The following is a 45543-nucleotide window of genomic DNA, read 5'->3' on the forward strand; positions in this document are numbered from 1 at the left end:
GCCGCGTGCATGGTGATGCCGAACTTCCAGAACCCGCTCGGCTTCCAGATGCCCGACGAGCGCAAGCGCGAGCTGGTTGAGTACGCAACGAAAACGGGCATGCCGCTGATCGAGAACGGCGTGTACAACGAACTGTATTTCGGCGATACGCATCCGAGTTCGCTGAAATCCTATGACCGGACCGGGATCGTGCTGCATTGCTCGTCGTTCTCGAAGAGCCTGACGGCCGCATACCGGATCGGCTGGGCGTTGCCGGGCCGCTATCGCGATCAGGTCGAGAAGCTGAAGTTCCTGAACACGCTGGCGACGCCGTCGCTGCCGCAACTCGCGATCGCGGAGTTTCTCGAGCGCGACGGCTATGAGCATCACCTGCGGCGTTTGCGCAAGGCGTATGCGCAGCAGGCGAACCTGATGCGTGCGATGGTGTCGCGGTTCTTCCCGGAAGGCACGCGCATCTCGAGCCCGGCGGGCGGGTACGTGCTGTGGGTCGAGCTGCCCGCGCAGGTCGATGCGATGCGGCTGTACCAGCTCGCGCTGGAGCAGGGCATCACGATCGGTCCCGGCTACATGTTCTCGATCACCGACAACTACCGGAACTTCATCCGGTTGAACTACAGCAGCCCGTGGTCGCCGGAGATCGAACAGGCGGTGATCACGGTCGGGAAGCTGGCCGCGGCGTGCATGCGGTGAGCGGGCGCGTGCGGTGTCATGCGCTTGGACGACGAAGCCGGCCGGGTGCCGGCTTTGTCTTTTTGAGTGGTCGCTGGCTGCGCATCAACCGCCATCAGTCGCGCGGCGGTTCGTCCGAGCGGTACAGCACGAACCCGTCGGGGCGGACCAGCACGTGGCCGTCGTCGGGAAGCGCGGTCGACGCGTGCCAGCCGGTCGCGGCGTCGACGAAGTCGAAGTCCCTGCCGGCCACCAGGACGGCCGGGTTCGCACGGCTCAGGCTCGCGCGGCCCGACGAGGCGACCGGCGCGGCCGGGCCGGCGAGCAGCACGTAGCCGCTGCCGAACAGGTCGAGTGTCGACATCTGCCGGCCATCGCGCCGGATCCACGCATGCGGGAAGCGCGTGCCGGTTTGCGCCTGCAGTTGCACGACGGAATCGGGCGGTGCGTCGCCGGCTTCCCGGTAGCGATGACGCAGCAGCACGTCGCCGGTGTCGAGCAATCCGGCGAAGACGTGCCGGTTCGCATCGGTCTCGATGCCGAAGCGCGCGTAGAAGTCGCTGCGCAGCAGCGCCTGATGCCCGTTGCGCACGGCCAGCGGCCGCCGCTCGGAATCGTAGCTGTCGAGCAGCGCCGCATCCGCGTCGCCGCGCAGCGTCGCGGCGAGCTTCCACGCGAGATTGTGCGCGTCCGCGATGCCGGTCGTCGCGTTGAATCCCCCCCACGGCGGCATCACGTGCGCGGCGTCGCCGCACAGAAACGCGCGGCCCGACCGGTAGCGCGTCGCGACGCGCACGCCGGTGTTCCACGTGCCGTGGCTCCGGATGTCGATGCCGAGGTCGTCCAGACCGATCGCGGCGCGCACGAGGCCGGGCAGGGCGTGGTCGGGCGGCGGCCCTTGCACGGGGTCGTACTCGAGATGGAATGACCATTTGTCGGCGTTGTCCATGGCAAGGAACAGGCCGCGCACGGTCGCGTTCGCGACCTCGCACTGGCTGAACGTGCGGCCCTGCACGGTCCGGCCAAGATCCGCATGGAAGAAGATGTTGACGAAATGCTGCGGTGCCGGCGTATCGACCGTATCGATGCCGAGATGCCGGCGCACGAAGCTGCCACCGCCGTCGGCGCCGACGAGCCAGGCGGCCTCGATCCCGGCTTCCACGCCGTCCGGGCCGCGCACGGTGGCAAGGACGGTGTCGCCGGTCATGCTGAACGACACGAGCGTGTGGCCGAAGCGGACATCGCCGCCGCGCGCTTCGACATGCCGGCGCAGTACGGGCTCGATCAGCGTCTGCGGGCACGCGGTGAAGCGCGACGGCGACGGCGCGATCGCGGCCAGCTTCGATTGCATGGCCGCGATGTCGATGACCGGTTGCGCATCGACCAGCGTGCGCCCGCGACGCGCCCCGCCGAACGCACCCTGCCGCCACGCACCGGCCGCTGCGTCCGTGACGGCGTCTTCCACGCCGGCCTGACGGAACAGTTCCATCGTCCGCAGATGAATGCCGCGTGCGCGGGGCAGCGATGACACGCCCGTGTTTTTCTCGACCAGGATGAACGGAACATCGAGGCGCTGCAGGAACAGGGCTGCGGACAGTCCGACCAGCCCGCCGCCGGCGATCAGCACCGGCGTCGTAGTGACAGAGGTAGGCATCGGGCACACCTTCGCGTAAAATTTATCGGTGATAAGTTTATCTATCATCGATAGAGAAGATCAAGCATGGCGAAGATACGACGTGACGAAATCGTGGATGCGGCGCTCGCGCTGCTCGACGAACAGGGGCTTGATGCGCTGACGACCCGGCGCCTTGCGCAGCGGCTCGGGGTCGAGTCGGCGGCGCTTTACTGGCATTACCGCGACAAGTCGGTGCTGCTGGCGGAAATGGCTGCCGTCGCGCTGGCGCGGCATCACACGCTCGACGTGCCGGCCGGCATCGCGCAGTGGGACGCGTGGTTCGCCGACAACGCGCGCAGCTTTCGCCGCGCATTGCTCGCGTATCGGGACGGTGCGCGGCTGCATGCGGGTTCGACGCCGGGCCCCGATGCCGTCGAGCGGATCAGGCCGAAAATCGCGTACCTGGTACGCGCCGGCCTGACGGAGCAGGAGGCCGGGATGGCGATGCTGGCTGCAGGCCAGTTCACGATCGGCTGCGTGCTGGAGCAGCAGGCCGCGCAGGGGGGCGGGGCGGAGGAGCCGGCGCGGCGCGAGGCGGCCGACGACCGGCCGCGGACGAACGGGGCGACGCTGGCGCCGATCGACCCCGGTGTGGCGTTCGAATTCGGGCTCGGCCTGATCGTGGACGGCTTGCGCCGGCGGGTGGGCCGCGCGTTCCCTTGCGTCGGGGTGCGTTACCCGCCCGTTACCGGCGGAAAGAACGCGACCTCGCTGTCCTCCCGCACGACGAACTCCCCGGTCACCATCTCGAGGTTCACGGCCGCCCGCACGGGGCGGTCCATCCGCAGCGCTTCCGCGCTGCGTGCGTCGCGCGCGGCCAGCGTGCTGCGCAGCGCATCGACGGTGAGTTCGCGCGCATCGACCTCGACGGTTTCTTCGTCGGTGTCGAGTTGCTCGCGGATGCTTGCAAAGTATTTGATGGTCAGTTTCATCGCGATGTCTTGAACGGAAGCGGCGGAATCGGAAACCGCGAAGCGGACGCGGTCAGCCCCAGCGCCGCATTGCCTGGTCGTCGTGCGCTTTCGCCTCGACCCAGCCGGATTCGCCGTCGTGCCGGATTTCCTTCTTCCAGAACGGCGCATGGGTCTTCAGGAAATCCATCAGGAACTCGCAGGCATCGAATGCAGAGGCGCGATGCGCAGCGGCCACCACGACCAGCACGACGGCCTGACCGAGCGGGATGCGGCCCACGCGGTGCACGATCTTGGCCGATTCGAGCCGCCAGCGCGCGCTGGCTTCCTCGACGATGCTCCAGAGCGCCTGCTCGGTCATCGTCGGGTAGTGCTCGACTTCCAGCGCGACGACGTCGTCGACGTCGCCTTCCTTGCGCACGACGCCGAGGAAATTCACGACCGCACCGACATTCGGATTACGAACGATCGGCGCGAGCTCGGCACCGGCATCGATCGGCGCGTACTGGACGCGCACTTCGAAGCCGGCCGCAATCGAGGGCGCCGGTTCGGTGTGCGGGTCGGTCGCGTCGACGGAAGGCGGGCTGCCGGCACGCAGCGGATCGTCCGGCAGCCCGGCGCGGGATTCGGTGAAGGTCGTCATGACAGGTTCTCCATGGGGGCGGCGCATCCGGTGTCGCGCGGCGGCCCGTCAGCCGCCGACGAGCGACATGCGCACGGTCGGATAGGTCTTGCCCGGCGCGCGGGCCGGCCGTGCGGCCCGGCGCTCGGAATAGCGGTCGTCGCGTTGCGTCCAGCGCGCGCGGACGGCCGCTGCGAGGTCGCCGGTCGAAGCGGCGTCGTCGAGCCACGGCCGCAGGTCGGTGCCTTGCGTCGCGAACAGGCACGTATAGAGCTGCCCGTCGGCCGACACGCGCGCCCGCGAGCAGGTGCCGCAGAACGGATGCGACACGCTCGCGATGAAGCCGACTTCGCCGGCGCCGTCGATGTGCGCGCAACGGATCGCGGTGGCGTCGTGCCCCGGTTCGCCGACGAGTACGAGCGGGTAGTGCTCGTCGATCAGCTCACGCATTCGCGCGGCCGGCACGACCTTGTCGCCGGACCAGAAGCTCGCGCCGCCGACATCCATGTATTCGATGAAGCGCACGGCCACGCCGGACTGCCGGAAGTGACGCACGAGCGGCAGGATCTGGTCGTCGTTCACGCCGCGCTCGATCACTGCGTTGACCTTGACGGGTGCGAGCCCGGCCGCGTGCGCGGCCTCGATGCCGGCCAGCACGCGCGACACGGGCACGTCGGCGTCGCTCATCCGGCGGAATACCGCATCGTCGAGCGCATCGAGGCTCACGGTCACGCGCGACAGCCCTGCATCGCGCAACGTGCGTGCCTTCGCGGCGAGCAGCGAACCGTTGGTCGTCAGCGCGATTTCGACGGGTTTGCCGTCGACGGTCGTCAGCGCGGCCAGCCGCTCGATCAGCGCTTCGAGGTGGCGGCGCAGCAGCGGCTCGCCGCCCGTGATGCGGATCTTTTCGACGCCGAGCGACGTAAAGGCGCGTGCGATCTTTTCCAGTTGCGCGAACGACAATCGTTCGGACGACGGCATGAACGCGTAGTCGGCGCCGAAGCTTTCGCGCGGCATGCAGTAGCCGCAGCGGAAATTGCACTGATCGATGACGGACAGACGCAGGTCGCGCAGCGGGCGGCCGAGCGTGTCGGACGTGCGGGGGAAGGCGCCGGGCGATGCGCCGCCGGATGAAACGGCGGCGGCCGGCGCGGCGGAAACGATGGCATTCACGATCGGGTCGTCGGCCTGCATGAAGTAAGCGGAGGGGCATCGCCGGCCGGCCGTGCGTGTGCCGACGTGTCGGCGCACAGGTCGTGACGAGCCTCATCGTGAGCATAGTCCGCCGGTTTTTTCCGGCAGAGACACAATCGCGCCCGAATTGCAGGAATACAGTTCGCCGGGCGGAAGGCGCGACACGTGCCGCGATTGCGCTGCATCGGGCGGGTGTCAGGCGTCGTGCTCATGCGAGCCAGTGCGCGAATTCGTAATACGGAACTGCGTCGCCGCGCGCGATCGCGCGCCCGGCGGGCAGCCGCGCAAGCCCGCTGGCCTGCACCAGCGACTGCAGCGTGCCGGCGCCTTGCTGGCGCAGCGTGTCGAGCACGGGCGCACCACCGGCGCCGACCGTGCAACGCACGCGCACGAAGCGTTCGCGTTGCGCATCGGGTTCGAAGCCGGTGTCGATCGGCAGCGACGGCACGGCCGGCCGGCATGCGTCGCGCCCCTGCAGGCGGCGGATCAGCGGTGCGACGAACAGCGCGAACGCCGTCATCGCGGCCCCCGGATTGCCGGGCAGCAGCACCACGGGGCGCGTGTCGAGCCGCGCGAGCGCGACCGGCTTGCCGGGTTTCATCCGCACGCCGGTGACGATGAACGACGCGCCGAGCGCGGTCAGCGCGGGGCGCAGCAGATCCTTGTCGCCGACCGAAGCGCCGCCGACGCAGATCACCAGGTCGCAGTGCGCATGCAGGTCGCGCAGCGCACGATCGACGGCCGGCGCCGTATCGGCCGCGTGCAGGCGCATCGCGACGCCGGCGCCGGTTCCTTCAACCAGTGCGGCGAGCATTGGCGCATTGCTGTTGTAGATCTGCTGCGGCGCACGCGGCTGGCCGCACGCGACGAGTTCGTCGCCGGTCGTCAGGATGCCGACCCGCAGCGACGGGCTTATGTCGACGCGTGCGAACCCTTGCGCGGCGGCTACGCCGACGTGCATCGCGCCGATCCGCACGCCGGCCGGCACCAGCAGGTCGCCCGCGCGCACTTCCTCGCCGCGCCGGCGGATATGCGACCCGCAGCGCTGCGGTGCGTCGAACGCGACCCAACCGTCCTGTTCGCGTGCATGCTCCTGCATCACGACGGTGTCCGCGCCGGGCGGAATCAGGCTGCCGGTAAAGATGCGCGCGGCCGTGCGCGGGGCCAGCGGCGCCGGCGTATCGCCTGCATAGCAGCGTTGCGCGACGTGCAGCGGCTCGCCCTGCGCGAGATCCGCGTAACGCACCGCATAGCCGTCCATCGCGCTCTGGTCGGCCGGCGGCTGGTCGAGCACGGCGGTCAGCGGTGCGGCCAGCACGTGGCCGGCCGCTTCGGCGACCAGCAGGGTGGCGCGGGCCCCAAGCGGCGCGAACGCGCCGGCGAATTGCTGCTGCGCGGTATCGAAATCGAACAGGTGTTTCATGACGAGAGGGTCGCTTGCTCGGGCGCAAGCGCCGGTTGGTCGGGGTGAACGGCGACGGGCGACACGTATTCGACGAAGCCGTCGTTGCGGCAGAAGCCGAGCAGCCGCACGCCGGCTTCGCGGGCGACGTCGATCGCGAGCGACGTCGGCGCCGAGATCGTCGCGATCATCGGGATGCCGACCCGCGCGGCCTTGCGCACCAGCTCGTAGCTCGCGCGGCTCGACAGGAACGCGAAGCCCGCGCCCGGGTCGGCGCGCCGCCGCGCGAGATGCCCGATCAGCTTGTCGAGCGCGTTGTGGCGGCCGACGTCCTCGAACACGTCGAGCACCGCGCCGTCGCGGTCGCACCACGCGGCCGCGTGGATGCCGCCCGTCTCGCGCATCAGCGTCTGGCGGGCCGGCAGTGCGCGCGCGGCGCGGGCGATCGCGTCGGCGCCGATGCCGGCAGCCGCGCCGGCGGCCGCGATGCGCGGCGGGTGCAGGTCGAGCTGCGCGATGCTTTCGATCCCGCAGACGCCGCAGCCCGTGCGGCCGGCCAGCGCGCGGCGGTGCGCCTTCAGCGCCATGAATGCCTGCTGCGACACGGTGAGCCGCACTTCGGCGCTGCCGGGCCGGCATTCGCTTTCGATGTCGAACACGTCGGACGCGCGCTCGACGATGCCTTCGCTCAGCGCGAAGCCGAGACCGAACGTATCGAGGTCGATCGGCGTGGCCATCATGACCGTGTGCGAGATGCCGTTGAATACGAGTGCGACCGGCGTTTCTTCGACGACGCGATCGATGGTGTCGCGCACGTCGCCGGCACGATGACGCGTCACATGACACGCGGTGCTGCCGGTCGGATCGTCGAGTCGGGTGCAGGACTCCATGCGTTTTTCTCCAGGCGGGGCGGCCGGCGGACCGGCCGGGCTCGGCGCATTGGCCGAACCACGGGAATCGAAGCTGCCGGACGGGTGCCGCAGGGCGCACTACCGCCCCGGGCAGGCGTTGCATAACATGTTAAGTGGAGTGAACAGCGCGCCGGAGGCACAGCACCGCAACGCGGAAAGCAGTACAGCTGACCATCCCGCGGGCACGAAATGTGTTTTCCGTACACACATCTTCGGCGGCGGAAGCAGCACAGTTTCGGCGCACGTTCGAGTGATTGCGAGTATCGTTGCAAACGCGATATCGTCATTCACGCTTCGATGCCATGCGAGTGACCGTTTGTGTTCGCATGTGTTGTCGCCAAGCCGTCGCGCGATTTCCTGCTTCGGGCGTACGTCCTCACAATCACGAGCAAATTACGGTCATGGAAATCTTCGATGCGTTCCATCTCGCCCGATTGCAATTCGCATTCACGGTGTCGTTCCACATCGTGTTTCCCGCGATCAGCATCGGCATGGCGAGCTTCCTGGCGGTGCTGGAGTGGCGGTATCTCGTCACCGGCGACGCCGCCTACAAATCCATGTTTCAGTTCTGGTCGAAGATCTTCGCGATCGGCTTCGGGATGGGGGTGGTCTCCGGCGTCGTGATGGCGTACGAGTTCGGCACCAACTGGGCCGGCTTCTCGCGCGTCGCGGGCAACATCACGGGGCCGCTGCTTACGTATGAAGTACTGACGGCGTTCTTCCTCGAGGCCGGCTTCCTCGGCGTGATGCTGTTCGGCTGGCAACGCGTCAGCCCGCGCGCGCATTTCTTCGCAACGCTGATGGTCGCGGTCGGCACGCTGATCTCGACGTTCTGGATCCTCGCGTCGAACAGCTTCATGCAGACCCCGCAGGGCTACAAGATCGAGAACGGCCTCGTCGTGCCGGTCGACTGGTTCAAGATCGTCTTCAACCCGTCGTTCCCGTACCGTCTCGTGCACATGACGATCGCGGCGTTCATCGTCGCGGGCTTCATCGTCGCCGCATGCGGCGCATGGCACCTGCTGAAGGGGCGCCGCGACGAGCCGGTGAAACGCAGCTTCTCGATGGCGCTGTGGATGCTGCTGGTGCTCGCGCCGATCCAGATCGTCGTCGGCGATGCGCACGGCCTGAACACGCGCGAATACCAGCCGGCGAAGATCGCGGCGATCGAGGGGCTGTGGGAAACCGAGAAGGGCGGCACCGCACTGAACCTCTTCGGGCTGCCCGACATGCAGGCCGAAACCACGCGCTATGCGATCCAGGTGCCGCACCTCGGCAGCCTGATCCTTACGCACAGCTGGGACGGCGAGATCCGCGGGCTGAAGGAATTCCCGCCGCAGGACCGCCCGTATTCGCCGATCATCTTCTGGACGTTCCGGATCATGGCCGGCCTCGGGATGCTGATGCTGCTCACCGCGCTGCTCGGGCTGCTGCTGAGAAAGGGCGGACGCCTCTATGAAACGCGCTGGTTCCAGTGGTTCGTGGTGGCGATGGGGCCGTCGGGCATCGTCGCGCTGCTGGCCGGCTGGATCACGACCGAGGTCGGGCGTCAGCCGTGGACCGTCTATGGCGTGCTGCGCACCATCGATTCGGTCGCGCCGCTCAGCGCGCAGCAGGTCGGCGTGTCGCTGCTGATCTTCGTGGTCGTCTATTTCCTGGTATTCGGGACGGGTATCTACTACATGATGAAACTGATGAGGCGCGGGCCAGCTGCCCAGGCCGGGTACATCGAGCTGCACCGGCATCCGGGGCTGCGCAAGAGCGCGCTGTCCACGCCGCTGAACGTCACCGAAGCGGAGTAAGCCATGCACATCGATCTTCCTGTCGTATGGGCCGCGATCATCGGCCTCGGCGTATTCATCTACGTGATGCTGGACGGCTTCGATCTCGGCATCGGCCTGCTGTTTCCGTTCTTCGATGCGAAGGCCGAGCGCCAGGTGATGCTCGACACCGTCGCGCCGGTATGGGACGGCAACGAAACGTTCCTCGTGCTCGGCGGCGCGGGCCTCTACGGCGCGTTCCCGGTCGTGTATTCGACGCTGCTGCCCGCGAACTACCTGCCGCTGGTGCTGATGCTGGTCGGCCTGATCTTCCGCGGTGCAGCGTTCGAATTGCGCGCGAAGGCCACCCGCACGCAGCACATGTGGGATCTCGCGTTCATCGGCGGCTCGGCGCTCGCCGCGTTCTGCCAGGGGATCGTGCTCGGTTCGCTGCTGCAGGGCATCAAGATCGAGAACAACCAGTTCGCGGGCGGGCCGTTCGACTGGCTGTCGCCATTCAGCCTGCTCTGCGGGATCGGCGTGCTCGTCACGTATGCGACGCTCGGCTGCGGCTGGCTGATTCTGAAGGTCGACGGCGAACTGCAGCGCAAGATGCGGCTGCTGATGAAGCCGCTCGCGGGCGTGCTGCTTGCCGTGATGGGCGTGGTGAGCCTGTGGACCGTGATCGGGCTGCCGGCCGTCGCGCACCGCTGGTTCGGCAGCGGCAACCTCGGCTGGTTCCTGCCGGTGCCGATCCTCGTCGTCGCCTGCGTGTGGGGCATCTTCCACACGGTGAAGCGCGCACATGAAGCCACGCCGTTCCTGCTGACGCTCGCCCTCGTGTTCCTCGGCTACACGGGGCTCGTGATCAGCATCTGGCCGAACATCGTGCCGCCGTCGCTGACGATCTGGGATGCGTCGTCGAGCCATTCGAGCCAGCTGTTCGCGCTCGTCGGCACCGTGATCGTGCTGCCGATCATCCTCGTGTACAACGCGATGCAGTACCGCGTGTTCCGCGGCAAGGTGCGGGAGGGCGACATCGGCTATCACTGAGCGGCAAGCGATGTGACGGGGCGCGGCATGCGCGGGCGTATCATCACGCGCAGCGCGCCTCCGGCACGGCACCCGACCGACAGCGGCCCGCCACGCGCGGGCCGTTGCGCATCGGGCGCAGGCGTGCCGCGCAGCGCATTCATTTGGCAGTCGAGAAAACATCATGATCGTCAGACCACGACAAAACTGGCTCAGGATGCTGTTCGTATGGAATGGCTCCGTGCTGCAATCGATCATTCCGCAGCTCGTGTTCATGGCGATCGTCAGCACGCTGGCGGTCTTCACGAACGGGCGCATCTTCGGCGAGAAGATTCCGCTCAACACCGCGCCGTTCACGCTGTTCGGGCTCGCGCTCGCGATCTTCCTCGCGTTTCGCAACAACGCGAGCTTCGAGCGCTTCAAGGAAGCGCGGCATTTGTGGGGCAACCTGCTGATCGCCGCGCGCACCGTGACGTCGCAACTGAATCGCTACCTGCCCGACGGCGTCAGCGATGCCGAGCGCAACCGGCTCGCCGATCTGCTGATCGCATTCACGTATGCGCTGAAGCATCAGCTGCGCCATACCGATCCGACCGAAGACCTGCGGCGCATTCTCGGCGCGGCGCGCACGGTCGAGCTTGGCGGCAAATGCTTCAAGCCCGTTGCGATCCTCGACGAGCTGCGCGGCGGCATCGTCCGTGCGCTGGGCCGCGCGCCCGGCAGCGACACGACCTGCTGGATGTTCGAGACCCAGCTCGACGAGCTCGGCAAGTCGGTGGGTGGTTGCGAGCGCATCCTGTCGACGCCGATCCCGTTCTCGTACAGCGTACTGCTGCACCGCACCGTGTACGCGTATTGCGTGCTGCTGCCGTTCGGGCTCGTCGATTCGACGGAGTTCTTCACGCCGCTGATCTGCGTGTTCATCTCGTACACGCTGATCGCGCTCGAAGCGATTGCGAACGAAGTGGCCGAGCCGTTCGGTCTTGCGCCGAATGCCCTCGCGCTCGATGCGATGACGCGCACGATCGAGCGGTCGGTGCTCGAACTCGGCGACCGGCCGATGCCGGAGGAATTCGTGCCGGCGTCGACGTACCAGATCACGTAAGCAATCGACGCGAAGCCGGGCGGTCATGCGCGGCGGCGGGCGCTAGAATGGCGCTTGCCCGTTTCCCGGATTCAGGACCCTTCGCGATGACCCTCGTCGATACCTACCTCGCCGGCCTGCGCGCCGCGCTGCCCGATGCCGACAACACGGCGCTCGCCGCCGCCACGGGCGCGACGCCCGAGCAGCTCGATGCGCTGCGCGCCGTCTATCCGCAGTGCCCGGCCAGCCTGCTCGAACTGCTCGGCAAGCTCGACGGCACCTACTGGCGCGACTACGGCGACACGACGATCAACGTGTACGCGCTGGGCTCGGACGTCTACGAATATCCTTACTACCTGCTATCGGCCGCGCAGATGCTCGACGAAAGCGCGAAGTACCGCGACAGCATCGCCGGGATTTACGGCGACGACGCGAACCACGACGGCGAACTCGTCGATCCGCGCATCGACATCGCCTTGCCGATGAGCCGGCGGCTGTGCTTCTCGCATTGCATGAACAACGGCGGCACGTCGCAGCTCTACATCGATTTCGAGCCGGCGCCCGGCGGCAAGGTCGGGCAGGTCGTGCGCTTTCTGCACGACCCCGACAGCTACGCGGTGATCGCCGACGACTTCGACGGCTACCTGCGCAAGCTGATCGACGAGGGTTATACGTTTGTCATCGATTTCGACGAAGAATAGAGGCGGGCGCTGGCCGCCGCTTCAGGAGAGCGTGAAATGCGAATCTATGTGACGAGTATCTTTGTCGACGACCAGGACAAGGCGTTGACGTTCTATACCGACAAGCTCGGGTTCAGGCTGAAGAACAACGTGCCGGTGGGCGAGTTCCGCTGGCTGACCGTGGTGTCGAAGGATCAGCCGGACGGCACCGAACTGCTGCTCGAGCCGAGCAACCATCGCGCGGTGGGGCCGTACAAGCAGGCGTTGTACGAGGACGGCATTGCTGCCGCGTCGTTCCAGGTCGACGATCTCGACGGCGAATTCGCGCGGCTCACGGCGCTCGGCGTGCGGTTCACGCTGGCGCCGATGGATGCGGGGCCCGTGCGTGTGGCGATCGTCGACGATACGTGCGGGAACCTGATTCAGCTGATGCAGATGAAGTAACGCGCCGCGCGGGCCGTTCAGCGCGCTGCAACCGGCGGCGCGTTGTGCATCCAGCTGCGCTCCTGCATGCGGCTCTGGATGCGCCACCCGCATTCGGTCCGCACCAGCAGGTCGCGATACCACAGCCCGACGAAGCACACGCGATCGTCGCCGGCTTCGTCGGCCGACACCATCATCACCTGGCCGGCCGTTCGCGCGGTCGCGGCGTCGCCGTCGACGATCACCAGCGACGTCGAAATCGTGTGCTGCGTGCCGCGCATCGTCGAAGTCATGTGTTCCAGGTAGGACGCGATCTCCGCGCGGCTGCCGACCGGGCCGCCGAACGCCGCGTAGTCCAGCCGCGCGTTGGCGGTGAAGAGGCGCTCGAATTCCGGCCAGTCGCGGCGGTCGACTGCGTGACAGTAACGCGTCAGCAGATCCTGGATGTCCAGCCGGTCGATCGTTTCCTGTGATGTCATGGTGTCGTGAACTGTGTGGATGACGGGGAAACGATAGCGGGTGCGCCAGGGCGCGACATCGGCGGAGTGGACTAAGAAGCCGGTGCGAAATTGATCGGACGCTGCCGGTGCGTTCGTGCACGAAAGTCGTCGTGATGCTCGATATCGACACGTGAAACGCGCGGGACGCGTGCGGCTCGACGTGAACGAGCGTGTCGTGAGTGGGCCGGAATAGCGGCGATGCAAGACTGCCGCCGGATGACGGCGACAGCCTCGGGCCGTTGGCAGGCACACGCGTGCGGCGATGTTCCACCCGTGCGAAGCCGCAGGCCGCTTCGCGTGACGGAATACGCTAGCTCAGTGTGGCGAAGGCCGCGGGCGTGAAGTCGGCAATGGCCTCGAGACGGTTCTCGCGGATCTTGTCGAGCCACGCTGCGTCCTGAAGCAATGGGCGTCCGACTGCGACAAGATCGAATTCGTCACGCGCCAGCCGTTCCAGCAGGCCATCGAGCGATGCCGTTTGCGCGCGCTGGCCGGCGAACGATGCGTAGACGTCACGCGTCAATCCAACCGAGCCCACGGTAATGGCGGTCACGCCCGTGAGCTTCTTTGCCCAGGCCGCCAGATTCAGCCCTGCATGGACTTCCGGGAAAGCCGCCTGCCAGAACTGCTGTTGAGAGAGATGGAAGGCGTCGGCGCCTGCGTCGACGAGCGCGCCCAGCCACTGTTCCAGTATCTGGGGCGTTGCCGCGAGACGTGCGTTGAAATCCTTCGGCTTCCATTGCGACAGGCGGAGAATGACCGGGAAGTCACGGCTCACGACGGCGCGGATCGACTTCAGGATTTCAATGGCAAAGCGCGAGCGCGCGAGAAGTGTCGAGCCGCCATACGGATCGCTGCGCAGATTCAGATCCTCGGAGAAGAACTGGTTGATGAGGTAGTTGTGCGCACCGTGCAACTCAACAGCGTCGAATCCGGTTCTTTCGGCGTCGGCCGCCGCGCGTGCGAAGGCGTCGATGGTTTGCGCGACGTCGGCATCGGTCATCGGCTTGCCGGCTGGCTGCCCCGTCAAGGCAAGACCCGAAGGACTTTCGTAGGGCGCGGGCGGTATCCAGCCGGAAGCCGCGTTCGAGCGTTTCTGGCCCACATGCATGAGTTGCGGTGCGATACGCCCGCCTGCTGCGTGGACCTCATCCACGATCGTTTTCCAGTGGGCGAGCGCCGTTTCGCCATGAAAGCGAGGCATATCCGGCTCGTTCAGCGCGGCCGGACGATCGATTCCGGCGGCTTCCGTAATGATGAGACCCACGCCGTGCTCGGCACGGCGACGGTAGTAAGCGGCCATGTCGGCGGTGGGCACGCCGGCGGGCGACAACGATCGCGTCATCGGTGCCATCACCACGCGATTCGGCAAGTCGAGCGTATGCAGGCGATAGGGGCTGAACAGGACGTCAAGATTCGGCATGGGCATTCCCGGGCTTGGAGGGGGCGTGGTCTACAGCGAATCGATCCACGAAGTCACGGCCGCGTTCACGTCGTCCTTGCGGTCTTGCATGATCCAGTGACCTGTGTCAGACCACACCTGCACTTTCGACTTCGGGTGCGAGAACCATGGACGCATGCGATCGGCCTGCGCGGGATCGATGCACAGGTGGTAGACGGGCACCGTCAGGCCCGCGCAAAACCGTGCGCTCGCTTCGCCAATCCCCACCTGACCCGCGCCGAAGAACAATGGTGCGAAGGATTCGCGAATGACGTGCAGCGGCATCGACTGAAGCCGGTCGGCGTGCAAGCGCTTGTGAGCTGGATCGGTCCCGGGGCCGTAGACACGTTGGAAAAACGCCGCGACTACGCCGCGAGCATCTTCTCCGTTCATGTCGTTTGCGGTTTTCGCAAAGATTTCGGCGGCTTCGTTGGAGAATCCGAGTGCGCCGTCAATCGAGACGATGGCGCGGACCAACTCGGGCCGGCGCGCCGCGAGGCGGGCCGCAATCTGGCCGCCCATCGAATGCGCCACCAGAATGAACGGTTCGCCAGCGTAGCGCGTCGCAATCAACGACTCGATGTCGGCGACGTAATCCTCCGGAGAGTACGCGCCGGACGGCATCACCTCGGACCTGCCATGTCCGCGTAGTTCAACGGTCACGGTGCGATATTTGTGCTCGAAGCAGGGGGCTTGCCCGCTCCAGTCGCCGGCGTCGCAGGTCCAGCCGTGCAGGAGCATCACGTTCTTGCCGCTGCCGGCATCCGTTGAGTAAAGACGTGCCGCGGATTCAATTGCAGTGCCGGCGAAACCGGCTCCATCGACTGACAATGCATTGCCCAGGCTTGCTTCCATTCCGCATTCTCCGAGGTGTCGAGCCACGCAATCTGACGTGTATGCCGGCAGCGCATTTGCGATTCAAGGCTCGGCGCGATTGAGGTGACACCTATGGTATACGTCGGATATCTACGGTCAATTACGCACCACGAAGTGCGTAGATATACAGGAGGATACCGGGATGGCATGTGAGGTTGACGCAGTGTTCTTTGCGGACTGCGCCGCGCGCTCGTTTTTCGATCAGGTGGCCAATAAATGGTCGGTGATGATTCTCACGCTGCTTTCGGAGAAGCCCACACGCTTCAACGAGATCAAGCGGCGTCTGGAGGGCGTCACGCACAAGGCGCTCACGCAGGCGCTGCGGCGTCTCGAACGTAATGGCCTGATTGCGCGCGAAGTGATCAACGCTTCGCCGGTTGCGGTCGAATACTCGATTACCGAATTGGGGCGCACGCTGCAGGTGCCGTTCGGCGCCGTCTACGATTGGTCGATCAACCATCTGGACGAGATCGAACAGGCCCGGCAAGCCTATGACGAGCGGGAAGGCGCGTGACGATCGGTGGTTTGATCGATCAAGTCGGTCGTCGGATGGTGGCTTCGTTACTCGGCGCGACCCTCCGTCATCGCCTCGCCTTGTGATCTGGCTAGTGTGCGCCGAGAGAATGAGAATCTGATTTGATAAGGAAACCATATTAATTGATGATTTCATCACTCTGGCGAAACAAGTTGATCAAGCCAAAGAAGCGCCTTGTCGATCGCTTCGCAAATCAAGCCGGTTCTTCGTGATGAGCGCCGTGCCGCCACGCGCATTCCGCGCAACATATACATTCCGCGAGACTGGTTCATGAGGGCTCCGGGAGGGGCTTGGCCTGTCTCAGGCATCGAAACGATCGGAGCTTGATGGACGGGCAAGTCGATCATTCTCGGCGCAAGCATTACTCCGATCCGCACGCAACGTGCAACCCGTTGCAAATAATCCCTGCATCACCACGGAAGAGGAACATTGGACATGTACATCGCAGTCAATCGTTTCAAGGTGAAACTCGGATCCGAAGCGGCATTCGAAAATGTCTGGTCATCTCGCGAGACTTATCTGAGAGAGCTTCCGGGCGCGATCGAGTTCAATCTGCTGAAGGGGGTGAGCAGGGAAGATCACATTCTGTATTCCAGCCAGACGATCTGGACGGATTACCTGGCGTTCGAGGCATGGAGAAATTCGAAAGCCTTCGACGCCACGCATCGAGGGGAGTCGAACGACAGCCGCTCGCTCTTTCTCGGGCATCCGGAATTCGAGGGCTTCGAGGTCGTTCAATCCATCAAGTAGGTGCGTTGAGCCATCGCCGGGAAACATCGATGATTTTCCCGGCCGGGTTGGTCGGCTTAGAATGACGGCTGAAAGCACGTGCTCTCATACGGAGCGGTGACGTCATGGGGGCAGGAGGTTCGCCGATCGAGTCCTCGTCGCCTGTTTCCGAGGAATGCGCGATAGCCGCGCAGCCTCGTATGACGGGCGCGTGCACGTTCCCACAGGTGTGCAATTCTCGGTTGACCAACCCATGCAACTGCTTGATCACGTGTCGATCGGTGTCCCGGATATCGATCTGGCTCGCCCCTTCTACGATGCCGTCATGGCCGCGCTGGGCGCGACCAAGGTCTATGATCGGGCTACTGCGCTCGGTTATGGCGAACGTTGCAACGCGAACGACATCGCATCGACGTTCCTGGCGGTGTATCTGGATCCCGCCGAAATCGGGACGAACAAGCGACACTGGTGTTTCAAGGCGTCCACGCGCGAGCAGGTGCAAGCATTTTTCGAGGCCGGCCTGTCCACGGGCGGCCAGTCCGACGGCGATCCCGGATTGCGGCCGCACTACCACGGCGACTACTACGCGGCGTTTCTTGTCGATCCGGCCGGCAACCGGATCGAGGCCGTGTGTCATGCCGCTCCGCCGGAGCGTGAGCGGCCATGACGGCGCCGCTCAATCGAAGTACGTGAGCCCCATTGCGCCCTTCACCTCCGCGATCGTCGCACCCGCCACGTCCCGCGCGTGCAGCGTGCCGCGTTTCAGGATCGCCATCACCTCGGCCTTGTCGGCTTCGAATTCGCGGCGGCGCGTGCGGATCGGCTCGATCAGCGCCTGCAGCCGCTCGTTCAGCACGCGCTTGACGACGCTGTCACCGAGCCCGCCGCGGCGATAGTGGGCCTTCAGTTCGTCGACTTTTGCGACGTCCGGCTCGAATGCGTCGAGGAACGTGAACACGACATTGCCCTCGACCTGGCCGGGATCGCTCACGCGCAGGTGGCTCGGATCGGTGTACATGTCCTTCACGGCCTGCGTGATCTCGTCCGGCGTCGAGCCGAGCGTGATCGCGTTGCCGAGCGACTTGCTCATCTTCGCCTTGCCGTCGATTCCCGGCAGCCGCGTGACCGACGACAGCACCGCCTCGCATTCGACCAGCACGGGCTGTTCGACGGTCGCGTTGAAGCGGCGCACGAGTTCGTTGGTCTGTTCGATCATCGGGAGCTGATCGTCGCCGACGGGCACGTGCGTCGCCTTGAACGCGGTGATGTCGGCTGCCTGGCTCACCGGGTAGGTCAGGAAGCCGGCAGGGATATCGCGTTCGAACCCGCGCAGGCGGATCTCTTCCTTGATGGTCGGATTGCGTTCGAGGCGCGCGACCGTGACGAGGTTGAGCAGGTATTGCGACAGCTCGGCGAGTTCGGGCACCTGCGACTGCACGACGATCGTCGAGATCGCTGGGTCGATGCCGACCGCGAGATAGTCGAGCGCGACCTCGATCACGTTCTCGGTGACGCGCTGGCGGCGGCCCATGTTGTCGGTCAGCGCCTGCGTATCGGCGAGCAGCAGGAATTGCGTTGCTTCGTGCTGCATCTGTACGCGTGCACGCAGCGAGCCGATGTAGTGGCCGAGATGCAGCGGGCCGGTCGTGCGGTCGCCGGTGAGGATGATCGGGCGGGACGGGTGAGTCATGGTGGACGTTGGCTCCGGGTTATCGAAGCCGCCAGCCATGATGTCAGCGCAGAAACGCAAATGCCGCCATGGCTGGCGGCATCACGTTTGGGACATGCAAAAGGAAACGGGCCGCCTGGGTCAGGCGCGCCACCAGCAATGCACGATCGGCGAGGCGGGTTGGGTTTCCATCGCGCCAGTATAGCGCAGTGTGCGGCAGGCCGTGCGCGTCAACGGATCACCGACTCCATCGCGAGGTAGGCGGTTTCGGCCGACGGCCACAACAGGTACAGCAGGCCGGCCATCAGCAGCAACGCGCCGGCGCGTGCGAGCGGCGTGCGGTCCTTGTCGTGCGAGGGACGGGGGGGCTGCTTCGATTTCTTCATGCTTGCAGGCGCGGGGCGCGCCACTCCAACGGTTGCTGCAACGGGTCGGGCTTGGCGACGCCGAGGTGTGACGGGTTTTACGGGGGCCGGAGGGCTGTTCGGTGCACGGGATCGTCAGGGCACGACCGAAAGTTTAGCAGTCGCGGGGCCTTGAAAAAGGGGGCGGTTGAGTGTCCGGCCGCTTGCCGCCCGCATCGAGGCGACCGGCATCCTACCAGTTCGGCGGTTTGGACACAGTCAAGAATTGTCGGGAACGGGCGCGACCACTCGTTGCTTCCCGTCCGCTCGAACAGCGCATCGTCCGGCCGATGCACGCTTTCACGCGCGGCCCGGACGTCGGCGACATCGGACACCTTGCACACTCCGCCCGCCCGCAGCAACGGCTGACTTCACAGGCACGTCGCACGGTTCGTCCTTGCAGCGGTCCTGCCGAAATTTTCGGCCAGGCCGTCACGCATCCCATTCCCGGAGAACACCATGCGATATCCATTGCAGCACGTCGATCAGGGCGCCGTGGCGCGGCGTCCATCCGAATCCGAACCGCACGCATTGGCGCCGCGAGCCGATATCGAGGAGGGCTGAGCGATGAGCCACGAAGCACTCGACCCCCTGCTGCGGCAGTTCGCGGAGAAGCGATTGGGACGGCCCCTCGAGCCGGGCGAAGAACAGGCGCTGGTGGAGCGGCTGCCGGGCAGACACGGGAATCCGCAGGCGTCGGCCACCGGCCCGGCCACGCACGCGCACGCCGCGAACCCGTCGTTGCCGCAGTTGAAGACCCGGCATGAGGCGCGCGAACAGATCAAGCATTTTCTGCAGCTCAACCAGCAGAAGGCGTACGAGAAGATGCGCGGCATCCTGCAGACGATCGACGCGCAGAACGAGACGACCCTCGGCATGCTGGCGTCGGAACAGCGGAAGGTGTCGGGCGTACTCGACGCGCACGAGCCGCAGGGCGACGCGCAGGCATCCGGCGCGGCCGAGCTCCAGGACAGCACCCGCGAGGCGCTGGCGATGATCGGCGAACAGCTGACGGGCCTCATCCGCCAGGAAATCGAAGCATGCTTCCGGCAATACGTCGACTCGCTCGCCGAACGGCTCGCGATCCGGCTCGACGCAATGGAGGAACGGTTGCAAAGCATCGGCGCCGGTCCGGTCGAGCTGTCCGAATCGACCGCTGCCGCTACCGCCGGCGTTCACGATATCCCCGGCCAAGCGTCCATGGAGTAGCACGCGGGTCATGCGGCCGAACGCGAAACCGGCCGGCCCCGATGTGCGACCTCTCAACTACGTGAACCAAGGAGCAACAAATGGCTGATACGTGTCAAGTGTGCCAGGTCAATCCCGCGATTACCGATGCGGTCACACAGGTCAACGTCAAGGTGGTCGCGGAAGCGCCGGCAATGGCGATGGGCTCGCTGTACCAGGCCCAGAGCCATTCGCTCAGCATCCTGTTCGAAAACGCGGTGCAGCAGCAGTCGCAGGCCGCGATCCAGTCGCAAACGTCGACGAACGTGGGGACGATGCAGCTCTACACGATCGGGCCGGAAAGCGCGGGCGCGGCCGCCACGGAAATCGGTGCGAACGGGATCATTTCCATTCTGGCCGACGTGATCGCGATCGGGAAGGCAGTGCGGCCGTAAGGCGTCGTCGCGACGCCGTGGTTGAGCGGCGGCGCTAGCGGCACGAGCCGCCAATGCCGCCGCCGTGCCACGGATCCGCAGCATGGCCGCCGGCGCCCGACCCGCGGTGCCGCGCGGTGTTCCGGAGCAACCGACAGAACGGGCGAAGCCGATTCGATGCGGCGCCCTTTCGCGAACCAGGAGAAATACGATGGCAAACGACGCAAACGACCCGAAAGACCCCTGCAACTGCAAGACCTGCGCGGTCAACGCCGCGATCACCGACGCGGTCACGCAGACCAACGTCAAGGTGGTCGGCGAAGCGCCCGCGATGGCAACGGGTTCGCTGTACCAGGCCCAGAGCCATTCGCTCAGCGTGCTGTTCGAGAATGCCGTGCAGCAGCAATCGCAGTCCGCGGTGCAGCTGCCGACCTCGACGAACGTCGGCACGATGCAGTTGTACACGCTCGGGCCGGCGAGCGCCGGCGCGGCCGCCACGGAAATCGGCTCGAACGGCGTGCTGTCCGTGCTGGCCGACGTGCTCGCGCTCGGCAAGGCGCTCGCCGCCTGACGCGTAACCCGGCGTCGACGCCGGGCGGCGGCCCCGATCGCGGTGGCCGCCGCCCGGCGCCTGATGTCGTGTCGACGTCCGCGACGGCGCGCATCGACTGCGCATCGACTGCGCATCGCGGCGCGCATCGACTGCGCCGTGCGGCACGCATCGCCGACCGACCCACTCACCCACGCTTTCGCCGTGACTGCGCCGCGGCGGCGAGCAAACCAGGAGCAACGACATGCCGGAACAGGTTTCCCCTGCGATGACCGATGCAGTCACGCAAGCCAACGTCAAGGTGGTGGGCGAGGCGCCCGCCGTGGCCTTGGGCACGCTCATGCAGTCGAACAGCCATGCGTCCGCGATCCTGCTTCACAACGCGGTGCAGATGCAGGCGAACCAGGCGGCGTCCAACCTCGCCGCCACGACCGTCGGCATCATGCAGCTCTATGCGGGCTCGCCGGTGGCGCTGGCCAGCGCGGCGCGGTCGTCGAACGACAGCTTTGCGTCCCAGCTGGCCGCCGTCGCGCAGTTGATGAACGCCATCGGCCACTGGCGCGGTTGACCTTCATCGCGCGCCGCGCACCCGGCGCGCGTCACCTCCGCGCACCCGGCGCGCGTCACCTCCGCGCGCCGCGGCACGACGCCGTGTTTGCCGGCGCGTCAATTGGCGTCGACGATGTACCGGAGCTGCTCCGGTTTCTCGATCGTCACACCGTGCTCGTGTAGCCGGATCAGGCCCTCGCGCTGCATCTTCTGCAGGCTGCTGTTCAGTCGCGGCCGGCTGACGTTGAGCATCGCGGCGAGGATGCTCTGGTTCTCCGGCAGCGGCACCTCGAGATCGTTTCCTTGCATGCGGTTCAGCAGATGGCGCGCGAGCCTTGCGTCGAGCCGGTAAAGGCACGCCGACTCGACGAAATCGCTCAGCTGGTGGATGTGCCGGCACAGCTGCTCGTGGATGCGTCCCATGAATTCGGCATCGGCCAGCAGTGGTGCGAAGTACTGGCGATGCAGCAGCGAAATGCGGCAGTCGGGGCTCAACTGGGCGGTGAAGCTGCGCCGGTGTGCGCGAATCAGCGTGTTTTCGCCGATGAGGTCGCCCGGCATCGAGTGGCCGAGGATGATCTCGCGTCCGCCGGGTTCGTGCAGCGTCCTGTAGACGCGGCCACGGTGCACGAACGCAACGAAATCGCCCGGATCGCCCTTGAAGAACAGCAGGCGATTGCCGTGTTCGGGCCAGGGTGTGGCATGGCGTTCGATGTGCGCGAGCAGGCTTTCCGGGAGATCGGTCAGTATCGGTATATTGCGTAGCGTTGGAGCATTAGCAAGGGCAGGCATGTTTTCCGCGCGAGGTTGTTTGACGATGCAGCCACCTAGCGAAAAACGCTGCCTTTGGCATTACGTGAAAATTGAATAATGGAAATATCGTGATAATCGGCAAGCAGGCCCGGCAGGTTGCCATGCTGGCGGCAAGGGCGCCTGGCTCATCGACATGGGTAGCAGCATGCCGGCGCACGGATGTATCGCGGCGGCAGTCGTTGTTTTTCATCGCAATGCCGTTATTCAGGCCCGGCAACGCACGTGAAACGACGGATCGGGCTAAGCCGGGTGATTAAAGTTTTCGTTCATAATAATCAAGAAAATTTACCGAAACCGATTATCGTTATAACGGTGTTACGCGGGTAACAGCGCCGCTCTCGGCATCGAATCGATTCTGTGTTTTCCATAAAAAAGGAAGGCACGGGATGACAACCTCGAACCAGCACGCTGCCTCGACGCCCGAGTCTCCGGCGCAGCAGCTCGATCGCACGTGGCGGGAAATGCAGGGGAAGTTGCGGCGCCGCGCGCGCCTGTTGTGCAAGGGTGATATTCACCGTGCCGACGAACTGCTTTCCGATACCGCACTCAAGGTCCACATCTACCTGCAGCGCTCGCCCGAGCGCGTCAGGAACCTGTCCGGCTTTCTCTTCCTGGCGTTGAATCACGCGTTCCTCGATGGCGCGCGCCGCCGTCTCCGCGAAAGCGGCATGCTCGAATTCGACCCGGGCTGGGACGATGATCACACCGTCGAGCTGGCCGGCCACGCGCCGTCGGTGGAGCAGCAACTACTGCTCCGGCAGCAACTGCTGCGTCTCGAGCAGGCGCTGTCCACGCTCCCTGCGCAACAGCAGATGCTGTTCACGCTGAAATTCGAGGAAGACCGTCCCTATCTGCACATCGCGGCGACGCTCGGTATCAACGAGCCGCTTGCCAGGAAGCGTGTCGAACTGCTGCGCAAGAAGTTGCGCGAGGAACTCGCGTGAGCGGGTTCACGAACGCACTCACGCAGCGTTCCTAATGGCATGCGCGGCGTCGCTGGCCTGCCGGCCCGCCCGTTCCTTCAATCGCATGCCGGAGCCGAGATCCGAGGAGGCCTCGTGGCAGACAAAGTCAATGAGCAGATTACCGACGCGCTGACGCAGACCAACGTCAGCGTCGTCGCGGGATCGCCGGCCCAGGCGCTGGGCACGCTTTACCAGATGTTCAGCCAGGCCGTCGGCATCTCGGCGCAGAACATGACGCAGCAGCAGGCAGCGCTGAACCAGATTTCGAACGCCGTCGTGTCGAAGGCGGTGGCCATGATCCTGTCCGTCGAGGCGTCGCCGAAGGGGGCATCGGGCGGCGCGTCGCAGCCCGTGACGGGCGGGCCGAAGACGGGTTCCACGCATTAGGACGCGATGACTTTCGGGATACCTGAATCATGAACATGAAAGGTCTTTTGGGCGGGCGCGGCGACGGGGCAACGCGGACGCCGGACGAGCAAGCCGATGTCGCCGCCGAAGCAACGACGCCGGCCGATGCCGTGCCGCCCCCCGCGGCATCGGCGGGCGGCGCGCGCGCGTGGCCGGTCAACCGGCTGCGCAGGCTGACCGATACGCTGAAGGCGCCGAACCAGATCGCGGTTGCGACCGGGCCCGGCGACCCGGCGCTGCAGACGGTGCAGGCGATCAACGCGGAGGCCGCGTCCTACGCGACGACGCAGATCGCCGTCGGCCCGAACATGATGATCACGCAGGCGGGCGGCATGGTCGCGCAGGCGGCGGCCAACTACTTCGAGGCGACGACGTCGCTGGCGATCGCGGGCAAGAGCGTGCTGATGAAGGATCTGGCGCAGAAGACCGTCGACGAGAACGTGCCCGGGATGGCGATGGATGCGGTGGGCCTGCTGCTGACGGACCTGTTCGTCGCGACCGCGGCGATCGTCGCGGGGGCCGCGGAGGCGATCGAAGGCGAGGCCGCGAGCGTCGCGCTCGAGAAGATCGACGAGAGCCTGCAGAAGTATCAGGCGCTGCTGGACAAGAAGGGCGCGTAGGGCAGCGTCGGCGGCGCGGTGCGAAGCGATCTGCATTGAATCGATGCGCGCGCAATCGTCCGCGCGGCAGTGGTGGTTGCGTCGATGACGAACGTCGCGGGGAATCGTGCCGCGTGAACACCGGGCGATTGCCTGCCGTGCGTACAGCGACGAAGCATCAATCGACACGACCCGCCGGGCCGTCAGGCCCGATGCGGGATGTGAACGGCGGGACCGGCGCACGTCCATTTTCCCGGACACGTCGCGGCCCGCTACCGGCAGTCCTGTCCAATCTTGTGAGGAACCCATGTCCTACATCATTCACGACGTAAAAGGTCCCGCGCCGCTGCTGGTTGGCGAGCGCGCCTGGGGAGATGCGACGGAAATCGATTTCGGCGCGATGACGAGTTGCATCGCGCTCGTCGAGCAGACGCCGGGCCAGCCAACGCTGGTGCGCGCGATCCATCTGTCGATCGTCAGCGCCGACGGCACGAAGGTCTACGATTCGGCGGCGGATGTCGCCGGACAGGTCGAGACGATCATGCAGCAGAGTGGTGACATGCGTGCGTGCCTCGGGCGGATCGATCTCTGGCAGGGCAGCGAGTCGCAGGAGCTGCAGGATTTCTTCGCCGGGCTGATGATGAGCCTCGACATGACTGAATGGGTGAAGGTGCCGGACGGCAACCTGCGGGTGCGGATTCACGGTGGCGTGATGCAGTATCAGAAGGGCACCGATGCATGGGCCAACGTGTAGCCGGCGTGAATCGTTGAAACCGGCGCCTGCCATGCGTGCGGGTGCCGGTGAAATACCGTTCGATGGTTCGCTTATCCGCGCGATTGCGTCGGAAAATCCATTGGTCGACACGGACGCGCATGTGTTGAACTGTTCCGAGCGCGCGCACGAACCTGACCACGCCGATGCCGAGCGAAATGGCTGCGGATCGTATCGGTGCCCGGAATCGCCGCGTGTGGACGATTGCCGGCGTCGGTGCGGCCTGAACCCGAAGAGGCCATTCGGCCCCTGGCCACGCGAGGCCGCTTACGTCACGCCGACCGGAATCTCGATCAGGTTTGGCTGTCCCGATGCGATCCCGCACTCGACCGCGGCCGCGATGTCCGCAGCACGCGCCACGCGACGGGCCGCGAGCCCCCAGGACTTTGCCAGTGCCAGGAAGTCGATGGGCGGATCCTTGAGGTCCATGCCGGCGAAGCGATCGGTGTGAGCACTGACGAAATGCTGCTGCGACTTCATGTACTTCTTCAGGATGTTGTACTCCTGATTGTTCACCACGACAAACGTGACCGGAAGACCTTCATGCGCCGCGGTCCACAACGCTTGCGGCGCGTAGAGGGCGGAGCCGTCGCCGACGATTGCGACGACGGGTTCCCGCCCGAGCCCCAGCGAGATGCCGACCGCCGCGCCCATGCCCCATCCGAGGATGGCGCCCCGGGTACCGTAGTACTGCCGGGTACCGCTGGTGTGGAGCGCGCGGCGAATCAGCGGCATCGTCGCCGGCGACTCATCGACGAGCGGCGTCGTCGGGCCCAGCGCCCGCGCGACCTCGTGCGCGGCGACGAGTGGCGTCGTCATGGCGGCGTTCAACCCGGACGCGACCTGTTCGTCGAGGCGGGCGCGCTGTCGTGCGCGATCGTGCTGCGCGTCAGCGCGCAACGCGTCGATTTCAGCGCGCCGATGCTGCGACGCGTCGCGCAGCATCGGCAGGAGTGCCTGAAGGGAGGGGCGAAGGGCGCCGACGCAGCCCAGTGCGGTTGCATGAATCCGGCCCAGGTCTTGCGGGTCGCTTGCGAGCTGATAGAGCCTGCAACTCGACGGAACGGCCGGGCCGACGGAGTAGAGGATCGTGATGCTGAAGTGGCCGCCCAGCACGAAGACAGCGTCGAAGGCGCGAAGCGTTTCATGCATGTCGGCGACCGTCATGGGCAGGTTGCCGCACCACAACGCATGCGACGTCGGAAACGGCAGGTGGGCCGGCCAGGACGGACCGAATACCGGCGCGCCCAGCGTTTCGGCGATGGCCACGGCTTCCGCGCTGGCGCCGGCCGCGAACACTTCGTCGCCGACCACCATCGCGAGGCGTCCGGGGCGGATCGATGCCAATGCCTTCGCGAGATCGGGCAGCGCCGACGGAATCGCGGTGCGGTCGATCGCCGATCGACGCGCGACAGGCACGGACGTGGTGCGCTCCATCACGTCCATCGGCAGCGACAGGAACACCGGCCCGGACGGCGCGGCCGCGCTGTCGTTGAAGGCCCGCCGCACGAGCACGCCGATTTCGTCAGGGTGCGCGACTTCCCGTGCCCATTTGACCGCCGGACGGGCGACGCCCAGCGAATCGCCGTACAACAGCGGATCGGTGTGGGCATGACGGGTATCCTGCTGGCCGGCCGTGACGACCAGCGGCGTTCTGGCCGCCTTCGCATTCAGAAGGGCGCCCATCGCGTGGCCGAGGCCGCCTACCGTATGCAGGTTCGTAAAGCCGGGCCGGCCGGAAGCCTGGGCATAGCCGTCCGCCATCGCAACGACCGCGGCCTCCTGCAAGCCCAGCACATACGACAGGTCGGGGGCGTCGGCCAGGGCATCGATGAATGACAGCTCGGTCGTGCCGGGATTGCCGAAAACGTAGCGTACCCCTTCGCTTCTCAGCACCTCGACCAGCACCTCCGCGCCGCGTCGCGGCCGGATGTCGTCGAGGGCCACGAAACCCGTAGCGGCTTCTGCTTCCCCGATCGTCACGGGGCTGCGTCGTTGATCTGCGTTCATGTCTTCCTCCCATTGAGGGCGAGGATAGGACGCGGTGCGGCGCGCGCGCTTGAACGTTCTTGTGGTTTGCGCGTTTTTTTACCGGGTGGCCCGCCAGCGACTCGGCGCGACGCCGTTGGCTTTCTTGAAGTGACGGTTGAAGTGGCTCTGGTCCGCGAAGCCGAACGTCGCGGCCACGTCCGTTGCGGGCATGCCGGCACGAAGCGCATCGCACGCGCGGGCCAGCCGAACCTGATTGCGCCACGCGTGCGGCGCCATGCCGACTTCGCGCGAGAAGATGCGCGCCGCATGGAATTTCGACAACCCGACGACATTGGCCAGTTCGGCCAGATCGAGCGACGCGGTCAGCTCGTCGAGCATGCGCGCTTTCATGCGCTCGACACGCATGCGATCGATGCTCATTGGCCGGGAAGGCGGACGCATCCGCCCGTAGCGCTTCAGCAGCGTGGAAACGGCATCGAGCAGCGCGTACTCCACGGCAAGCATGTCGGTGCCGGTCTCGAGCACGCGGTGCGCGCGCAGCGCGCGGCCGACCAGGTCGGCATCCTTGATGATGTCCGAGTCGAACCAGGGCGTATCGTGACGGGACGACCCGGCCTCTTCGGCCACGCCCTGCACGAAATCGACCGGCAAATAGAACGTGCGGCACTGCCAGCCCGCGTCGGCCGCGCTCGAGCCCGTATGGATTTCGCCGGGATTGATGATCGGCAGGGACCCGGCGTCGGCGACGAACCGCGTACCGCGGTAGTCGTAACGCTCAGCTCCCCGCTCGATGACCGAGATGGTGTACGCGTCGTGCCAGTGAGGCGCATAGACATGGTCGGTGAACCGGGCCGTGACCATCTCTCCGCCTGGGATCAGCGTCGAGCGCCAGACGCGCGCGTCATTCCGGCGCGTCGCCGGGCCGTTCGCCTGACGCGCGTGTTGCTCGATATCGTCGGAGTCGATTGCAGACATAGGTCACTCGGGCACGGTCATCCCTGTTCGAACCGCAGAATAGCGTCAAAACGAAATCTTCGCCGACGCGTTTCGCCGGCAATCCGTCTCGGCCTTGTCGGCATGGGTGCGCCGACGATTGTGCCGACGAGGCGCCCGGTATCCCGGGACCGGGGCCGCAGCGCTGCCCGCACGACCACGGCTCGCCCCCAGCATTTTTCTCGTCAACACCAACAAAAAACATCATTTCGCGCCGGGCGGCCTGTCAGCAGAATGTCTCCATTCCAACTCACGCGACTGCACGAGCGTCGCATGAGCCGCACTTCAGAAGGAGACAGCCGTGGCAGTCGAAACAACCTCAATCGATACGCTCGTCGTTGGCGCCGGGCAGGCCGGCGTGGCCATGAGCGAACACCTGGGCAAGCTGGGCGTGCCTCATCTCGTGCTGGAGCGCAGCCGCATCGCCGAACGCTGGCGCACCGGGCGCTGGGATTCGCTGGTCGCGAACGGCCCGGCATGGCACGACCGTTTCCCGGGGCTCGAATTCGACGGCCTCGATCCCGATGCGTTCGCGTCGAAAGACCAGGTCGCGGACTACTTCGAAGCGTATGCGCGCAAATTCAACGCGCCGATCCGCACGGGGGTCGAAGTGAAGCGCGTCGTGCGCAACACGGGCAAGCCGGGCTTCGTCGTGGAAACCTCCGACGGCACGATCGAGGCGAATCGCGTGGTCGTCGCGACAGGGCCGTTCCAGCGCCCGGTCATTCCGCCGATCGCACCGGCCGACGCGCGCCTCGTGCAGCTCCATTCCGCCGACTATCGCAATCCGGGCCAGCTTCCGGAAGGCGCGGTGCTGGTGGTCGGCGCCGGTTCGTCGGGCGTGCAGATCGCCGACGAGCTGCAGCGCGCGGGCCGCCAGGTCTATCTGTCGGTCGGGCCGCACGATCGCCCGCCGCGCGCGTATCGCGGCCGCGACTTCTGCTGGTGGCTCGGCGTGCTCGGCGAATGGGACAAGGAAATCGCGACGCCCGGCCGCGAACACGTGACGATTGCGGTGAGCGGCGCGCGCGGCGGCCACACGGTCGATTTTCGCGCGCTCGCGAACCAGGGCGTGACGCTCGTCGGGCTGACGAAGTCGTTCGACGGCGGCGTGGCCGTGTTCGAACGCGATCTCGCGGTCAATCTCGCCCGCGGCGACGAGAACTACCTGTCGCTGCTCGACGCGGCCGACGCCTACGCGGCACGCAACGGCCTCGACCTGCCGGAGGAGCCGGAGGCACGCCGCATCCTGCCGAACCCCGAATGCGTCGCACATCCGATCCTCGCGCTCGACCTCGCCGGTGCCGGCGTCACGTCGATCGTCTGGGCGACGGGATACGCGGTCGACTACGGCTGGCTGGACGTCGACGCGTTCGCGCCGACCGGCAAGCCGCAGCACCAGCGCGGCGTGTCGAAGGAGCCCGGCATCTATTTCCTCGGGCTGCCGTGGCTGTCGCGGCGCGGCTCCAGCTTCATCTGGGGCGTGTGGCACGACGCGAAGCACATCGCCGATCACATCGTCACGCAGCGCAAATACCTCGCGTACCACGACGCGTCGCAGTACCGCGCGGCCGCGCAGCCGGCACCGGCCGACGCGCGTCCGCTCGCCGAAGCGGCGAACTGACCCCCTGATACGACCCGCCGCGCCGCGACCGCTGTCGGCGTGGCGGGCGAACACCCCGACACTCGAAGGACTTCGATGAGCCAGCCTACCCATACGCGTATCCGCATGTTCAACACCAAGGATACCTACCCGAACCAGACGCTCGACAACGACCTGTGCCAGGCCGTGCGGGCCGGTAACACCGTCTACGTGCGCGGCCAGGTCGGCACCGATTTCGACGGCAACCTGATCGGCCTCGGCGATCCGCGCGCGCAGGCCGAGCAGGCGATGAAGAACGTCAGGCAGTTGCTCGAGGAAGCCGGCAGCGACATCACGCACATCGTGAAGACGACGACCTACCTGATCGATCCGCGTTATCGCGAGCCCGTGTACCAGGAAGTCGGCAAGTGGCTGAAGGGCGTGTATCCGATCTCGACGGGGCTCGTCGTGTCCGCGCTCGGTCAGCCGCAGTGGCTGATGGAGATCGATGTGATCGCGGTGATCCCGGACAACTGGCAGCCGCACCGTGCCCAGGAGGCGACATGACTTTCTCCATCGTCGGGCGTTGCCCGGAGACCGGCCAGCTCGGGATCGCGATCAGCTCGTCGAGCATCGCGGTCGGCGCGCGCTGCCCGTGGGTGCGCGCGGGCGTCGGCGCCGTCGCGACGCAGAACATCACGCTGCCGGCGCTCGGCCCGCAGATCCTCGACCTGATCGAACACGACCAGCTTGCGCCCGCCGCGGCGCTCGACCGCGCGTTGAGCGCGAACGGCTGGAGCCAGTACCGGCAGGTCACGGTGATCGACGGGCAGGGGCACACGGCGTGCTTCACCGGCAAGGAAGCGCTCGGCACGCATCACGCGGTGCAGGGCGAGCAATGCATGGCGGCCGGCAACCTGCTGGCCGCGCCGGCCGTGATCGACGCGATGGTGCAGGCGTTCGAACAGGCGCCCGGCCTGCTCGCCGACCGGCTGCTGGCGGCGATGCACGCGGCGATGGCGGCCGGCGGCGAGGCCGGGCCGGTGCATTCGGCCGCGCTCAAGGTGGCCGGCGACGTGACCTGGCCGATCGTCGATTTGCGCGTCGACTGGGCCGATACCGATCCGCTCGGGCAGCTCGATGCGCTGTGGCGTGCGTATCGGCCGCAGATGCAGGATTACCAGACGCGCGCGCTGAACCCGACCGCCGCGCCGAGCTACGGGGTGCCGGGCGATGAGTGATATGTCGAGCCGCGCGCTGCTCGAGCGGCTGATCGGTTTCGCGACGGTCAGCCGCGAGTCGAACCTCGAGATGATCGGCTTCATCCGCGACTATCTGGCGGGCTTCGGCGTGGAAAGCGAACTGTTCTACAACGCGGAACGCACGAAGGCGAGCCTGTACGCGACGATCGGGCCGCGCGATCGCGGCGGCATCGCGCTGTCGGGCCATACGGACGTGGTGCCGGTTGACGGGCAGGCGTGGACGGTCGAGCCGTTCCGGCTGACCGAGCGCGACGGCCGCCTGTACGGCCGCGGCACGGCCGACATGAAGGGTTTCATCGCGTCGGTGCTCGCGGCGGTTCCGGCGTTCGTTGCCCGGCCGCTGAATGTGCCCGTGCATCTGGCGTTCTCGTACGACGAGGAGGTCGGTTGCCTCGGCGTGCGGCCGATGCTCGAACACCTGGCCGCGCGCGAGCATCGGCCGCGGCTGTGCCTGATCGGCGAGCCGACCGAACTGAAGCCGGTGCTCGGTCACAAGGGCAAGCTTGCGATGCGTTGCCACGTGAAGGGCGCCGCGTGCCACTCGGCGTACGCGCCGTCGGGTGTCAACGCGATCGACTATGCGGCGAAGCTGATCGGCCGGCTCGGCGAGATCGGTGCGGCGCTCGCGCGACCCGAGCGGCACGACGGCCGTTTCGATCCGCCGTTCTCGACCGTGCAGACGGGGCTGATCAAGGGCGGCCGTGCGCTGAACATCGTACCGGCCGAATGCGAGTTCGATTTCGAGGTGCGTGCGCTGCCGGATTTCGATGCGCACGAGGTGCCGAGGAAGCTGCAGGACTATGCGGAATCCGAACTGTTGCCGAGAATGCGTGCGGTGCAGAGCGATACCGACATTCGATTGCAGCCGCTGGGCGCGTATCCGGGGCTGGCCACTGCGCCGGACAGCGAAGCCGCGCGCCTGCTCGCGCTGCTGAGCGGTTCCAGTGCGTTCGGCACGGTGGCGTTCGGCACCGAGGGCGGGCTGTTCGGGCAGGCCGGCATTCCGGCCGTGGTGTGCGGGCCCGGCAGCATGGACCAGGGCCACAAGCCCGACGAGTTCGTCACGCTCGAGCAACTGCACGGATGCGACGCGATGCTGGGCCGCCTGGCCGCGCATCTTTCAGCGGCGGCCTGACCTGCTGCCGACACGCATGCACCGCTTCCTGCGGCGCGTGCGTGTTACTTCTTCCTATCGCGCCGATTCCGCGACGATCTGCGCGAGCCGCTCGCGGCAGAAATCGACGAACGACTGCGCCTGCTTCGTGAGCTGGCCGCGCTTCAGCCGTGCGCTCACGAGCCCGGACGGGCTCACCGTTTCACTGAGGCCGATCGTCACGACACGCTGGCCGTCGTACGTGTATTCGGAATGCGGGCGCGTGACGAGCAGCGAAAAGCCGAATCCCTGACCGACCATTCCGCGCACCATCTCGATCGAAGGCGAGCCGAACACGATGTTCGGCGTGAGCCCGAGTTCATGAAACAGGCTGACGAAGTAGGTGCGGCTCGGCTGCACGTCCAGCAGGATCATCGGCTCCACACAGAGGTCGCGCAACGAAACGTGCGACTGGCCTGCAAACCGGTGGTTTTCCGGCAGCAGCACGTACGGCTGCTGCGGCGGCATCAGCGGCTCGGTCTCGATCGTGCCGTCGAGATCGTGGTCGTACATCAGCGCGAGATCGAACGTGCCTGACGTCAGGCCCTGCACCAGCTCCTGCTGGTCGCCGTCGCGCAGCCGGATGTTCACGCCCGGGTAGCGCTCGCGAAAGCCCGCGATCAGTTGCGGCAGATAGAGCGGCGCGACCGTCTCGAAGCAGCCGATGTCGATCTGCCCGGTGATCACGTCGTTGTCGGCGAGTGCGTTCTGTTCGAATTCGTGCGCGATGCGCAGCAGCTCCTGCGCTTTCCGGTAGAAGCGCGTGCCGCTCGGCGTGAGTGACACGCCCTGCGCATGATGGCGGATGAACAGCTTCACGCCGAAGCTTTCCTCCAGTCCCTTGATCGCGCTCGAGATCGACGGCTGCGCGATGAAGAGCTGACGCGAGGCCTCGGCGACGCTGCCGGATTCGACCGTCGTGATGAAGTATTTCAGTTGCCGCAAAGTGTAGTGAGCCACAAGCACCTCTGATACGCACGCCGGCCTGCCGCCGCTGCGCGCAATCTGTCCATGGTTTTGCGTAGCACCTTACCTGAAGAGCCGCGGTGCCGGAGTTTCCGCTGCAGAGCTTTTTCGTATGTCGCGGAAATATTTTTAGTATTTTCCGGCCACCCCGCACGTGGCGCACCATCGTCTCCAACCTGGATCACGAAGATCACGACGCGGCCGCGCACGCGCTGGCGGGGCATGTCATCCGTCCCCGCATGCCGCAGATGCGCCGCTTCGGTCGACACCGCCGCGCGCACACGCGGCGCGTCGTCGCTCGCGTATCCGGACCCGATTGCCGGCGCGCACCCCGACGCGCGCCGGCGGAAACGGCAAGCGCGCATCGCCGCGCAGGACAGGAGACATCACCATGACGAACGCGGAACGCAATGCGTCCCCGATGATAGAGAAACACACGATCGGCTACGTGCCGCCCGCGGAGCGCCACGGCAAGGTGCGCGACCTGTTCACGCTCTGGTTCGGCGGCAACATCGCGCCGCTGCCGATCGTGACCGGCGCGCTCGGCGTGCAGATCTTCCACCTGAACCTGATGTGGGGCATCGTCGCGATCGTCGTCGGCCAGGCGGTTGGCGGCGTGCTGATGGCATTGCATTCGGCGCAGGGGCCGCAGATGGGCATCCCGCAGATGATCCAGAGCCGCGCGCAGTTCGGCTCGTGGGGGGCGCTGCTCGTCACGGTGATCGCGGCCGTGATGTACGTCGGCTTCTTCGCGTCGAACATCGTGCTGGCCGGCAAGTCGGTGCACGGCATCGCCTCGTCGGTGCCGGTGCCCGTCGGCATCGTGATCGGCGCGGTGGGTTCCGGGTTGATCGGCATCGTCGGCTACCGCTTCATCCACATCCTGAACCGCATCGGCACGTGGGTGCTCGGCATCGGCATCGTGATCGGCTTCTGGATGATCCTCACGCACGTGGCGACCGACGATTTCCTGACGCGCGGCGGCTTCGACTTCGCGGGCTGGCTCGCGACGGTGTCGCTGTCGGCGTTGTGGCAGATCGCGTTCGCGCCGTACGTGTCGGACTATTCACGCTATCTGCCGGAGAATGTCGGCGTCGCGTCGACGTTCTGGGCGACCTATCTCGGCTGCACGATCGGCTCGACGCTCGCGTTCATCTTCGGCGCGGTCGCGGTGCTCGCGGTGCCGGCCGGCGCGGACACGATGGACGCGGTCAAGCAGGCAACGGGCCCGCTCGGGCCGCTGATGCTCGTGCTGTTCCTGCTGAGCGTGATCAGCCACAACGCGCTGAACCTGTACGGCGCGGTGCTCGCGGTGATCACGTCGGTGCAGACGTTCGCGTACAAGTGGATTCCGACCGCGAAGGCGCGCGCGGTGGTGTCGGTCGTGATCTTCGTCGCGTGCTGCTACGCGGCGATCGGCGCATCGACCAACTTCATCGGCAACCTCGTGGATCTCGTGCTCGCGCTGCTCGTCGTGCTGGTGCCGTGGACGGCGATCAACCTGATCGACTTCTACGTGATCCACAAGGGCAAGTACGACATCCAGTCGATCTTCATGGCGGACGGCGGGATCTACGGCCGCTTCAATCCGCAGGCGCTGCTCGCGTATGCGATCGGCATCCTCGTGCAGATTCCGTTCATGAACACGCCGATGTACGCGGGCCCGATTCCCGCGCATCTGGGCGGCGCGGACCTGTCGTGGGTCGTGGGCTTGCTGCTGACGTCACCGCTGTACTACTGGCTCGCGACGCGCGACAGTGCGTATCGGCGCCGGCAAGGCGGTGCGCATCTGCCGCCGACGGCAGTGCGTTGAAGGAAAGGAAGGCCGCCGCTTGGGTTGTGGCGCAGCGGCGGCCAATGGCAGGCGCGGGCAGGCGCGCGGCGGACTCGATACCGCGCGCCTGCCGGTCCATCAGACGACCGCCGAGCGCGCGACGCGCACCGGCACCGACTTGTACGACGGCGTGCCGCTTTCCTTGTCGATGTAGTCGAGCGGGACGAGCACGTTCGCCTCCGGATAGTAGGCACCGACCGATCCCGGCGCGATGTCGTACTCGATCGCGGTGATCTTCTCGAGGCGCAGCGTGCGGCCCGATGCAGTGATCGTCTCGATGTCGACGAGGTCGCCGTGTTCGAGCCCGTACTTCGCGAGATCGGCCGTGTTCATGAACAGCACGTCACGCCGCCCGAACACGCCGCGATAACGATCATCGAGCCCGTAGATCGTCGTGTTGTACTGATCGTGGCTGCGCAGCGTGATCAGCCGCAGCACCTGCTCGGCACCGAGCACGTCCGCGTCTTCCTTCACGCCCTTGTAGACCGAGAACATCGCCTTGCCGGTCGCCGTCGGCCACACGCGCTCGGTAGGCGGCAGCGGCAGCCGGAAGCCGCCCGGCGTGCGGATGCGCTCGTTGAACGCCTCGAAGCCGGACACCGTGCGATCGATCAGGTCGCGGATGCGGTCGTAGTCGGCGATCAGGTCGAGCCATGCGACCTTGCTGTTCGGCAGCGTCGCATGCGCGATCCCCGCGACGATCGCGGGCTCCGAGCGCAACTGGTCGGACGCCGGCTTGAGCTTGCCGGCCGACGCATGGACCATCGACATCGAATCCTCGACCGTGATCGACTGGCGGCCGGTTGCCTGCATGTCGAGCTCGGTGCGGCCGAGCACCGGCAGGATGAAGGTTTCCTTGCCGACCAGCAGGTGCGAACGGTTCAGCTTCGTGCCGAGATGCACGCTCAGGTCGAGCTTCGCCATTGCCGGGAACGACAGTTCCGGATCGGGCAGCGCGACCGCGAAGTTGCCGCCGAGGCACAGCAGTGCCTTCGCGGTACCGTCGATCATGGCCTGCATCGCCTGCACGGCGTCGTGCCCGTGATGCGCGGGCGGCGTGAAGCCGCATACGTCCTCGATCTTCTTCAGGAACTCGGCCGACGGCTTCTCGGTGATGCCGACCGTGCGGTTGCCCTGCACGTTCGAATGGCCGCGCAGCGGGCATACGCCGGCGCCGGGCTTGCCGATGTTGCCGCGCATCAGCAGCAGGTCGGCGATCAGGCGCACGGTCGCGGTGCCCTTGTTGTGCTGCGTGACGCCCATCCCGTACGTGATGATGGTCGCGTTCGACTTCGCGTACGCGAGCGCGACCTGTTCGAGCTGCGCCTGGCTGAGGCCGCTCGCGCGTTCGATGTCGTCCCACGACGTGGCTTCGAGGTCGGCCGAGAACGCATCGAAGCCGTTGGTGTGCTGCGCAATGAAGTCACGGTCGAGCACGTCGCCGCGCTCGGCTTCGAGCTGCAGCAGCGCCTTCATGATGCCCTTCAGCGCGGCCGCGTCGCCGCCCGCGTCGACCTGGTAGTACGTCGATGCGATTCGCGTCGAGCCGAACGACGCCATCTCGATCATGTCCTGCGGATCGGCGAAGCGCTCGAGCGCACGCTCGCGCAGCGGATTGAACACGATGATCGGCACGTTGCGGCGGGAGCACTCGTGCAGCGTGCCCATCATCCGCGGGTGGTTCGTGCCGGGATTGTGGCCGATCGAGATGATCAGCTCGCAGTGGTCGAAATCCTCCAGCGAGACGGTACCCTTGCCGATGCCGATCGACTGCGGCAGGCCGACGCTGGTCGGCTCGTGGCACATGTTCGAGCAGTCGGGGAAGTTGTTGGTGCCGAGTTCGCGTGCGAACAGCTGGTACAGGTACGCGGCTTCGTTCGACGCGCGGCCCGACGTGTAGAACTCGACCTGCTCGGGCGGCAGCGCGCGCAGCACTTCGCCGATGCGCGCGAACGCGTCGTCCCATTCGATCGCGCGAAACGTGTCGCTCGCGCGGTCGTAGACGAGCGGATGCGTGAGCCGGCCCATGTTCTCCAGTTCGTAGTCCGACATGCGCAGCAGCGAGGCCACGGTGTTCGCCGCGAAGAATTCGGGCGTCACGCGCTTGGTCGTCGCTTCCCACGTGACGGCCTTTGCGCCGTTTTCGCAGAACTGGAACGTCGACTTGTGTTCCTTGTCGGGCCATGCACAGCCGGGGCAGTCGAAGCCGTCGGGCTGGTTGGTCCGCATCAGCACGATCGGCGCCTCGATGGTTTCCATCTGCGTACGCACTGCATCGGCTGTCGCGCGAAGCGCGCCCCAACCGCCGGCGGGCCCATCGTACTTCCTGATGCCTGGCACTTCGCGTCGATTTGTCATGTGAATCTCCAAGAGCCGGGCCCGGTGCGGGCGGCTCGGTTGCGCCATGTCGCGGCGTGGGGCGGCTCCGTCCGGTGGACGGAGCCGGTCATGCGTGCCCCCGGGCTGCAGGGCACGTGTTTTTCTCAGTGCGCGTCCTTCTTCGCGCCGGACGACTTCTTGCCGGACTTCGCCGCGGGCGGCGGCGTGTCGGCGGGCGTGTCGTCCGCTTTCGCGTTGCCGGATGCCTTGGCGGCCTTGCCGTTCGGCTTCGCCATGCCGTCAGCGTCCTTCTTCGCGTCCTTCGCGTCTTTCGCTTCCGGCGCGGCGAGTGTGGTGAACTTCACTTCGTCGCTGTCCTTGTCGAAATCGACTTCGCACCGGTCGCCCGATTTCAGCCGGTCGGCGAGGATTTCCTTCGCGAGCTTCGTTTCGATGGTCTGGCGGATCTGGCGTTTCAGCTCGCGCGCACCGAACTCCGGCTGGTAGCCGACTTCGGTCAGGTGATCGACGAGCGCGCTACCCATCACGAGCGTGATGTCCTGCGCGGCGGCCGTACGCACCACGCGGTCGAGCTGGATCTGCACGATCGAGCGGATGTTGTCCTTCGACAGCGCGTGGAAGACGATCACTTCGTCGATCCGGTTCAGGAACTCGGGGCGGAAATGCCCCTTCAGCACCTGCATCAACTCCTCGCGGACCGCCTTGTCGGTCTTGCGCGCGGCTTCGGGTTGCGTGAGGTTGTCCATGATGATCGCGGCGCCGAGGTTGCTCGTCGCGATGATGATCGTGTTGCTGAAGTCGACCACGCGACCCTTGCCGTCGGTCAGCCGGCCGTCGTCGAACACCTGCAGCAGCACGTTGTAGACGTCCGGATGGGCCTTCTCGATCTCGTCGAGCAGGATCACGCTGTACGGACGCCGCCGCACGCGCTCGGTGAGCTGGCCGCCTTCGTCGTAGCCGACGTAGCCGGGCGGCGCACCGATCAGCCGCGCGACCGCGTGCCGCTCCATGTACTCGGACATGTCGATGCGGATGATCGCCTGCTCGTCGCCGAACACGGTCTCCGCGAGCGCCTTCGCGAGCTCGGTCTTGCCGACGCCCGTCGGCCCGAGGAACAGGAACGTCGCGATCGGCCGGTGCGTCTGGCCGAGCCCCGCGCGCGACAGCCGCACGGCATCGCTGACGGCGACCACCGCATCGCTCTGGCCGACCACGCGCTCGCGCAGCTGCTCTTCCATTTGCAGCAGCTTCTGGCGTTCTTCCTGCGTGAGTTCGGAGACCGGGATGCCGGTCAGCCGCGACACGACCTCGGCCACCGATTCGACGGTGACTTCCAGCGTTTCCGAGCCGGTCTTGCGCTGCCACGCCTCCATCATCTCGTCGACGGCTTTCTGCTTCTCGTTGATCTGCTCCTCGAACTGCTTCGCCTGGTCGAAGCGCTTGCGCGACGTGGCGTAGTCCTGCTCGCGCTTCAACTGCGCGATCTGCGCCTCGCCTTCCTGGATGTCGACCGGGCGCGACGTCGCGCCGATCCGCACGCGTGCGGCAGCCTGGTCGATCAGGTCGATCGCCTTGTCGGGCAGGAAGCGCGACGTGATGTAGCGGTCGGCGAACTCGGCGGCGGCGACGAATGCGTCGTCGGCGAACGTCACCTGGTGGTGCGCCTCGAGGCTGTCGCGCAGCCCGCGCAGGATCACGATCGTCTGCTCGACGCTCGGCTCCGGCACGAACACGGGCTGGAAGCGCCGTTCGAGCGCGGCGTCCTTCTCGATGTACTTCTGGTATTCGTTGAGCGTCGTCGCGCCGATCAGGCTCAGCTCGCCGCGCGCGAGCGCGGGCTTCAGGACGTTCGCGATGTCGAGGCCGCCTTCGCCGCCGCCCTGGCCCGCGCCGACGATCGTATGCAGCTCGTCGATGAACAGGATCAGTTCGTCCTGCTTCGCAGTCACTTCGTCGATCAGCTGCTTCGCGCGCTCCTCGAATTCGCCGCGATATTTCGCGCCGGCCACCATCGAGTTGATGTTGACTTCGACGAGCCGCTTGTCGCGCAGCACCTCGGGCACGTCGCCGTTGACGATCCGCTGCGCGAGCCCTTCGACGATCGCCGTCTTGCCGACGCCCGGCTCGCCGATCAGCACCGGGTTGTTCTTCTTGCGGCGCGCGAGCACCTCGATCGTGCTCTCGATTTCCTGCGCGCGGCCGAGCACCGGATCGAGCTTGCCCTGGCGTGCGATCGCGGTGAGGTCGCGGCCGAACTTGTCGAGGTTCGGCGTGCCGGTCGGCGCATCGACGCGGCCGTCCTCGGCGCCCTTGCCGACCACTTTCACGACTTTCTGGCGCAGCGCCTCGGGCGTCACGCCGTATTTCTTCAGCAGCGTGCCGGCGATGCTGTCCGGCACCGACGCGAGCCCGATCAGCAGGTGCTCGGGGCCGATGTACGAGTGGCCGAGATCGCGCGACGCCTGGAACGCGTACTGCACGGCCTTCTTCACGCGCGGCGAGATCGACAGCTTGTCGAGCGGCGCATCGGGGTCGGCCGTGCCGGTGTGCGCATGCGCGTCGATGTACGACTTGATGTCCTGCGGCGACAGCTTCAGTTCCTTCAGCAGCGCGGCGCACACGTCGGTGTCCGCGAGCGCGTAGAGCAGGTGTTCGGAATCGAGCTCGCTGCGGCGCAGCTCGTGCGCCTTCTCGGCCGCGCGCTGCAGCAGTTCGAGCGTCTGTTCGCTGAACGCGTCGGTCGGGTCGACCGATTCGCGCGGAATCTCCGCGGCAAGCGGCGATTCGTCGCCGGATTCGCCGAACAGCGACGACGAGCCGCCACCCAGCAGCGAGTCGAACGGGTTCAGCATGCTCTGATGCCGCATCAGCTGACGGAAGTGGTAATCGCAGATCGAGATCGTCTTGCGCTCGCCGTCCTGCATCACGGTTGCGCGCGCGACGGCCGGCCGGGCGTGGCAGATATCGCAAAGTGCGGGCATGGTGGTCTGGCTCCTGTCGGTGAAGGTGGGTCGAAGGGTGAAGTCCCGATGCGGTGCGGCGCTCGCGCGTCCCGACCGCGCACACACGACGCGCGGCGCGGCGGCGCGCGTGCCGCACCCGTGCAGCGGCGCAGCGCGCGCCGGCGTGGCGCACGGTCGCAATCGGGGCGGAAAGCGCGAGTGCTGCGAGGAGCCCACGGCATCGCTTCGACTGCATTCAAAATAACGAATCGGCGGAGGCCATCCAAGACACAGTTCCCTGCCGGGCTGGCCGTGAATTGCACCCTCACATGGCCGCGTGCATCGGTGGCAAGGAGTACAGACGGGTGCATGCGCGGCGGCGCGGGCCTGCGCGGCGAGTGCAGCATGCGATGGCTGGACGCGGGGAGGGGTGGCGCGCGCACGGCGCGCGGTGCGACATCGGCGCGCAGGGCGCCGGCCGCCGGCAGACGGTTGGCGATACGGGAGGCGGGGCGCGGCGCGGATGCCGCGAGAGGCGCGTGCGCAAACGGGTCACGACCGGCCACGCGCGCGCCGCAACCGGGGCGTACGGGGTGGCCGAAGGCGAGGAGGGGTTGCACGGGTTGAGCCGGAACGGCGCAACCGTGGAGAACCGCAATCAGTCGGAGAGTGTCATCGCGAGCCGCTGTCGCGCAATCTGTTTCACGTCGGTCGAGAGTGCCGCATTCGGCAGACCATTGGCCCAGACGGAGAACGAATCCTCGATCAGGTTGCGCGTGTCGGGCGGCAACTCGGCCAGCATCAGCGAGACGACGGTAAACAACACGGCGGTGTCGCCAGCCTGGCTGCCCGCGTGGGCGTCGACCGTCCGCTTCAGGGTGTCGACCGACGCCTGCAGCGCCTGCAATGCCTCATTCGATTCGCTCATGACACACTCCATGCAAGATGGGTTGGATCGGCGACGAACCTGCAGTCGGCGGCGTGGCCGGTTGCGCGCGAAGCCCGGGCGGGCGCCGCGCGCGGGCAACCGGGTTCAGGCCGCCGTATTGCCCTGCGGCGCCACGGCCACCGATGCTTCGCTCGTCAGCATCAGGAACGTGAACGTTTCGCGCAGGTACAGGCGGACGGCCTTGTCGCTATGGCTCGTGTAGCCGATCGAGACGTCTTCCCCGAGGTGCAGCTCGTAATCGCCGCCGCGCATGGACAGCACGCAGCCGCCGCTGATCGCCGGCGCCCAGATGATCTCGCCGCTGACGATGCGTTTGATATGGCCGAGGACCGGATAGCCCTGGTCGCGCGCTTCGCTGAGCGCGGTGTAGGCGTCCGAACCGAGTACGACCGAGTACGGACCGTCGACGCCGGCGAGGCGCAGCGCCTCGAGCGCATCGCTGATCGCGTCCGGATAGGCGCTGACGTCCGCCGGCAGCGTGAGTTTGCGGTTCGACGTGCCTTCGCGGATGCCGACGATGCCGGCTGCGTGGTAGCCGTCGAAAATCGCGTTGTCTTCGGCGAACGCGAGCCGCTGCGCGGCTTCTTTCGCCGGTTGCCAGTCGGCGTCGCGCGCGCCGCGCTCGACGCTGTCGATCGCCGCGCGGCTCAGTTCGAACGGCACCGTCAGCTCGACGATCGTGCGCACTTCGCGCAGCCGCGCATTCACGTGCTCGCGCGGCGCGGCGACCTCCAGCAGGTGCCCCGTGCCGACGGCCGACAGTTCGGGGCCTTCGGGGCCATCGACGTCGACGACGCGGCGGCCGGCCACCGAGCGTTTGAAGGTGCGCGCCACTTCCTCCTCGATTTGTTCCCAGGCGGACGACGAGATCGGGGCGAGTTCGCGGTGCAGGTTATTCATAAGTCGGGGTTCCTTTCAGCGAGCCGATTTTCAGCGAGCCGTCGCGCCGCGGCGCGGACGACGTGGATTCCGGTGGCGCGGCGTCGGCGGCCGGGGCCGCGCGGTCGGCGAGCGCTTCGAGCAGGTCGGCCGACGGCACGAAGAACAGCGAGCCGGTGACCGCGCGGCTGTAGTCGAGCAGGCGGTCGTAGTTGCCGGGCGGGCGGCCGACGAACATGTTCTCGAGCATCTGCTCGATCGGCGCCGGCGAGCGCGCATAGCCGATGAAATAGGTGCCGAATTCGCCGGCGCCCGGGCGCCCGAACGGCATGTTGTCGCGCAGGATCTTCACTTCCTGGCCGTCTTCGTCGAGCGTGGTCAGCGAGCTGTGCGAGCACGACGGCTTCACGTCCGGCGCGAGCTCGATGTCGGACAGTTTGGTGCGGCCGATGATGCGCTCCTGGGTCTCGACCGCGAGCGCGTTCCAGCCGGCCATGTCGTGCAGGTACTTCTGCACGATCACGTAGCTGCCGCCCGTGAACTCCGCGTCCTCGTCGCCGATCACCGTGAAGTCGACCGCCTCGCGGCCTTCCGGGTTCTCGGTGCCGTCGACGAAGCCGATCATCGCGCGCTGGTCGAAATTGCGGAAGCCGTGCACTTCGTCGACGACGGTCACCGCATCGCCGAGCGCGCCGAGCAGTTGCGTCGCGAGTTCGAAGCACAGGTCCATCGCTTCAGCGCGGATGTGCAGCAGGATGTCGCCGGGCGTCGCGACCGCGACGCGCTGGCCGGCGCCGAATTCGCGGAACGGATGCAGCGACGCGGGGCGCGGATCGCCGAACAGCGCATCCCACGCGTCGGCGCCGAAGCCGCACACGCACGTGAGGTTGCCGCCCGGCACGCGCTTGCCGACCGAGCGCACGAGCGCGGCGATGTCGCCGCACCATGAGCGGATCGTGTCAGCGTGATCGGCGCCGGGATTGATCGTCGCCACGAGGAAGATCGCGCTGCGCGTGATCGTGCTGTGAACGGCCTGGGAGAGCGGGGGAGGAGTCTGCATCGCGGCCTGCCGGTCAGTCATGTCGGGACGGACGGGCCGCGGTTGCCGCAGCGCGCGAGGGCGTTCGGTTGAACTGTGTCATGCGACTGTTCTCTTTGTGACATGCGGATGAAGGACGTTGCGCGGGCATCGCGCAACGGGCCGCAGCAGCGGCGGCCGGCCGCCCGGCGCGTGACCTGCCCGCACCGCGTAACGTCGTCGAGCATGCAATCTAGCAGCTTCGGCGGGTCTTTGGAACACGTATCGTCAATCTGTCATTCGATTGCGTCAAACAGGGCCGGATTTTGCGCGGCGCCCGCCCAGCTGTACTCCAGGCGGCTGCGGTGCTGTGCTCTTGAGCGTGCGTGCCGCGTGCAGTAGATTAGGTCCCGCTGCGCCGCCGACGAGGAGCGTCACCATGAACCTGCTGGAAGCGATGCGAGTATTTGTCGCGGTGGTCGAGCAGGGAGGCCTGTCCGCCGCCGCGGCCGAACTGAAGCTCGGCGAGGCGCAGGTGAGCGACCGGATCGACGCGCTCGAACGGTATCTCGGCTGCCGCCTGCTGCTGTGCCGCGAGCACGACGACGTCGCCTGCACCGACGCGGGCGATGCGTTCCATGTGTGCTGCCGCCGCACGCTGTCCGCGGTCGAGCAGGCGACCGGTCCCGCTCGCCCGCCCGCGCCGGAGGCGCGCGGCGCCGCGCATCGCCCGGCGCATTGCCCCGATTTCCCGCCGCCCGGCGCCGCTCACGCACCTGCACACCGACTGTCGCCTTGAATACGTCTACCGTTTCCTGCTCGTCGGCCGAGCGCATCCGTCGCCGTTTCGGTCATTTCCTGCACGCGGCCGAGCTGGCCGGGCTGATCGTGATCGGCCTGGCGACTGCGTTCGCGATGGCGCAGGAAGCGTGGAAGGTCGTGCTCGCGGGCGAGGTGTCGCTGACCGACCTGCTGCTGATGTTCCTGTATCTGGAAGTGCTCGCGATGGACGTGCGCTACCTGCGGCTCGGCCGGCTGCCCGTGCGGTTTCCGCTGTTCATTGCGATGACGTCGCTCGCGCGCGACCTGATCCTGCGCGGCGCGACCGACAGCCCCGAGCGGATGCTGATGACCACCTTCGGGATCGTGCTGCTCGCGGTCGGCGTGCTGATCCTGAGTTTCGGCCAGCATCGCTTTCCGGCGGATGTCGACGATGTCGAGGACGATGTGCATGCGCGCCGGTGACGGGCGCGCGGCATGTCGCATGCATGTGCGATGGCGCTGCAAGGAAGGTGCCCGATGAACACGCATTCCGTCGAAACGAAACAGGCGATCGCGTTGCAGCAGGCGGCGTCGGACGCCTACCGGCTGGCGCGCGACGCGCGCGATGCCGACCCGGTGCATGCATGCGCGCCGTCGGTGGCCGGGCTGCAGCAGGCGGCTGCACACGCCTATGCCGATGCCGCTCGCGCACGCGTCGCGGCCACCGGCGTCTGAATCGAATCCCGACGCGCCCGCATGCGGTGCGTCGGCTGAACTGGACCATCCAACCGAGCGAGGTATCGAATGACCAAGCAACTGATCGTCGCCGTGTTCGGCAGCGTCGACACGGCCCATCGGGCCGTGAACGATTTCGAGGCGCTGTCGGAGAAGAATGAAGGATTCCACATCGAGAACGGCGTCGTCGTCGAGAAGGACGCGGCCGGCAAGCTCGCGGTGCTCGCGGCCGAATCGCGGCCGTTCAAGGGCGGCGTGATCGGTGCGATCGCGGGCGGCCTGCTCGGCCTGCTCGCCGGGCCGCTCGGCGTGGTCACCGGCATGGCGGCCGGCGCGGGCGCCGGCATACTCGCGGATGCGGCCGGCAATGCGCTGCTCGACGGCACCTTCGTCGAAGCCGTGGCCGCGCGGCTCGCGCCCGGCAGCGTCGCAGTCATCGTCGAGGCGAAGGAGGATACGCCGTTCTCGGTCGACAACGTCGTGACAGGATTCGGCGGCAAGGTCTTCCGCCAGGCGCTCGGTTGAGCGCGTCATTCTTCGAACCGATTCGGGAGAACCGCATGCGCATCGATCAATCGTACCGTCGCTTCGACATCGCGGCGACGCTGTCGCCGCTGCCCGGCAACGGCAATCGCGCGATCGCGACGGTCGACGTGACGACCGACGATCCGGCCCGCCTCGCCGATCTCGGCACCGGGCAGTTCCTGCAGATCCGCAAATGGGTCGAGTCGAACGACGTCGCGCTGCTGACGGTGGTATTCGACGAGTGCAAGGTCGCGATCGACCATTACGCGGACAACGTCGACGACGCTTGAGCGCACACCGGCCCGCGCATGACCGGGCCCCGCGCGACCGCAGGCCGACCGCCGACGGCAATGCGCGATCACGTGCGCCTGCGCAGCGCTGGGCGAACGGCTGCCGCGCGCTCGCGCCGGGCCGCGCCGTCGCATTCGAATCTGTTCACCATGCCGGCCGGATTTGACGTTTCCTCGCCAAACTGTCACTTACATTCGTCGAAATGACGCAGTAGGATGCCGAACCTTGTCTTGATGAGATTCGCATTGCTATCCGCCTTCAATTTCGATAACGGACGAGGTTCGCACCGGGACACCCGCGCCCGGGCACGGCTATCCGGCTTCGGGCGCCGGCGCGGCCGTGCCGCCCACGCATCGCAGGCCGGTTCACCGCTGGCGGGGCGAGGCGGATGAAGCTCTACGAGAAATTTGCAAACGACATAGAGAGACTCATCCGGCAAGGCGTTTATCGACACGGTGACCGTGTGCCTTCGGTGCGGCAGGCGAGCCAGCAGCACCGGATCAGCATCACGACCGTGCTGCATGCGTATCTGCTGCTGGAAAGCCG

Annotated in this window: 49 protein-coding genes and 1 pseudogene; 29 read left to right on the forward strand and 21 right to left on the reverse strand. The window is 66.6% G+C overall.

What is annotated here, in order from left to right; genetic code table 11:
• On the forward strand, positions 1-690 hold a 690-nt coding region (locus BLA15945_RS35460), incomplete at its 5' end, for an aminotransferase-like domain-containing protein (protein WP_174994545.1).
• A gap of 94 nt (positions 691-784) precedes the next feature.
• On the opposite strand, the gene BLA15945_RS35465 is transcribed toward BLA15945_RS35460, so the two are convergent.
• Positions 785-2323, reverse strand: coding sequence for an FAD-dependent monooxygenase (locus tag BLA15945_RS35465; protein WP_174994546.1), 1539 nt, complete (start codon positions 2321-2323; stop codon positions 785-787).
• A gap of 66 nt (positions 2324-2389) precedes the next feature.
• Here BLA15945_RS35465 and BLA15945_RS35470 point away from each other — a divergent pair.
• Positions 2390-2926 (forward strand): annotated as a pseudogene (locus BLA15945_RS35470) (TetR/AcrR family transcriptional regulator C-terminal domain-containing protein); the annotation flags it as partial.
• Between the two features lie 92 nt (positions 2927-3018).
• Here BLA15945_RS35470 and moaD read toward each other — a convergent pair.
• The 5 genes from moaD to fdhD form a co-directional block, all read right to left on the reverse strand.
• The gene (gene moaD, locus BLA15945_RS35475) at positions 3019-3276 is read right to left on the reverse strand and encodes a molybdopterin converting factor subunit 1 (RefSeq protein WP_059242064.1); all 258 of its coding nucleotides are present in this window, start codon (positions 3274-3276) and stop codon (positions 3019-3021) included.
• Between the two features lie 52 nt (positions 3277-3328).
• Positions 3329-3898: a molybdenum cofactor biosynthesis protein MoaE gene (locus BLA15945_RS35480; RefSeq protein WP_174994547.1), complete on the reverse strand. Its 570-nt coding sequence runs from the start codon at positions 3896-3898 to the stop codon at positions 3329-3331.
• A gap of 48 nt (positions 3899-3946) precedes the next feature.
• A complete protein-coding gene (gene moaA / locus BLA15945_RS35485) occupies positions 3947-5071 on the reverse strand; it encodes a GTP 3',8-cyclase MoaA (RefSeq protein WP_059242060.1) in 1125 nt (374 codons plus the stop codon).
• Positions 5072-5279: 208 nt separating this feature from the next.
• Positions 5280-6494 (reverse strand): molybdopterin molybdotransferase MoeA, encoded by a 1215-nt coding sequence (locus tag BLA15945_RS35490; RefSeq protein ID WP_174994548.1) that lies wholly within the window; start codon positions 6492-6494, stop codon positions 5280-5282.
• Positions 6491-7363, reverse strand: coding sequence for a formate dehydrogenase accessory sulfurtransferase FdhD (gene fdhD / locus BLA15945_RS35495; protein WP_174994549.1), 873 nt, complete (start codon positions 7361-7363; stop codon positions 6491-6493). The genes BLA15945_RS35490 and fdhD overlap by 4 nt, the downstream gene beginning before the upstream one ends.
• A gap of 422 nt (positions 7364-7785) precedes the next feature.
• On the opposite strand from fdhD, the gene BLA15945_RS35500 reads away from it, so the two are divergent.
• The 5 genes from BLA15945_RS35500 to BLA15945_RS35520 all read left to right on the forward strand — a co-directional run bounded on the left by BLA15945_RS35500 (position 7786) and on the right by BLA15945_RS35520 (position 12384).
• The gene (locus tag BLA15945_RS35500) at positions 7786-9186 is read left to right on the forward strand and encodes a cytochrome ubiquinol oxidase subunit I (RefSeq protein WP_059242054.1); all 1401 of its coding nucleotides are present in this window, start codon (positions 7786-7788) and stop codon (positions 9184-9186) included.
• Positions 9187-9189: 3 nt separating this feature from the next.
• A complete protein-coding gene (gene cydB / locus BLA15945_RS35505; protein ID WP_059242052.1) occupies positions 9190-10197 on the forward strand; it encodes a cytochrome d ubiquinol oxidase subunit II in 1008 nt (335 codons plus the stop codon).
• A 163-nt stretch (positions 10198-10360) separates the two neighbouring features.
• Positions 10361-11281, forward strand: a complete 921-nt coding sequence (locus BLA15945_RS35510) for a bestrophin family protein (protein WP_174994550.1) — start codon at positions 10361-10363, stop codon at positions 11279-11281.
• An 86-nt stretch (positions 11282-11367) separates the two neighbouring features.
• On the forward strand, positions 11368-11961 hold the full coding sequence (locus BLA15945_RS35515) for an SMI1/KNR4 family protein (RefSeq protein WP_059242047.1): 594 nt from the start codon (positions 11368-11370) through the stop codon (positions 11959-11961).
• Between the two features lie 36 nt (positions 11962-11997).
• Positions 11998-12384 (forward strand): VOC family protein, encoded by a 387-nt coding sequence (locus BLA15945_RS35520; RefSeq protein ID WP_059242045.1) that lies wholly within the window; start codon positions 11998-12000, stop codon positions 12382-12384.
• Between the two features lie 17 nt (positions 12385-12401).
• Here BLA15945_RS35520 and BLA15945_RS35525 read toward each other — a convergent pair whose 3' ends face one another.
• The 3 genes from BLA15945_RS35525 to BLA15945_RS35535 form a co-directional block, all read right to left on the reverse strand.
• Complete coding sequence (locus tag BLA15945_RS35525) at positions 12402-12842, reverse strand: nuclear transport factor 2 family protein (protein WP_059242043.1); 441 nt, start codon at positions 12840-12842, stop codon at positions 12402-12404.
• 331 nt (positions 12843-13173) lie between these two features.
• Complete coding sequence (locus tag BLA15945_RS35530) at positions 13174-14286, reverse strand: NADH:flavin oxidoreductase (RefSeq protein WP_059242505.1); 1113 nt, start codon at positions 14284-14286, stop codon at positions 13174-13176.
• 30 nt (positions 14287-14316) lie between these two features.
• The gene (locus BLA15945_RS35535; RefSeq protein WP_174994551.1) at positions 14317-15159 is read right to left on the reverse strand and encodes an alpha/beta fold hydrolase; all 843 of its coding nucleotides are present in this window, start codon (positions 15157-15159) and stop codon (positions 14317-14319) included.
• 163 nt (positions 15160-15322) lie between these two features.
• Between BLA15945_RS35535 and BLA15945_RS35540 the strand changes: the two genes are divergently transcribed.
• Complete coding sequence (locus BLA15945_RS35540) at positions 15323-15694, forward strand: winged helix-turn-helix transcriptional regulator (protein ID WP_059242041.1); 372 nt, start codon at positions 15323-15325, stop codon at positions 15692-15694.
• A 155-nt stretch (positions 15695-15849) separates the two neighbouring features.
• On the opposite strand, the gene BLA15945_RS35545 is transcribed toward BLA15945_RS35540, so the two are convergent.
• Complete coding sequence (locus tag BLA15945_RS35545; protein ID WP_174994552.1) at positions 15850-15987, reverse strand: hypothetical protein; 138 nt, start codon at positions 15985-15987, stop codon at positions 15850-15852.
• 163 nt (positions 15988-16150) lie between these two features.
• On the opposite strand from BLA15945_RS35545, the gene BLA15945_RS35550 reads away from it, so the two are divergent.
• Both BLA15945_RS35550 and BLA15945_RS35555 read left to right on the forward strand, forming a co-directional pair.
• Positions 16151-16465 (forward strand): antibiotic biosynthesis monooxygenase family protein, encoded by a 315-nt coding sequence (locus BLA15945_RS35550; RefSeq protein ID WP_059242039.1) that lies wholly within the window; start codon positions 16151-16153, stop codon positions 16463-16465.
• 232 nt (positions 16466-16697) lie between these two features.
• Positions 16698-17111, forward strand: a complete 414-nt coding sequence (locus tag BLA15945_RS35555) for a VOC family protein (RefSeq protein ID WP_059242037.1) — start codon at positions 16698-16700, stop codon at positions 17109-17111.
• A 9-nt stretch (positions 17112-17120) separates the two neighbouring features.
• On the opposite strand, the gene trpS is transcribed toward BLA15945_RS35555, so the two are convergent.
• Together trpS and BLA15945_RS35565 are read right to left on the reverse strand one after the other, a co-directional pair.
• Entirely contained in the window at positions 17121-18134 is a 1014-nt protein-coding gene (trpS, locus tag BLA15945_RS35560) for a tryptophan--tRNA ligase (RefSeq protein ID WP_059242035.1), read from the reverse strand.
• Between the two features lie 209 nt (positions 18135-18343).
• Positions 18344-18499 carry a hypothetical protein gene (locus BLA15945_RS35565; protein WP_174994553.1) on the reverse strand — a complete coding sequence of 52 codons (156 nt, stop codon included), beginning with the start codon at positions 18497-18499 and terminating at the stop codon, positions 18344-18346.
• A gap of 585 nt (positions 18500-19084) precedes the next feature.
• Here BLA15945_RS35565 and BLA15945_RS35570 point away from each other — a divergent pair.
• From BLA15945_RS35570 to BLA15945_RS35585, 4 genes are all read left to right on the forward strand, one after another.
• Entirely contained in the window at positions 19085-19726 is a 642-nt protein-coding gene (locus BLA15945_RS35570; protein WP_174994554.1) for a hypothetical protein, read from the forward strand.
• A gap of 80 nt (positions 19727-19806) precedes the next feature.
• The gene (locus tag BLA15945_RS35575; protein WP_059242024.1) at positions 19807-20139 is read left to right on the forward strand and encodes a RebB family R body protein; all 333 of its coding nucleotides are present in this window, start codon (positions 19807-19809) and stop codon (positions 20137-20139) included.
• 190 nt (positions 20140-20329) lie between these two features.
• Entirely contained in the window at positions 20330-20689 is a 360-nt protein-coding gene (locus BLA15945_RS35580) for a RebB family R body protein (RefSeq protein ID WP_059242022.1), read from the forward strand.
• Positions 20690-20912: 223 nt separating this feature from the next.
• Positions 20913-21236, forward strand: coding sequence for a RebB family R body protein (locus BLA15945_RS35585; protein ID WP_059242019.1), 324 nt, complete (start codon positions 20913-20915; stop codon positions 21234-21236).
• Positions 21237-21334: 98 nt separating this feature from the next.
• Here the strand turns inward: BLA15945_RS35585 and BLA15945_RS35590 are convergent, their stop codons facing one another.
• Complete coding sequence (locus tag BLA15945_RS35590) at positions 21335-22009, reverse strand: Crp/Fnr family transcriptional regulator (RefSeq protein ID WP_059242017.1); 675 nt, start codon at positions 22007-22009, stop codon at positions 21335-21337.
• Between the two features lie 407 nt (positions 22010-22416).
• Here BLA15945_RS35590 and BLA15945_RS35595 point away from each other — a divergent pair, with 407 nt between their 5' ends.
• From BLA15945_RS35595 to BLA15945_RS35610, 4 genes are all read left to right on the forward strand, one after another.
• A complete protein-coding gene (locus BLA15945_RS35595; protein ID WP_059242016.1) occupies positions 22417-22974 on the forward strand; it encodes an RNA polymerase sigma factor in 558 nt (185 codons plus the stop codon).
• A 114-nt stretch (positions 22975-23088) separates the two neighbouring features.
• On the forward strand, positions 23089-23382 hold the full coding sequence (locus tag BLA15945_RS35600; RefSeq protein WP_059242014.1) for a RebB family R body protein: 294 nt from the start codon (positions 23089-23091) through the stop codon (positions 23380-23382).
• Between the two features lie 35 nt (positions 23383-23417).
• Entirely contained in the window at positions 23418-24023 is a 606-nt protein-coding gene (locus BLA15945_RS35605) for a hypothetical protein (RefSeq protein ID WP_233464371.1), read from the forward strand.
• Positions 24024-24309: 286 nt separating this feature from the next.
• A complete protein-coding gene (locus tag BLA15945_RS35610) occupies positions 24310-24756 on the forward strand; it encodes a hypothetical protein (RefSeq protein ID WP_059242011.1) in 447 nt (148 codons plus the stop codon).
• 285 nt (positions 24757-25041) lie between these two features.
• Here BLA15945_RS35610 and BLA15945_RS35615 read toward each other — a convergent pair whose 3' ends face one another.
• On the reverse strand, positions 25042-26784 hold the full coding sequence (locus BLA15945_RS35615) for a thiamine pyrophosphate-binding protein (RefSeq protein WP_081052127.1): 1743 nt from the start codon (positions 26782-26784) through the stop codon (positions 25042-25044).
• Positions 26785-26862: 78 nt separating this feature from the next.
• On the reverse strand, positions 26863-27741 hold the full coding sequence (locus tag BLA15945_RS35620; protein ID WP_059242009.1) for an AraC family transcriptional regulator: 879 nt from the start codon (positions 27739-27741) through the stop codon (positions 26863-26865).
• A gap of 319 nt (positions 27742-28060) precedes the next feature.
• Here BLA15945_RS35620 and BLA15945_RS35625 point away from each other — a divergent pair, with 319 nt between their 5' ends.
• The 4 genes from BLA15945_RS35625 to argE all read left to right on the forward strand — a co-directional run bounded on the left by BLA15945_RS35625 (position 28061) and on the right by argE (position 31738).
• Positions 28061-29383 (forward strand): flavin-containing monooxygenase, encoded by a 1323-nt coding sequence (locus BLA15945_RS35625; protein ID WP_174994556.1) that lies wholly within the window; start codon positions 28061-28063, stop codon positions 29381-29383.
• Between the two features lie 75 nt (positions 29384-29458).
• Entirely contained in the window at positions 29459-29908 is a 450-nt protein-coding gene (locus BLA15945_RS35630; RefSeq protein ID WP_059242004.1) for a RidA family protein, read from the forward strand.
• Positions 29905-30582: a DUF1028 domain-containing protein gene (locus BLA15945_RS35635; RefSeq protein ID WP_174994557.1), complete on the forward strand. Its 678-nt coding sequence runs from the start codon at positions 29905-29907 to the stop codon at positions 30580-30582. Before BLA15945_RS35630 ends, BLA15945_RS35635 begins: the two co-directional genes overlap by 4 nt.
• Positions 30575-31738 (forward strand): acetylornithine deacetylase, encoded by a 1164-nt coding sequence (argE, locus tag BLA15945_RS35640; protein ID WP_174994558.1) that lies wholly within the window; start codon positions 30575-30577, stop codon positions 31736-31738. Before BLA15945_RS35635 ends, argE begins: the two co-directional genes overlap by 8 nt.
• Positions 31739-31792: 54 nt before the next feature.
• Here the strand turns inward: argE and BLA15945_RS35645 are convergent, their stop codons facing one another.
• Positions 31793-32716: a LysR substrate-binding domain-containing protein gene (locus BLA15945_RS35645; RefSeq protein WP_059241999.1), complete on the reverse strand. Its 924-nt coding sequence runs from the start codon at positions 32714-32716 to the stop codon at positions 31793-31795.
• Between the two features lie 397 nt (positions 32717-33113).
• On the opposite strand from BLA15945_RS35645, the gene BLA15945_RS35650 reads away from it, so the two are divergent.
• Positions 33114-34535 carry a purine-cytosine permease family protein gene (locus BLA15945_RS35650; protein WP_174994559.1) on the forward strand — a complete coding sequence of 474 codons (1422 nt, stop codon included), beginning with the start codon at positions 33114-33116 and terminating at the stop codon, positions 34533-34535.
• A gap of 99 nt (positions 34536-34634) precedes the next feature.
• Here the strand turns inward: BLA15945_RS35650 and BLA15945_RS35655 are convergent, their stop codons facing one another.
• The 5 genes from BLA15945_RS35655 to BLA15945_RS35675 form a co-directional block, all read right to left on the reverse strand.
• Positions 34635-36914 (reverse strand): FdhF/YdeP family oxidoreductase, encoded by a 2280-nt coding sequence (locus BLA15945_RS35655; RefSeq protein ID WP_174994560.1) that lies wholly within the window; start codon positions 36912-36914, stop codon positions 34635-34637.
• 125 nt (positions 36915-37039) lie between these two features.
• Positions 37040-39877: an ATP-dependent Clp protease ATP-binding subunit gene (locus tag BLA15945_RS35660; protein WP_174994561.1), complete on the reverse strand. Its 2838-nt coding sequence runs from the start codon at positions 39875-39877 to the stop codon at positions 37040-37042.
• A 619-nt stretch (positions 39878-40496) separates the two neighbouring features.
• Entirely contained in the window at positions 40497-40766 is a 270-nt protein-coding gene (locus tag BLA15945_RS35665) for a hypothetical protein (RefSeq protein WP_059241991.1), read from the reverse strand.
• A gap of 105 nt (positions 40767-40871) precedes the next feature.
• The gene (locus BLA15945_RS35670; RefSeq protein WP_059241989.1) at positions 40872-41687 is read right to left on the reverse strand and encodes a family 1 encapsulin nanocompartment shell protein; all 816 of its coding nucleotides are present in this window, start codon (positions 41685-41687) and stop codon (positions 40872-40874) included.
• On the reverse strand, positions 41680-42747 hold the full coding sequence (locus BLA15945_RS35675; protein WP_059241987.1) for a Dyp-type peroxidase: 1068 nt from the start codon (positions 42745-42747) through the stop codon (positions 41680-41682). Before BLA15945_RS35675 ends, BLA15945_RS35670 begins: the two co-directional genes overlap by 8 nt.
• Before the next feature lie 376 nt (positions 42748-43123).
• Between BLA15945_RS35675 and BLA15945_RS35680 the strand changes: the two genes are divergently transcribed.
• The 6 genes from BLA15945_RS35680 to BLA15945_RS35705 form a co-directional block, all read left to right on the forward strand.
• The gene (locus BLA15945_RS35680; RefSeq protein WP_081052126.1) at positions 43124-43483 is read left to right on the forward strand and encodes a helix-turn-helix domain-containing protein; all 360 of its coding nucleotides are present in this window, start codon (positions 43124-43126) and stop codon (positions 43481-43483) included.
• Positions 43480-43929 (forward strand): phosphate-starvation-inducible protein PsiE, encoded by a 450-nt coding sequence (locus BLA15945_RS35685; protein WP_174994562.1) that lies wholly within the window; start codon positions 43480-43482, stop codon positions 43927-43929. The genes BLA15945_RS35680 and BLA15945_RS35685 overlap by 4 nt, the downstream gene beginning before the upstream one ends.
• A gap of 54 nt (positions 43930-43983) precedes the next feature.
• Complete coding sequence (locus tag BLA15945_RS35690) at positions 43984-44181, forward strand: hypothetical protein (RefSeq protein WP_059241984.1); 198 nt, start codon at positions 43984-43986, stop codon at positions 44179-44181.
• A gap of 69 nt (positions 44182-44250) precedes the next feature.
• Positions 44251-44706 (forward strand): DUF1269 domain-containing protein, encoded by a 456-nt coding sequence (locus BLA15945_RS35695; RefSeq protein ID WP_174994563.1) that lies wholly within the window; start codon positions 44251-44253, stop codon positions 44704-44706.
• 35 nt (positions 44707-44741) lie between these two features.
• Positions 44742-44996 carry a hypothetical protein gene (locus BLA15945_RS35700; RefSeq protein ID WP_059242499.1) on the forward strand — a complete coding sequence of 85 codons (255 nt, stop codon included), beginning with the start codon at positions 44742-44744 and terminating at the stop codon, positions 44994-44996.
• A 389-nt stretch (positions 44997-45385) separates the two neighbouring features.
• A partial coding sequence (locus BLA15945_RS35705; protein WP_113976574.1) for a GntR family transcriptional regulator occupies positions 45386-45543 on the forward strand: 158 nt, incomplete at its 3' end.

Origin of the sequence: Burkholderia arboris, assembly GCF_902499125.1 — a bacterium.
Lineage (GTDB): Bacteria > Pseudomonadota > Gammaproteobacteria > Burkholderiales > Burkholderiaceae > Burkholderia > Burkholderia arboris.

Bases quoted from the DNA above. Each gene is read 5' to 3' on its own strand.
- BLA15945_RS35465 (WP_174994546.1), bottom strand. From the start codon at position 2,323: ATGCCTACCTCTGTCACTACGACGCCGGTGCTGATCGCCGGCGGCGGG.
- moaD (WP_059242064.1), bottom strand. From the start codon at position 3,276: ATGAAACTGACCATCAAATACTTTGCAAGCATCCGCGAGCAACTCGAC.
- BLA15945_RS35480 (WP_174994547.1), bottom strand. From the start codon at position 3,898: ATGACGACCTTCACCGAATCCCGCGCCGGGCTGCCGGACGATCCGCTG.
- moaA (WP_059242060.1), bottom strand. From the start codon at position 5,071: ATGCAGGCCGACGACCCGATCGTGAATGCCATCGTTTCCGCCGCGCCG.
- BLA15945_RS35490 (WP_174994548.1), bottom strand. From the start codon at position 6,494: ATGAAACACCTGTTCGATTTCGATACCGCGCAGCAGCAATTCGCCGGC.
- fdhD (WP_174994549.1), bottom strand. From the start codon at position 7,363: ATGGAGTCCTGCACCCGACTCGACGATCCGACCGGCAGCACCGCGTGT.
- BLA15945_RS35500 (WP_059242054.1), top strand. From the start codon at position 7,786: ATGGAAATCTTCGATGCGTTCCATCTCGCCCGATTGCAATTCGCATTC.
- cydB (WP_059242052.1), top strand. From the start codon at position 9,190: ATGCACATCGATCTTCCTGTCGTATGGGCCGCGATCATCGGCCTCGGC.
- BLA15945_RS35510 (WP_174994550.1), top strand. From the start codon at position 10,361: ATGATCGTCAGACCACGACAAAACTGGCTCAGGATGCTGTTCGTATGG.
- BLA15945_RS35515 (WP_059242047.1), top strand. From the start codon at position 11,368: ATGACCCTCGTCGATACCTACCTCGCCGGCCTGCGCGCCGCGCTGCCC.
- BLA15945_RS35520 (WP_059242045.1), top strand. From the start codon at position 11,998: ATGCGAATCTATGTGACGAGTATCTTTGTCGACGACCAGGACAAGGCG.
- BLA15945_RS35525 (WP_059242043.1), bottom strand. From the start codon at position 12,842: ATGACATCACAGGAAACGATCGACCGGCTGGACATCCAGGATCTGCTG.
- BLA15945_RS35530 (WP_059242505.1), bottom strand. From the start codon at position 14,286: ATGCCGAATCTTGACGTCCTGTTCAGCCCCTATCGCCTGCATACGCTC.
- BLA15945_RS35535 (WP_174994551.1), bottom strand. From the start codon at position 15,159: ATGGAAGCAAGCCTGGGCAATGCATTGTCAGTCGATGGAGCCGGTTTC.
- BLA15945_RS35540 (WP_059242041.1), top strand. From the start codon at position 15,323: ATGGCATGTGAGGTTGACGCAGTGTTCTTTGCGGACTGCGCCGCGCGC.
- BLA15945_RS35545 (WP_174994552.1), bottom strand. From the start codon at position 15,987: ATGAACCAGTCTCGCGGAATGTATATGTTGCGCGGAATGCGCGTGGCG.
- BLA15945_RS35550 (WP_059242039.1), top strand. From the start codon at position 16,151: ATGTACATCGCAGTCAATCGTTTCAAGGTGAAACTCGGATCCGAAGCG.
- BLA15945_RS35555 (WP_059242037.1), top strand. From the start codon at position 16,698: ATGCAACTGCTTGATCACGTGTCGATCGGTGTCCCGGATATCGATCTG.
- trpS (WP_059242035.1), bottom strand. From the start codon at position 18,134: ATGACTCACCCGTCCCGCCCGATCATCCTCACCGGCGACCGCACGACC.
- BLA15945_RS35565 (WP_174994553.1), bottom strand. From the start codon at position 18,499: ATGAAGAAATCGAAGCAGCCCCCCCGTCCCTCGCACGACAAGGACCGC.
- BLA15945_RS35570 (WP_174994554.1), top strand. From the start codon at position 19,085: ATGAGCCACGAAGCACTCGACCCCCTGCTGCGGCAGTTCGCGGAGAAG.
- BLA15945_RS35575 (WP_059242024.1), top strand. From the start codon at position 19,807: ATGGCTGATACGTGTCAAGTGTGCCAGGTCAATCCCGCGATTACCGAT.
- BLA15945_RS35580 (WP_059242022.1), top strand. From the start codon at position 20,330: ATGGCAAACGACGCAAACGACCCGAAAGACCCCTGCAACTGCAAGACC.
- BLA15945_RS35585 (WP_059242019.1), top strand. From the start codon at position 20,913: ATGCCGGAACAGGTTTCCCCTGCGATGACCGATGCAGTCACGCAAGCC.
- BLA15945_RS35590 (WP_059242017.1), bottom strand. From the start codon at position 22,009: ATGCCTGCCCTTGCTAATGCTCCAACGCTACGCAATATACCGATACTG.
- BLA15945_RS35595 (WP_059242016.1), top strand. From the start codon at position 22,417: ATGACAACCTCGAACCAGCACGCTGCCTCGACGCCCGAGTCTCCGGCG.
- BLA15945_RS35605 (WP_233464371.1), top strand. From the start codon at position 23,418: ATGAAAGGTCTTTTGGGCGGGCGCGGCGACGGGGCAACGCGGACGCCG.
- BLA15945_RS35610 (WP_059242011.1), top strand. From the start codon at position 24,310: ATGTCCTACATCATTCACGACGTAAAAGGTCCCGCGCCGCTGCTGGTT.
- BLA15945_RS35615 (WP_081052127.1), bottom strand. From the start codon at position 26,784: ATGAACGCAGATCAACGACGCAGCCCCGTGACGATCGGGGAAGCAGAA.
- BLA15945_RS35620 (WP_059242009.1), bottom strand. From the start codon at position 27,741: ATGTCTGCAATCGACTCCGACGATATCGAGCAACACGCGCGTCAGGCG.
- BLA15945_RS35630 (WP_059242004.1), top strand. From the start codon at position 29,459: ATGAGCCAGCCTACCCATACGCGTATCCGCATGTTCAACACCAAGGAT.
- BLA15945_RS35635 (WP_174994557.1), top strand. From the start codon at position 29,905: ATGACTTTCTCCATCGTCGGGCGTTGCCCGGAGACCGGCCAGCTCGGG.
- argE (WP_174994558.1), top strand. From the start codon at position 30,575: ATGAGTGATATGTCGAGCCGCGCGCTGCTCGAGCGGCTGATCGGTTTC.
- BLA15945_RS35650 (WP_174994559.1), top strand. From the start codon at position 33,114: ATGACGAACGCGGAACGCAATGCGTCCCCGATGATAGAGAAACACACG.
- BLA15945_RS35655 (WP_174994560.1), bottom strand. From the start codon at position 36,914: ATGACAAATCGACGCGAAGTGCCAGGCATCAGGAAGTACGATGGGCCC.
- BLA15945_RS35660 (WP_174994561.1), bottom strand. From the start codon at position 39,877: ATGCCCGCACTTTGCGATATCTGCCACGCCCGGCCGGCCGTCGCGCGC.
- BLA15945_RS35665 (WP_059241991.1), bottom strand. From the start codon at position 40,766: ATGAGCGAATCGAATGAGGCATTGCAGGCGCTGCAGGCGTCGGTCGAC.
- BLA15945_RS35670 (WP_059241989.1), bottom strand. From the start codon at position 41,687: ATGAATAACCTGCACCGCGAACTCGCCCCGATCTCGTCGTCCGCCTGG.
- BLA15945_RS35675 (WP_059241987.1), bottom strand. From the start codon at position 42,747: ATGACTGACCGGCAGGCCGCGATGCAGACTCCTCCCCCGCTCTCCCAG.
- BLA15945_RS35680 (WP_081052126.1), top strand. From the start codon at position 43,124: ATGAACCTGCTGGAAGCGATGCGAGTATTTGTCGCGGTGGTCGAGCAG.
- BLA15945_RS35690 (WP_059241984.1), top strand. From the start codon at position 43,984: ATGAACACGCATTCCGTCGAAACGAAACAGGCGATCGCGTTGCAGCAG.
- BLA15945_RS35695 (WP_174994563.1), top strand. From the start codon at position 44,251: ATGACCAAGCAACTGATCGTCGCCGTGTTCGGCAGCGTCGACACGGCC.
- BLA15945_RS35700 (WP_059242499.1), top strand. From the start codon at position 44,742: ATGCGCATCGATCAATCGTACCGTCGCTTCGACATCGCGGCGACGCTG.